The following is a 57,671-nucleotide window of genomic DNA, read 5'->3' as shown; positions in this document are numbered from 1 at the left end:
AGATGAAACCTGGCTCCGTGGTTATCGATCTGGCCGCAGCCCAAGGTGGCAACTGCCCACTGACCGTTGCCGACCAGGTGGTGATCGAACATGGGGTAACGATTGTGGGCTATACCAACCTGCCCGCCATGGTGGCCGCAGACGCCTCAGCGCTTTACGCCCGTAACCTGCTCGACTTCCTCAAGCTGGTCTTCACCTCTGAAGGGCAGTTCCAGATCAACCTTGAAGACGACATCGTCGCCGCATGCCTGATGTGCCGCGATGGTCAAGTCGTGCGCAAAAACGGCTGAGGATAAAAATAATGGAAGAGTTCATCTCCCCCGGTATCTATAACCTGATCATCTTCGTGCTGGCCATTTATGTGGGTTATCACGTGGTCTGGAACGTCACCCCTGCGCTGCACACGCCGCTGATGGCTGTGACCAACGCTATCTCCGCCATTGTGATTGTGGGTGCCATGCTCGCCGCCGCACTGACCGTGACGCCATTGGGTAAAACCATGGGCACACTGGCCGTCGCATTGGCCGCCGTAAACGTATTCGGTGGTTTTTTGGTCACCCGGCGCATGCTGGAAATGTTCAAGAAAAAAGCACCTAAAGCTAAAGAAGAGGTGCGTAAGCCATGAGCATGAATCTGGTAACTGTGCTTTATCTGGTGGCATCGATTTGCTTTATTCAGGCACTCAAAGGCCTGTCGCACCCCACCACCTCACGCCGTGGCAACTTGTTCGGCATGCTTGGGATGGGACTGGCGGTCATTACCACCGTAGGCCTGATCTACAAGCTAGGTGCTGAAATCGCCACTGCAGGGATTGGCTACGTGATCGTTGGCTTGCTGGTCGGCGGTACCGCCGGCTCGATCATGGCCAAACGCGTCGAAATGACCAAAATGCCCGAACTGGTCGCCTTCATGCACAGCATGATCGGCCTCGCGGCGGTCTTCATTGCCATCGCTGCCGTAGTAGAGCCGCAATCGCTGGGCATTGTTAAACACTTGGGCGACGCCATCCCGGCGGGCAACCGTCTCGAATTATTCCTGGGTGCAGCTATTGGTGCGATTACGTTCTCGGGCTCTGTTATTGCGTTCGGCAAGCTCTCGGGTAAATACAAGTTCCGCCTGTTTCAAGGTGCTCCGGTGCAGTTCAGCGGTCAACATAAGCTGAACCTGGTGCTGGGCTTGGTCACTCTAGGCCTGGGCATTACCTTTATGCTGACCGGTAACCTCTCGGCGTTTGCCCTGATGCTGGCTCTGGCATTCGTACTGGGCGTGCTGATCATCATCCCGATTGGCGGCGCCGACATGCCGGTTGTGGTGTCGATGCTCAATAGCTATTCAGGTTGGGCGGCCGCGGGCATCGGCTTCTCGCTGAACAACTCGATGCTGATTATTGCCGGTTCGCTGGTGGGCTCTTCGGGCGCGATCCTGTCTTACATCATGTGCAAGGCGATGAATCGTTCGTTCTTCAACGTGATCCTCGGCGGCTTCGGTGGCGCAACGGATACTGGCGGCCCTGCAGGTGCGAAAGAAGCGCGTCCGGTGAAATCCGGTTCGGCTGATGACGCCACCTTCCTGCTGACCAACGCGGACACGGTCATCATCGTTCCGGGTTATGGTCTGGCAGTGGCACGCGCACAACACGCACTTAAAGAGCTTACTGAAAAGCTGACTCATCGCGGTGTGACCGTGAAGTATGCGATTCATCCGGTTGCGGGCCGTATGCCTGGCCATATGAACGTTCTTCTGGCCGAGGCTGAAGTGCCTTACGACCAGGTATTCGAAATGGAAGACATCAACTCTGAATTCGGTCAGGCCGATGTGGTGTTGGTACTGGGCGCCAACGACGTGGTCAACCCGGCGGCCAAAAACGATCCGAAATCGCCGATTGCAGGCATGCCTATTCTCGAGGCTTACAAAGCCAAGACCGTCATCGTCAACAAACGCTCAATGGCCAGCGGCTATGCAGGCCTGGATAACGAGCTGTTTTATCTGGATAAAACCATGATGGTGTTCGGCGACGCCAAAAAAGTTATTGAGGATATGGTCAAAGCGGTCGAGTAACATCCCCGCCTCTTCAACACTGAAAACCCCGGAGCTAAAATTACCGGGGTTTTTTATTTCCCGCAGGATCCCGACCAAAGGCTCTACCCCGCCCCAGGCATTCGACCATGGTAGCGGGACGTGGGGCTTTGAAAATGAATAGACTGCGCATCTTGCTTCCGTTCCTTGAGATAACAATCCATGTACCGTGAACGTATTCGTCTGAACTCCCTACACGATAAGGTCATGAGCGCCGAAGAAGCCGCCGCCCTTATCCAAGATGGCATGACCGTCGGCATGAGCGGTTTCACCCGTGCCGGTGAAGCCAAAGCCGTCCCGCAAGCACTGGCCGAGCGCGCCAAGAAGTCGCCGCTGAAAATCACGTTGATGACGGGCGCCAGCCTGGGTAACGATCTGGACAAACAGCTGACCGAAGCCGGTGTTCTGGCGCGTCGCATGCCGTTCCAGGTTGATAGCACACTGCGCAAAGCCATCAACGCTGGCGAAGTGATGTTTATTGACCAGCATCTGTCCGAAACCGTTGAGCAACTGCGTAACAACCAGCTCAAATTGCCGGACATCGCAGTTATCGAAGCCGTTGCCATTACAGAACAAGGGCATATTGTTCCAACTACATCTGTAGGCAACTCCGCCAGCTTCGCGATTTTCGCCAAACAGGTCATCGTCGAAATCAACATGGCGCACAATCCGAATCTGGAAGGTCTGCACGACATCTACATTCCGACCTACCGCCCGACCCGTACGCCGATTCCGTTGGTGAAGGTCGATGACCGTATTGGTAGCACTGCCATTCCGATCCCGGCAGAAAAGATCGTCGCCATCGTTATCACTAACAAGCCGGACTCACCGTCTACTGTATCCGTGCCTGATAGCGAAACCGACGGTATCGCCTTCCACCTGATCAATTTCCTCAAGCAGGAAGTCGAAGCTGGCCGCATGACTAACAAGCTTGGCCCGCTGCAAGCCGGTATCGGCAACATCGCCAACGCGGTGATGTGTGGCTTGATCGACTCACCGTTCGAAGACCTGACCATGTACTCCGAAGTACTACAGGATTCGACCTTTGACCTGATCGACGCTGGCAAGATGAGCTTCGCCTCGGGCAGTTCCATCACCTTGTCGGAGCGTCGTAACTCGGATGTGTTCGGCAATCTGGAGCGCTACAAGGACAAATTGGTGCTGCGCCCTCAAGAGATTTCCAATCATCCTGAAGTGGTTCGTCGTCTGGGCATTATCGGCATCAATACGGCGCTGGAGTTCGACATCTACGGTAACGTCAACTCCACTCATGTTTGCGGTACGCGGATGATGAACGGCATCGGCGGCTCGGGCGACTTCGCTCGTAACGCGCATCTGGCGATTTTTGTCACCAAGTCGATTGCCAAGGCAGGTGCCATTTCCAGCGTTGTGCCAATGGTCAGCCACGTCGACCATACCGAGCATGATGTTGACATTCTGGTCACCGAACAGGGCCTGGCCGACTTGCGTGGTTTGGCTCCACGTGAGCGCGCACGTGTCATTATCGACAACTGTGTACACCCGGACTTCCGCGATGCGCTGAACGATTACTTCACCAAGGCCTGCGCCATTGGTGGTCACACACCGCATATCCTGCGTGAAGCACTGAGCTGGCACATCAACCTGGAAGAAACCGGGAAAATGCTGCCCTAACACCCGTTCTAGACAAGCCGCTGACAAAAACTCTGTTTTTGCAGCGGCTTTTTTATGGATATCTAAAAAAACTGTACTGCTGTACTGGTCAATTCTATCGATGACTACCCACCAATCCATGGTAAAAACCTAATAACGCACCATATTGGCGCGCACTGGTACAGTTGTGCTCATTTTCAGCCATACAGCGCCTATAAACAGTTAACTGGCCCATCGCAATACAGATGAACTGTATCTACAGAGTCTGGACACAGAAGAGGATCATTGGCATCAGTTAAACCACTAGCCAATGCCGCCACAAGCGGAAGGATACCGACATGGAACGTACACTCAGTTCCGATCTGTTCAACGAAAGCAATGCTGTAAACACCCAGGCTTCCATGCCTCTGCGCGTACTTGCCAACCTGATGTTGTGGCAGCGCCGCATCTCCAGCCGCCATCAACTGGCCCGTCTGGACTCGCGTCTTCTGGCTGATGCCGGGATTAGCGAAGCACAACGCTACGAAGAGTTGAGCAAGCCGTTCTGGCGCTAAACAGCGCTCGCTGGCTTTGACCACCGGTCCACCGCCAGCAACCCGAATTGAAAAAACAAAACCCGTCGCGGGTAACCGCTGACGGGTTTTGTCGTTTTAGGGACCCTTTCGCGACAGTTGTATGCAGACAGGTACAGTTTTAAAATCATAAATTACTATAGGTACAGTTAGGGCGCCGGTTGATTTAGAGCACATTGCCTACACCTAAAAGTAAAACTACCTATGCTATGAGCAGGTGTACGCCTACTATTCGAGTTATAGCCGTCTATTTTAATAAGCTCATGTTCTGGAGTTTCACCATGCCCACTCTTCGCCTACTTAGTGCTGCAGTGTTGTTGACCTTGGCCGCAGGCGCCAATGCCTCCAGCTTTATCGTTACCACAGACGCCATCGTGGGCACCCTCAAACAAACGACGGACCTGACGTCTGATGCCACCGGCTCGTTTCGCGACAACAAAATTGTTCGTGCCGCCCGCGACGATGCTGCCAGCTTTGAGGCCAGCGAAGGGGCCGTTCGCGGCGTAAGACTTGAGAGCGCGTTCGAATACATTCGACAGCAAGCACCCCAGCTGCAAGCAACTGACACACAACTGGCTCAGGCGATTCTGACGATCTGATGCTTTAGAAAGCGGTAGCCGCGGCTAAAGGCTGCGGCTACGAAACATTAAAACTTCTGCACTGGTTCTACTCTCACCCTTACGCTAGCCTTGGACCTCATTCAAACAGCCTTGAGACCCATGCGTTTTTCTTTACTGACTTTGCTCGCACTCTGCTGGACGCCATCCGCCTTCGCCTTCGACATGACCACCCAAAATGTGGTGCTCAGTGGTTACGTCACCAGCAAAGTGACCTCCGCGCCTTTCGATAACAAATTAATACGTGCCGCCCGGGATGATGCCGCCGTCTTTATTGCCAGTAATGGCCAATGGCGCGGTGCAGAGCTGGAATCCGCCTTGCGTTATTTGCACCACAAACAGCCCAAATTGAATGCCAGCGATCTTGAACTGGCACAAGCAATTCTCGTCCAATGAATACCCGTGTTTTCTGGAGATGTTTCATGCGTAGCCCTTTAATCGTCGCCACCCTTGGCTTGTTGTTGCTCGCGGATGTCGCGCACGCACAAACTGTTGTGCAGACCAGTAACATCATCGTGCGGGCTTTTGGTCGTACCATCGACTTCACGTCTGACACCACCACTTCCATCCGCGATTCTAAAGTGGTTCGCGAAGCCCACGACGACGCTGCCACTTTCGTTGCCAGTAAGGGCGAAATTCGTGGGGTGCAGTTGGAGTCAGCCTTTAATACATTGCGCGACCGCGTACCTGAGGCTCGTAACGCCAGCGACCAAGAGCTCGCCGAAGCCATACTCGCACTGTGAGGTCGCTAACGCGTTGGCTCGCCGCCTGTGGCTTGCTGCTGACCCTTGGCAGCGCCCAGGCTGCATTGCATCTGCAACTCAAAACCGAGGGCTTGAGCCCGGCCGAACAACAGGCCAGCCAAGCCCTGCTGGATGAAGCCATGCAGAGCCTGCCACCGCGTTTTGTTGATCAACTGGATCGTCAGATTCTAGTGGGCTGGACGGATGACATGCCGAGCAACGCCTACGGACAGGCATCTCTGGTGTCAGAGCTGGATCTCAACCGCAAGCTGCTGGCCGGGCTGACAGACGGATCGGCCGCTGCCCAGCAGACAAATCGCCCACACGGCACTGTACGTCGTGAATTGCTCGCTACCGTGCTGCATGAACTGACCCACCTTTACGACCGCGCCCGCCTCTGGCCTGCCGCACAACGGACGTTGATCCAGCGTTGCACCCGACAAAGCAGCAGTGCTGGCTTAATCGGCCTGCCCGACGAATGTCGGGGTCAGACCGAACGACGCTTCACCCTGAGTGATGACCCTCGCTTGCTTGATCTGGCTGGCTGGCAGCAATACGTCGGCCGCCGTGGCGAACGCGAGCAAGACAACCACCAGATTGTGCGCAGTCCTGACCTGTACGAAGTCACGAACCCTAAAGAATTTGTTGCGGTCAATATGGAGTATTTTCTCCTCGACCCTGCCTACGCGTGCCGCCGCCCGGCGCTGTATCGCTATTACAAGGAACACTTCGGTTGGGCACCTGCGGCTAAAGATCAATGCCCCAAGGCATTTGCATTTCTCAATGCCGGCAACGACTTCGGCAAACAGCCGCTGGGCACTGTTGATCCTGAGCGGGTTTACGCCGTCGATTACCTATTGGCCGAGGCCAATCAAGAATGGGCCAGCCGCTGGGGTCACAGCATGTTGCGCCTGGTGATCTGTGCGCCCGGCCGCCCTAGGGGCCCTGACTGCCGCCTCGACCTGCAAGAGCACTTGGTGTTGTCCTACCGGGCATTCGTCAACGACGTACAGCTTTCAAGCTGGGACGGCCTGACCGGGGCCTACCCGTCACGACTGTTCGTGCTGCCCTTGGCGCAAGTCATTGATGAATACACCAAGACTGAGCTGCGCAGTCTGGCGTCAGTGCCACTTAAACTGAACCGCGCCGAGATCGAAGAAGTGGTCGAGCACGCCGCCGAGATGCATTGGAGTTACGATGGCGACTATTACTTTATTTCTAACAACTGTGCAGTCGAGACCCTCAAGTTATTGCGCAGTGGTAGCGGCAACACTCAGCTCCAGGGCCTGGACAGCATCATGCCCAATGGTCTGCTCGAAGTGCTCAAAGCTCGCGGACTGGCAGACACCAGCGTGCTGGATGATCCCAAAGAAGCGCTGCGTTTGGGTTATCGGTTCGACTCCTACCGAGACCGTTACCAGGCCATGTTTGATGTGCTCAAGACTCGATTGCCGATTAAACAGAACAACGTTGATGACTGGCTGGCCTTGAACGCAGATGAGCGCAGACCCTGGATCGAACAGGCTGATATACGCGCCAGCGCTGCGTTACTACTGCTGGAGCAAGCCGGCTTCAGGCGTCAATTACTGCTGGCTCAGGACGAGGTGAAACAGAAGTATTTGGGGGCCCGCGGACTAAAAGATGGCGGCATGGATAAAGCCAACAAGACCTTGCAAGAGATTCTGGCCAGTAGCGGCTTTCTCAGTCGTCCGGCCGAATTGCTGGGCAGCAGCGGCTATGGTTTGCCGCAAGCCAAAGAGTGGGAAATGCTTGAGTCCGAGAGCAGCCAGCGCCAGCAACAATTACTACGCCTGACCGGTGATTTGGATAAAGAGGTGCGCAGCTTGCTGGAGCCTTCACGAGCCGCTGAAATTGCCGCCACTGAAGCCAACGTCAAGCAGATTGGTGAGCACTTGCGAGCACTGCATAAAGCCTCTGGCGGATTGCAGTTGCCTTGAAACCAACTAACTGCGCACTCACCCCGCTCCCGTAGCAGCTGCCGCAGGCTGCGTCCGATTGCGAAGCGATCGTGAAACCTGAATTCACGATATTGCTGTAATACCGCGCATCCGGACTTAGCGACGGCTGCGCCGCCGAACGCAGCCTGCGGCAGCTGCTACGCAACGTTGCAAGAGGATTACGCGCCCGGTACAAAGTGCTTTTGCGCCGTACCGAAGGCTATCAGCCGCGACAGATAGTTCATTTTCTCGGCATCCTGGTCCACAAACCGAAACGTCAGTTGCAGCCAGTCGCTGTCGGGCTTGGGCTCGAAAGCCACGATGGCATGCAGGTAGCCATTCAAACGTGCTACCTCGGCGCTCTCGCCTTGCTCAAGGTCCAACACCGCACTCGCCAGTACCTGTGGCAGCACATCGCCACGGCGTACCACCAGCAACGCTTCCTTCAGGCTCAACGCCTTGATCACACACGTCAGCGCTCCGTTGGGTAGCCGCAGTTGTCCTTGCCCCCGGCCTGACAGCAATTGTGCGCCAGCAGGTGGCGAGCTGGAGACTGCCGGGGCCGACGCCTGACGTGCAGCAGGCGCGACCACTGGAGCTTTGCCGCCCGTCAGGGCATTCAGCGAGTCATTACCAAATCCGGTACTGGTACGAACAGGCGCGCTACTCATCACCGCATCCAGCAAACCCGCTTTGGTAAACGCCTTCTTCACTTTGGTCAGCAATTGTTCATTGGTAAAAGGCTTGCTCACGAAATCCGAAACACCGGCCTGAATGGCCTGAATAACGTTTTCCTTATCGCCACGGCTGGTGACCATGATGAAGGGAAGGGTCTTCAGGTGATCTTGCTCGCGGCACCACGTCAGCAACTCAAGTCCCGACATCTCCGGCATTTCCCAATCACACAGCACCAGGTCGAACGACTCGCGGGCCAGCAGCGCTTGAGCTTTGCGGCCGTTGACGGCGTCTTCGATCCTGATGCCCGGAAAATAATTACGCAGGCAATTTTTAATCAGATCGCGAATAAACGACGCATCATCCACCACCAGCACACTGACCTTGCTCATCGACTGCTCCTTGAAATTCCGACCACCATGCGCCAAATGATAGCCATGTGCCTTGAATATAAACGCCGAAAAGCAAAACGCCCGGCATTAAGCCGGGCGTTTTTTGACTCGGGCAGTCTTATTTATCGTCAGCGGGAGGCACAACATGAGCGTTATCGCGGCCAGTGCCTTCAACTTCTTGCTTCATGCGCTTAAGGCCCATGTGGCGTACGTCGGTGCCCCGCACCAAATAAATCACCAGCTCGGAAATATTGCGCGCGTGGTCGCCGATGCGCTCCAGCGAGCGCAGCACCCAGATAATGCTCAGCACACGCGAAATAGAACGCGGGTCTTCCATCATGTAGGTGGCCAATTCACGCAGCGCTGTCTTGTACTCGCGGTCGATGATCTTGTCGTATTGCGCGACAGACAGGGCCAGGTCGGCGTCGAAGCGGGCAAAGGCATCCAGTGCATCACGCACCATATTGCGCACCTGATCGCCGATGTGCCGCACTTCAACGTAACCGCGCGGGGCTTCACCTTCTTCACACAACTGGATCGCACGGCGAGCAATTTTGGTCGCCTCATCACCAATGCGTTCCAGGTCGATTACCGATTTGGAAATGCTGATGATCAAGCGCAAGTCAGAAGCGGCAGGCTGTCGACGGGCCAGAATGCGCAGGCACTCTTCGTCGATGTTGCGCTCCATCTGATTGATCTGGTCATCGATCTCACGTACCTGTTGCGCCAAACCCGAATCGGCCTCAATCAACGCCGTGACCGCATCGTTAACCTGTTTCTCGACCAGACCGCCCATGGCCAGCAAGTGGCTACGTACGTCTTCGAGCTCCGCATTGAACTGCGCGGAAATGTGATGGGTGAGGCCATCCTTTGAAATCATGGGTTTGCTCCGCAAAAGCCTCAAGCAACAAGCTTTAAGCTACAAGTTAATTGTGTCGTTACGCCGGTCTGCTTTCTTTTGCCGCTTGAAGCTGGCGGCGTGCAGCTGCGACTAGCCATATCGACCGGTGATGTAGTCTTCGGTCTGTTTTTTGGCCGGGTTGGTGAACAAGGTATCAGTGTCGCCGTACTCCACCATTTTGCCCATGTACATAAACGCGGTGTAATCCGACACCCGTGCCGCCTGCTGCATGTTGTGGGTCACGATGACGATGGTGAACTTTGACTTGAGCTCGTAAATCAGCTCTTCGACTTTCAGCGTCGAAATCGGGTCCAGTGCTGAACACGGCTCATCCAGCAACAGCACTTCTGGCTCGACCGCGATGGTACGGGCAATCACCAGACGCTGCTGTTGGCCGCCGGACAAACCCAGCGCCGAGTCATGCAAACGGTCTTTGACCTCGTCCCACAAGGCAGCGCCTTTGAGCGCCCACTCAACGGCTTCATCGAGGATGCGTTTTTTGTTGATGCCCTGAATACGCAGGCCGTATACCACGTTTTCGTAGATGGTCTTGGGGAACGGGTTGGGCTTCTGAAACACCATGCCAACTCGGCGACGCAGCTCGGCCACGTCTTCGCCCTTGCGGTAGATGTTGTTGCCGTACAGGTTGATTTCACCTTCAACGCGGCAGCCATCAACCAGGTCGTTCATGCGGTTGAAGGTACGCAGCAAGGTCGACTTGCCGCAGCCCGACGGGCCGATAAACGCCGTTACCCGTTGTTTCGGGATGTTCAGCTTGACGTCGAACAGGGCCTGCTTCTCGCCGTAGTAAAGGTTCAGGCCCGGCACTTCAATGGCTACTTCTTCATTTTCCAGGCTCAGGTTCTGTTTGCTGCGACCCAAGGCAGACATGTTAATGCCGTGGGTTGAGGTTTCATGCTGCATGGTCTCACTCCGTTCGTAGCTGCAAGCTTCTAGCTGCAAGCTGCAAGTTTTGAGCTAAAGCGGCGGCGGCAATGACTTGCCGTTTGTAGCTCGCCGCTTGAGGCTTATCTATTAGCTTTCCAGCGCCTTGTACTTCTCGCGCAGGTGGTTACGTATCCACACGGCCGACAGGTTGAGCGTGGCGATGACCATAACCAGCAACAGTGCAGTGGCATACACCAGCGGTCGAGCCGCTTCAACGTTCGGGCTCTGGAAGCCGACGTCATAAATATGGAAGCCCAAGTGCATGATCTTTTGGTCAAGGTGTAGATATGGGTAGTTGCCATCCAGCGGCAGCGACGGGGCCAGTTTGACCACGCCCACCAGCATCAACGGCGCAACTTCACCGGCCGCTCGGGCCACGGCGAGGATCATGCCGGTCATCATGGCCGGGCTGGCCATAGGCAGCACGATCTTCCACAGCGTTTCGGATTTGGTCGCACCCAGCGCCAGCGAACCTTCGCGCACCGTACGCGGGATACGCGCCAGTCCTTCTTCGGTCGCCACGATCACCACGGGTACTGCCAGTAGTGCCAATGTCAGCGAAGCCCACATCAGACCCGGGGTACCAAAGGTCGGTGCCGGCAAGGCTTCGGCGAAAAACAGGCGGTCAACCGACCCACCCAGCACGTACACAAAGAAGCCCAGGCCGAACACGCCGTACACAATCGCAGGTACACCCGCCAGGTTGTTGACCGCAATCCGGATCACACGGGTCAAGGTGTTCTGCTTGGCGTATTCACGCAGGTACACCGCCGCCAGTACGCCGAACGGGGTCACGATCACTGCCATGATCAACGTCATCATCACCGTGCCGAAAATCGCCGGGAAGATGCCGCCTTCGGTGTTGGCTTCACGTGGGTCTTCGCTGAGGAATTCCCAGATGTTGCTGAAATACATGGCCAGCTTCTGCCAGCTGTTCATGGCGTTCGGCTGGTACGCCTTGACCACTTTGCCAATGCTGATTTCCAACTCTTTGCCGTTGGCATCGCGGGCCGTCAGGCTGTCGCGATTGAACTGCGCGTGCAAATCGCCCAGGCGATCTTCAATGGCTTTGTAGCGGGCATTGAGCTCGGCGCGCTCGGTTTCCATGTCCGCTTGAGCCTGTGGCGTGAGCTTGCCCTCCAGCTCCAGCTTGCGGCCATGCAGGCGGATACGCTCCAGCCCATAGTTGATGGCGCCAATGTCTTTCTTTTCCAGCTGGCTGAGTTGCTTGGCCAGGTCATTCACGCGCTTGACCCGTGCTTGCAGCTCAGGCCACGCAGCCTGGCCTTCAGCCACGACCTTGCCGTCTTCTTTCACATTGACCAGGTAACCGTAAAAGTTGCCCCACTCACGACGCTCAATGGCTAACAGTTCAGGCGGTGTGGTCTGGTTGGTCAACCATTCGCCCACCACCCACGTGAAGTCGTTGCCGTTGAGGTCGCGGTTGCCCACCTTGATCAGCTCACGGGTCATAAACTCCGGGCCTTGATCGGGGACGGGCAAGCCGGCACTTTTCAGGCGCTCGCGGGGCACCTCTTCCTTTTGCACCACTTCGCCCAGCACCACATGATTGGCAGAGCCCGGTACGTTGTATTGCGCCAGCACCAGATCAGCCGGCCAGAAATGCCCGAGCCCGCGCACCGCGATCACTGCGAGCAAACCGATGGTCATGATGACCGCCAGCGACACGGCACCACCGCTGATCCACACACCGGGTGCGCCGCTCTTGAACCAACCTTTGAGGGAATTCTGTTTCACAGACTTCTACCTTCCTTAAAGCGACGAGTATTTCTTGCGCAGACGCTGACGGATCAGCTCGGCGAGAGTGTTCATGATGAAGGTGAACAACAGCAGCACCAGCGCCGAGAGGAACAGCACGCGGTAATGACTGCCGCCTACTTCCGACTCCGGCATCTCCACCGCCACGTTTGCCGCCAAGGTGCGCAAGCCTTCAAACAGGTTCATTTCCATGACCGGGGTGTTACCGGTAGCCATCAACACAATCATGGTCTCGCCCACAGCACGGCCCATACCGATCATCAGCGCCGAGAAAATGCCCGGGCTGGCGGTGAGGATGACCACGCGCGTCATGGTCTGCCACGGTGTGGCACCCAGCGCCAGCGAACCCAGGGTCAGACCGCGAGGCACGCTGAACACGGCATCTTCAGCAATCGAATAGATGTTGGGGATAACCGCAAAACCCATCGCCAAACCCACCACCAACGCGTTGCGCTGATCGTAAGTGATGCCCAGATCGTGGGAGATCCACAGGCGCATATCGCCACCGAAGAACCACGCTTCCATAAACGGGCTCATGTACAGCGACAGCCAGCCAATAAACAGAATTACCGGGATCAGGATCATGCTTTCCCAGCCATCCGGCACCCGCAGGCGGATGGACTCAGGCAAGCGACTCCAGGCGAAGCCCGCAACCAGAATACCGATGGGCAGCAGCATCAGCAGGCTGAAAATCCCCGGCAAATGGCCTTCCACATACGGCGCCAGAAACAGGCCGGCGAAGAAGCCGAGGATCACCGTAGGCATTGCTTCCATCAACTCAATGACCGGCTTGACCTTACGGCGCAGGCTCGGGGCCATGAAGTAAGCGGTATAGATAGCTGCCGCAACGGCCAGCGGTGCCGCCAGCAGCATGGCGTAGAACGCAGCCTTCAAGGTGCCGAAGGTCAACGGTGCCAAGCTCATTTTCGGTTCGAAGTCAGTGTTGGCAGCGGTCGATTGCCAGACGTATTTAGGCTCGTCGTAGTTCTCGTACCAGACCTTGTCCCACAGCGCGCTCCAGGACACTTCCGGGTGCGGGTTTTTCAGGGTCAGGGGCACCAGCTTGCCGCCCTCTTCCACAATGATGCGGTTGGCACGAGGCGACAGCGCCATGATACCGGGGCCTTCAGCAATCTTTTCAACCAGCAGCGTGCGGTGCGCGGTACTGTGGAACACGCCGATTTCACCGGCAGCGTCCAGGGCCAGGAAGCCTTTGCGACGCTGCTCAGCAGTAATTTCGACAATCGGTGAGGTGCCCATCTGGAAGCTGCGGATGTGTTTGAAGCGCTGTTCGCCGTCCGGGTCTCGCGCCATGAACCACTGGCTCAAACCGCCGTTGGAGTTACCGAAGATCAGCGAGATACCTCCCACCAACTGAGTGCTCGCAGTGATTTCAGTGATGGCGTCGTCGGCCAGTTTGTAGCGCCCGTTCAAGCTCTTGTCGCGCAGGCTGAACACATCGGCTTGCGCCCGACCGTTAATCACATACAGCCACTGCTGACGCGGATCGACGTACAGCGCTTTAACCTGTTCGGTCATCTGCGGCAGGTCGATGCGGGTCTCGGAATTCGTGACCTCGCCCGTCATCATGTTTTCTTCGCTGGCCAGTGACACCACGTTCAGCTGCGCGCCGGTCGAGCCCGCCAGCACCAGCGTCGAATCGTTCACGCTGAGGTTGATGTGATCAAGCGGCCGACCTTGCGGGTCAAGCGCAATCGGGGCCTCGCCATACGGGTATTCAATCGCCGGGGTGATGGTCTTTTTGCCGTCTGGATAACTGACCCGGTACGTGTGACGGAACACCAGCGCTTGACCATTGGACAGCCCGAGTGCAACTACCGGATTACCCGGCTGGTCTTCACCGATCGAGGTCACTTGCGTATCAGCCGGCAGCGGCAAATTAACCCGCGACAGTTCTTCCCCATTCTTCACATCGAAGAACAGCACCATGCCCTTGTCGGACACCCGCATGCCCACCTGATTCTGCTCCTCGATGGAGAGCATCAGCGGCTTGCCGGCATCCTGCATCCACACCGGGGTAATCGCCTGTTTGGTGGTGAGGTCAGCGCCCTGAAACAGCGGCATCACCACATAACCCAGGAAGAAGAAAATCAGAGTGATCGCGCCGAGCACGGCAAGACCGCCGATAAACACATACCAGCGGGTCAGGTGATCTTTAAGTGCGCGAATGCGCCGCTTGCGTTGGAGTTCAGGCGTATTGAAATCAATGCGCTTGGGAGCGGAAGTCGTAGTCATTGGGGAATTGGCCAGATCATTCATGCGCACACCCTAGCGGTCCTGTATGACAGAAAGATGACAAAGCAGTGACGCAAAAAATCCGCCGCCCAACGGTGCTGGCAGCGGAGTGGAAAACTGTGGTGAAACCAATAACGCTCAAACTCGTAGCAGCTGCCGCAGGCGGCGTCCGGCGGCGTAGCCCTCGAAAATTCAGTCACGCGGTCTTTCAGTTAAACCGCATGCTTTATGCTTACGATCGCTACGCGATCGAACGTCGCCTTCGGCAACTGCTACGGGCTTAGTTACCTTCTTTCAAACCCAAATCAGCCAACGCCTTGGCGGCAACTTTGGCTGGCAGCGGGATGTAACCGTCTTTCACGACCACTTCCTGACCTTGTTTGGACAGCACCAGCTTGATGAACTCGGCTTCCAGCGGGTTCAGTGGCTTGTTCGGCGCCTTGTTCACGTACACGTAGAGGAAACGCGACAGCGGGTATTTGCCGTTCAGTGCGTTTTCTTCGGTGTCTTCAACGAATTCAGTGCTGCCCTTTTTAGCCAAAGGCACGGTCTTCACGCTGGCGGTTTTGTAACCGATGCCCGAATAACCCACGCCGTTCAGCGAGCTGCTGATCGACTGCACAACCGAAGCTGAACCCGGCTGTTCGTTCACGTTTGGTTTGTAGTCGCCTTTGCACAAAGCTTCTTCTTTGAAGTAGCCGTAAGTGCCGGATACCGAGTTACGACCAAACAGTTGCACCGGCTTGTTGGCCAGGTCGCCGGTTACACCCAGATCACCCCAGGTTTTAACGTCAGCTTTGGCGCCACACAGACGGGTGGAAGAGAAAATCGCATCAACCTGTTCCATGGTCAGGTGCTTGATCGGGTTGTCCTTGTGCACGAACACCGCCAAGGCATCCACAGCCACCGGGATAGCGGTTGGCTTATAGCCGTACTTCTGCTCGAAAGCAGCCAGTTCGTTGTCTTTCATCTTGCGGCTCATCGGGCCCAGGTTAGCGGTGCCTTCTGTAATCGCCGGAGGCGCGGTCGAAGAACCGGCAGCCTGAATCTGGATATTGACGTTCGGGTATTCTTTTTTGTAGGCCTCAGCCCACAGCGTCATCAAGTTCGCCAGGGTATCGGAACCAACGCTGGAGAGGTTGCCCGACACACCGGTGGTCTTAACGTACGGCTGGATCGCTGGATCAACACCCGCGGCAACCGCATTCGCAGTTGCAACGCCTGCGGCGACAAAAGTCAGGGCCGCCATCACACGCTTCAGTTTCATGCCTTACTCCTAGCAAACGGGGTTAGATGAATCGGGGGCCAGTATCTGCAGGCCGTGTGACCACTCTATGAACCGATTGTGACAATTAGATGAAAGGCCATCATTCGTTGAAAAATGATGGCCTTTCGTGGGAGAGGGCAAAACAGTGTGACGGCAGGTCAGCGACCTTTCTTCCACAAGTAAGCGCCCACCAGCAGCCCCATCGTGCAAATGATTGCAACGTAGTACGCCGGGCCCATCGGGCTTTCTTTCAACAACAGCGTCACTGCCATTGGCGTCAGGCCTCCAAAAATGGCGTAAGCCAAGTTATAGGAGAACGACAAACCGCTAAAACGCACCACCGCCGGAAAGGCTTTAACCATCACATAAGGCACTGCCCCGATGGTGCCCACAAACAAGCCACTCAGCGCGTACAGCGGGAACAGCCAATCCGGGTGTTGCAACAGGCTGTGATAGAAGGTCCACGAGGTGATCAGCAATGCGGCACAGCCGATGACAAACACCTTGCCCGCGCCGAAGCGATCCGCCAGAGCACCCGATGCGATACAGCCCAGGCTCAAGAACACAATTGCCAGACTGTTCGCTTGCAGCGACGTAGTAGCGGAAAACCCGTACACGGTTTGCAGAACTGTCGGGGTCATCAAAATGACTACGATGATTCCGGCTGACAGCAACCAGGTCAGAAGCATCGAAATAACAATGGCCCCGCGGTGTTCACGCAGTACGGCTTTGAGCGGTACTTCTTCAGCCAGCGCCTTGCGCAGTTGCAGCTCGGCGAACACCGGTGTTTCGTGTAACCAACGGCGCAGGTACACCGAAAACAGGCCAAAGACACCGCCCATCAAAAACGGAATTCGCCACGCGTAATCGGACACTTCAGCCGGGGTATAAATCGAATTGATTGCGGTGGCCATCAGCGAGCCCAGCAAAATGCCCGCGGTCAGCCCACAGGTCAGCGTGCCGCAGGCGTAGCCCACATGACGCGGCGGCACGTGCTCGGCCACAAACACCCAGGCACCCGGCACTTCCCCGCCAATGGCTGCGCCCTGAATCACACGCATCAACAGCAACAGGATTGGCGCCCACATGCCAATTTGTTCATAGGTCGGCAGCAAGCCCATGATCAGGGTCGGAACCGCCATCATAAAGATGCTCAGGGTGAACATCTTCTTGCGCCCCAGCAGGTCGCCGAAGTGCGCCATCACAATGCCGCCCAATGGCCGCGCGAGGTAACCGGCTGCAAAAATACCGAAGGTTTGCATCAGACGGAGCCACTCGGGCATGTCTGCGGGGAAAAATAATTTCCCGACCACGGTGGCAAAGAACACAAAAATAATGAAATCGTAAAACTCCAGCGCACCGCCCAAAGCAGACAGCGACAAGGTTTTGTAATCATTACGGGTTAACGGCCGTGAAGGCGGCGCGGCGCTGGAAGCGTCTGTGATCATGGGGTATGGCATCTCTTATTAGGCTCGGCGCAAAGCTGCAACTGCGCCGGCAAGGGCTGGGCAGGTTTTGAAAGATAACAAATTGTTTGCAAAAGCGTAGAGCTAGACGCATGGCGCATTTAAAAAGCAGAATCTGAAGGTCGTCGGCCCGGTTATCCCCCGATATACTCGCTGACCGCACACACATCCTGAAACACCAAGATTGCTGTGCGAAAGCGCCTGCGGGATAACCTCCAGCCGATTTAGCAGCGTTTTCTTTGGCGCGGCTTATGAAGAACGTGACGAACGTAGTATGTTCGGGCTGAATCGTTTTTCTAAAGACGCTTATTCACCCGCACTACCTTAATGAATCACGGGTCAGAGGCCCTTCGGCATGTTAGAGCTCGAACAAGAAGATCCAATCCCGCAAGGCGACCTGGCCTTGCAAATCACCGCCCTGCCCCGTGAAACAAACGGCTTTGGCGATATTTTTGGCGGCTGGCTGGTTTCACAGATGGACCTTGCGGGCACCGCAATGGCCAGTAAAGTTGCCGGTGGCCGCGTCGCCACAGTCGCCATTGATCGCATGGCGTTTTTGGTTCCTGTAGCCGTCGGTGCGCAGTTGTCGTTTTATACCCAAGCCCTGGAAATTGGCCGCAGCTCTATCCAGATGATGGTTGAAGTGTGGAGCGACGACCCGCTGTCCAGCGAGTGGCGCAAAGTGACCGAGGCTGTATTTGTATTCGTGGCGATTGATGGCAGCGGTCGGACGCGCGCGGTTCCCGCTCGCGGTTAAACCTCGTCGCTAAATGCTTGTCTACTGCTGCCCTTATTACTGAAACAGAGAGCCTGCCATGCATCACATTGAGTCAGTCACCCTGGACGAACTGGAGTGCTGGCATTTCCAGCATGGGCAGGCACAACTCTTGATCGCCAAACAAGGCGCCCAAGTGCTCAGCTATCAAGTGGGCGATGAACCACCAATTATCTGGCTCAACGAAAAAGCGCAGTACAAGCACGGCAAAGGGATTCGTACCGGCGTGCCGGTGTGCTGGCCTTGGTTTGGCAATCTGGCACTCAACCCGGCCAGCGTGCAGGCCATGCGCGATTCGGATGAACCTGCATCGGCCCACGGTCTGGTGCGTACCCGTGAATGGGAACTGGTTGAGATTGATGATGCGGGAGAAGCACTGCACATCGAATTAAGACTGCCGCCTGTAGAAGGCGGCCTGCCCGGCTGGCCACACGATGTTGCCTTGACGATGACTATTCGTCTCGATACCCAACTGCACATCAGCCTCACCAGCCAAAACCGCAGCAGCATCCCGGTCAGTATCAGCCAAGCGCTGCACAGCTACTTTGCGGTCAGTGATGTGCGTAAGGTGAAAGTCGAAGGCGTCGACGGACTGACCTATATCGAAACACTGGACGACTGGAAGCGTGCTCACCAAGCGGGCGACCTGACCTTTACTGGCGAGACCGATCGCATCTATCTCGACACACCCGAGCAACTGAGCATCGTCGATCCTGATTGGTCGCGCCGCATTGAACTGACCAGTCGTGGCTCGCGCTCTACCGTGATCTGGAACCCGTGGATCGACAAGACCGCTACGTTTAGCGATATGGCAGCGGATGGCTGGCAGCGCATGCTCTGTATCGAAACGGCCAATGTGATGGATGATGTGATTACGTTAGCGCCAGGGGCGAGTCATACGCTGGGCGTGAGTATTGGTAGTGGGCGCTTGCGGGAGTAAGGCCTACCCTCACCCTAGCCCTCTCCCGGAGGGAGAGGGGACTGACCGAGTCCATTTTGGATTCACAGTCGTTCTGTCAGATTGCTATCAACTTTAAGCATCGCTCAATCGATTCCCTCTCCCTCCGGGAGAGGGCTAGGGTGAGGGTGATACAGATCGATTACAAATCCTCCTCAACCACCACCCGCACCTTGCTGGCATCCAGCGCATACGCCGCATCGGCCAAGTCATTACTCACGCTCTCGACCTTCAGCGTGCCCATTACCCACAGCGGCGTATAAATATCATCCAGCTTCAGGCCTTTGGGATAACGTACCAGCACCAGTTGATTGGGCGGCGGTGGCGGTACATGGATGCACGCGCCCGGATAGGGCACCAGGAAAAAAAGCGTACTGCGCCCCTTCGCATCGGTTTCCAACGGCACAGGGTAGCCGCCCAAACGGATGGTCTTGCCGTTCATGGCAGGCACCGTTTTAGTGGAATACATCACGGCCGGCAGGCCTTTACTTTGCTTCATTCCGCCCTTTTCGGTGAACGTACCCATGGCCTCAGGCGAGTCATGGTCAATCTCGGGCATTTCTTCGAGGGCTTTTTGATCCGACTTGGGCATCAGTTCCAGCCAGTCGGTTTCGGGCAGTTCTGCCGCGTGGACCAGGCCTGCGCCCAGTAAAAGGAAGATCAATACAAAGCGGCGCATGACAGGCTCGACCAAAAGGGCTGAATACAGCTCGCAGTTTAGCCCTCTCCGGGCGTGGCGCAGAGAGGGCCAAACACGCAATCAGCTCTTTTTCGTCACCAGGCCGTAGATCACCAGCAAGATCACCGCACCAATCACCGCACCGATAAAGCCGGCACCTTCGCCTGCGTGGTAAATACCCAACGCCTGGCCGCCATAGGTTGCCGCCAACGAGCCGCCGATACCCAACAGGATGGTCATGATCCAGCCCATGCTGTCGTCACCCGGCTTCAGGAAGCGAGCCAGCAGGCCAACGATCAGGCCGATAAAAATGGTTCCGATAAAGCCCATAGATGCGTCCTCTCATTTGATGGCGTAAACCAAAGCCTAGTCAGCACTTTGGCATCACGCCATCTGAGAGCGGCGACAACCGAATGGTTCCCGTCGATTAACGATTCACGCTTCGTCGATCAGGGCTTCAACCTGTTGGATCTGCGCACGCAGTGTGGCCATGTCGGCACAACGCAGGTTGGCATGGCCGACCTTGCGACCCACTTTGAAAGCTTTGCCGTAGTGATGCAAATGGCAGTCAGCAATGGCGATGACCTTCTCCACCGGCGGTACAGTGCCGATAAAGTTAAGCATGGCGCTTTCGCCCACCTTGGCCGTCGAACCCAGCGGCAAGCCGGCAATGGCGCGCAAGTGGTTCTCGAACTGGCTGCATTCAGCGCCTTCGGTGGTCCAGTGCCCGGAGTTATGCACACGCGGAGCAATTTCGTTGGCCTTGAGGCCACCGTCGACTTCAAAGAATTCGAACGCCATCACCCCGACGTAATCCAGCTGCTCAAGCACACGGCTGGAGTAATCCTCAGCCAGCGCCTGCAACGGGTGATCGGTGCTGGCCACGGACAACTTGAGAATGCCGCTGTCATGGGTGTTGTGCACCAGCGGGTAAAACTGCGTCTCGCCATCACGGCCGCGAACGGCAATCAGCGACACTTCACCCGTGAACGGCACAAACCCTTCGAGCAAACACGCTACGCTACCCAGCTCGGCAAACGTGCCGACGACATCTTCAGAGGTGCGCAGCACTTTTTGACCTTTGCCGTCATAACCCAATGTGCGGGTTTTGAGTACGGCTGGCAGACCAATACTGGCCACCGCTGCATCAAGATCCGCCTGGGACTGAATATCAGCAAATTCCGGGGTCGGAATGCCCAAATCTTTAAACATGCTTTTTTCGAACCAGCGATCGCGAGCAATACGCAGCGCGTCGGCACTCGGATAAACCGGTACGAATTGCGACAGGAAGGCCACGGTCTCAGCCGGTACACTTTCAAACTCAAACGTCACCAGATCCACTTCATCAGCCAATTGGCGCAAGTGATCCTGATCGCCATAGTCTGCACGAATGTGCTCGCCCAAGGCGGCAGCACACGCGTCGGGCGCAGGGTCAAGGAAGGCGAAGTTCATGCCCAGCGGAGTACCCGCCAAGGCCAGCATGCGGCCCAATTGGCCGCCACCGATTACACCGATTTTCATCGTCAAAAACCTCAGGCTACGCGTGGGTCTGGATTGTCCAGCACGGTGTCTGTCTGTTCAGCCCGGAATGTTTTCAACACGGCATGGAACTGCGGGTGTTTGGCGCCCAGGATACTGGCTGACAGCAGCGCGGCATTGATCGCGCCCGCTTTGCCGATGGCCAAGGTTGCAACAGGAATACCCGCTGGCATTTGCACGATCGACAGCAGCGAATCGACGCCCGACAGCATGGCCGATTGAACCGGAACACCGAGCACCGGCAGATGCGTTTTGGCGGCACACATGCCCGGCAAATGTGCCGCGCCACCGGCACCGGCAATGATGACCTCAATTCCGCGGCCTTCAGCCTCGGCAGCATACTGAAACAGCAGGTCCGGAGTGCGGTGGGCAGAGACCACTTTAACTTCGTAAGGGATGCCGAGTTTTTCCAGCATATCGGCGGTGTGGCTGAGGGTGGACCAATCGGACTTGGAGCCCATGATCACGCCTACTAATGCACTCATCGTCGCGCCTCTTCTCTTGGGCGCCCGCAGGCGCGTCAAAAAACAACAAGCCACGTGGAGGATCCGACGTGGCTTGTAATAGGAATTAAGGCCGGTCTAGCCAGCCGAAGGCCGCGCAGTATACCCCAAAGAAGTGCGTTGAAAGCACCTTTGGCGACCATCTGTCTGCAGGCAAATCAAACCCTGAAAGGGCTGGTTTTACTGACCGACAGGTCAATAAGCGGGAGCATTAAAGTCATGTTGCCCCCTACTGCCAGACTTACGATCCGAGTTGATATTTACGACTTGTTAAATAGAACTTGATGTATCCCGCAGGAACGCAATAAGCGCTTAACTCTTTATATAGCACCCACACTACTAAACACCTGCCAGGACGCAGGGGGCTCTCACAACATTTAGCAAATGGTAAGAGCCATAACTAAGGATGATTCATATGAAACCGATTACGCTTTATATCTTTGTTCACGATGATGTCCCCGGCAGCATCGCCAACACGCTGGGCCGAGGCTATTTCAAAGAGTTCACCGCTGAAATTGCCTCCATTTCCAAGCGACCCTTCGTCTTCAATGAAGTGCGCCATGTACGGGGCGTGACAGACCTGCAATACAAAGGCCATAACGTAGATGAAATTTTACGGAATTGGGAAATCGCAGCTATAGGCTACAAAAATGACAAGGGCTTGGAGTGGGGCAAAACCGAACGCTATATTTTAGTCACCAAAGATCCGATCAACGAGACCGTTCTGGGGTGCGCCTATCCAGGCAAACCCGCCGTTATTGCCTGCACACAATCCTATCAAGTGATCGCCCATGAGGTTGGTCATAGTTTTAAAGCAACCCATGAAGATGCCGAGTTGGGCTGGAATGCTTGGGGAGGTGAATGTGAGACGTACATGTATCCCCAAATATCCAATGCCCGAGGCAATTGTTACCGCTATACGCCGAGAAACAGAGAACATATCAAAGCGTTCCTGAGCGATGCGCCTTAAATCAGATGCGCAACTATGCCAACCCATTAGCCTGACATCGGCTAGCTACCAACCATTGAGTGAAGACCATCATGTTCGGCCTTCATTCAATGGGTAGATGAGGTCCCGCCTTCCAACTTGCGCCATAACAATCTCACGTTCGCCTTGCGCACCAAGGCACAGCGGTACAAGCGAATCTCCAGCGGCACATGCCATTGCGGCCCGCCGCAGACCACCAGCTCACCTCGTGCCAGCTCAGCACGCACACTTAAATGCGGCACCCAGGCAATGCCCAATCCTTCGAGCGCCATACTTTTGAGACTGTCGGCCATCGCCGTCTCGTAAATAGTGGTGAAGCGAAGGCTACGCTGGCGCAGCAACAAATTCACCGAACGGCCTAAAAAGGCGCCCGCGCTGTAGGCCAACAACGGCACGCTCACATCCCCTTCCAAATCAAACAAAGGCTTGCCGTCTGCGTCTGCCGCACAAATGGGCAACATTTCAGTATTGCCCAAGTGCAACGACGGAAATATTTCCGGGTCCATCTGCAACGCCGCATCCGGGTCGTAGAAAGCCAGCATCAAATCGCAGCCTCCTTCACGCAGGGCATGAACGGCGTCTCCGACGTTAGTCGCAACCAGACGCGTCGCGATGTTCAACCCGTCATTGCGCAACTGGGCAATCCAGCGTGGGAAAAATCCCAAAGCCAAGGAGTGCGCAGCGGCCACTTGTATCACTTCGCCCTGACCACCTTCGAGGTGATGCAGGTGGCGCAGCACTTCGCCCAGCTGTTCGACCACCGTGCGCGCCGTGACCAAAAACAGCTGACCGGCCGCAGTCAACTCCACCGGGGTGCGGGAACGATTCACCAAGGTCAGCCCCAGCGCCGCTTCAAGGCTGCGTATGCGTCGGCTGAACGCTGGCTGTGTCACGAAACGACGCTCTGCCGCCTGCGAAAAACTACGGGTGGCGGCCAGGGCGCTGAAGTCCTCCAACCATTTACTTTCCAGATTCATTGAGTCCTCCCGGACACGCACCAAATTGGGTCACACGTTCGACGCAGCCTTCGCGTCACGTCTGCATTATGCCGTTTATGCATAGGATAGTGTTTAAAGGCATTGGCCCTAAAAAGTCTGCAAGCCTAGGATTCGCAGCGTTCCGGCCTTGACCGGGTCCTTATCGAGATGATTTCTATCATGTCCTCCGCTGCATCTTTCCGTACCGAAAAAGACCTGCTTGGCGTACTCGAAGTACCCGCTCAAGCGTATTACGGCATCCAGACCCTGCGAGCCGTGAATAACTTCCGTCTCTCCGGCGTCCCGATTTCGCACTACCCTAAGCTGGTTGTGGGCCTGGCCATGGTCAAACAGGCCGCCGCTGACGCCAACCGTGAGTTGGGTCACCTGAGCGATGCCAAGCACGCTGCCATCAGCGAAGCCTGTGCCCGCCTGATTCGAGGCGATTTCCACGATGAGTTCGTGGTGGACATGATTCAAGGCGGCGCCGGCACTTCAACCAACATGAATGCCAATGAAGTCATCGCCAACATCGCGCTGGAGGCCATGGGCCATCAGAAGGGCGAGTACCAATACCTGCACCCGAACAACGACGTCAACATGGCTCAGTCCACCAACGACGCCTATCCAACGGCTATCCGTCTGGGCCTGTTGTTGGGTCATGACGCTCTGTTGGCCAGCCTGGACAGCCTGATTCAAGCCTTCGCCGCTAAAGGTGTTGAGTTCAGCCACGTGCTGAAAATGGGCCGTACTCAGTTGCAAGACGCTGTACCCATGACATTGGGTCAAGAGTTCCGCGCCTTCGCCACCACGTTGGGCGAAGACTTGGCTCGCCTGAAAACACTGGCTCCCGAGCTGCTGACAGAAGTGAACCTGGGCGGTACGGCAATCGGTACCGGCATCAACGCCGACCCGCGCTACCAACACTTGGCCGTGACTCGTCTGGCAACCATCAGCGGCCACCCGCTGGTTCCAGCCGCTGACTTGATCGAAGCCACCTCGGACATGGGCGCCTTCGTCCTGTTCTCCGGCATGCTCAAGCGTACTGCGGTCAAACTGTCGAAGATCTGCAACGACCTGCGCCTGCTATCCAGCGGCCCACGCACTGGCATCAACGAAATCAACCTGCCAGCGCGTCAGCCTGGCAGCTCGATCATGCCCGGCAAGGTCAACCCAGTAATCCCGGAAGCCGTTAACCAAGTGGCGTTCCAGATTATCGGTAACGACTTGGCCCTGACCATCGCAGCCGAAGGCGGTCAACTGCAACTGAACGTGATGGAGCCGCTGATCGCTTTCAAAATCTTCGACTCGATCCGTCTGCTGCAACGCGCAATGGACATGTTGCGCGAGCACTGCATCGTCGGCATCACCGCCAACGAAGCACGTTGCCGTGAACTGGTTGAACACTCGATTGGTCTAGTAACTGCGCTGAACCCGTACATCGGCTACGAAAATGCCACCCGCATTGCCCGTATCGCCCTTGAAAGCGGTCGTGGGGTGCTGGAACTGGTGCGCGAAGAAGGTTTGCTCGACGACGCCATGCTCGACGACATCCTGCGCCCGGAAAACATGATTGCTCCGCGTCTGGTGCCTCTAAAGGCCTGATGCTGTAACACGCTTTACGCTCACCAGGTCGAGGGACTAGACACCTCTCACCTTTTGAGGGCTTGCAGACACGTCTGCAGGCCCTTTTTTTTGCCCGCGATTTGACCTTGATGCCCCCCCGATCAACGAGCTAAGACGTTAAGTTGAGGGCATTTCTGACGACTCGCAGATGAAAAAACCGTCACTTATGGAGACGATTCCTACACTCCTAGGTATAGTGCCGCCCCTCTTCCTGTGCCCGGCCCCAGCACCAGCGGCCAACAACAGCACGGAAACAGCATCGTAAACCAAGCAGCAAGATGGCCAGTATCCACTTGATCGCCTAGTTTTATGCCCTGTCTTGACGGGCGTAATGCGTGATCGTGATCCGGCCGTTTTGCCATCAGATAAAAACAGCGAGGAATAATCCATGCTTGAAGTCATCAATGACTTCCTCTCAGGGAAAGTGCTGATCGTGCTCATGGTCGGACTCGGTGGCTACTTCACGATCCGCTCGCGTTTCGTACAGTTCCGTTACTTCCTGCACATGTTTTCGGTTTTCAAAGACAGCCTGCGCAGCAGCGCTGGCGAACTCAGTTCGTTTCAGGCCTTGATGCTGAGCCTGGCGGGCCGTGTCGGTGCAGGCAACATTGCCGGCGTCGGCATTGCCGTAACGCTGGGTGGCCCCGGCGCTGTGTTCTGGATGTGGGTGACCGCACTGGTCGGCATGTCCAGCAGCTTGATCGAATGTTCGCTGGGCCAGTTGTACAAGCGCCGCGACGCTGAAGGCCAACTGCGCGGCGGCCCGTCCTTTTATATGAAGTATGGTTTGGGCAAAGTCTGGATGGGCAAACTGATGGCGGTCTTGCTGCTGATCACCTTCGGCTTTGCTTTTATGGGCCTGCAAGCCCACGCCGTGACGCATTCGCTGCAAGACGCCTTCGGCTTCAAAGTGAACTACTCGGGCCTGGCCATCGCCATCCTGCTGGGTCTGGTGTTTATCGGCGGTATCAAACGTATTGCCTCGGTAGCCGACTTGCTGGTACCGGTTAAAACCTTGGCTTACATCGCTGTGACCCTGTACGTCATCGTGCTGCAATTCGATCACGTACCTGCCATGCTGGGCCATATCGTCAAAAGCGCCTTCGGCCTCGACCCTGTATTTGGTGGCCTGATCGGCAGCGCGATTGTGATGGGCGTGAAACGCGGCGTGTTCGCCAACGAAGCCGGTCTGGGCAGCGCCCCGAACGTCGCGGCCGTGGCGGATGTTGAGCACCCGATTGCACAAGGTGTGGTTCAGGCGTTCAGCGTATTCCTCGACACCTTCGTGATCTGCACCTGCACCGCACTGCTGATTCTTCTGTCTGGCTTTTACACGCCGGGCTTCGAAGGCGACGGCATTGCTCTGACCCAGAACTCACTGGCAGCTGTAGTGGGCGAATGGGGCCGTGTGTTTATCAGCGTGGCACTGGCGTTGTTTGTGTTCACGTCGATGCTCTACAACTACTACTTGGGCGAAAACAACCTGCGCTTCCTGGTCGGTGAAAGCCGCAAGGCACTGATGGGTTACCGTGCGCTGGTATTGGTGCTGATTTTTTGGGGTTCGATTGAGAACTTGCAAACCGTCTTCGCCTTCGCTGATATCGCAATGACCATGCTGGCCTTCGTCAACCTTGTCGCCCTGGCCATGCTGTTCAAGATTTGCATGCGCGTGCTTAAGGACTACGACGACCAGCGACGCGCTGGCATAAAGACACCAGTGTTCGATTCCAGTAAATTCCCGGATCTGGATCTGGATTTGAAGGCTTGGCCGCCCCTTCCGGCCGCCAAGGCCGAAGAAATAAAACGCTGACACTTACGCGGCGATTCCTCACAGAATCGCCGCGTTTTTGCTTATGGAGACTCTGTTAATGACGCCAGCCCAATATCCCACCGCCCAACATGTGATGGTGCTCTACACCGGCGGAACAATTGGCATGCAAGCCAGTGCTAACGGTTTGGCTCCCGCTTCCGGCTTCGAAGTGCGCATGGCTGAATACCTCGCCAGCCAACCCCACTTGCACCTACCGCAATGGCGGTTTCGCGAGATGGACCCGCTGATCGACAGCGCCAACATGACACCCGCCTATTGGCTGCGTCTGCGCCAGGCAATTATCGACGCGATTGATCAGGATGGCTGCGACTCAGTATTAGTCCTGCATGGCACCGATACACTGGCCTACAGCGCTGCGGCTATGTGCTTTCAGCTCGTGGGCTTGCCTGCGCCAGTGCTGTTCACAGGTTCCATGCTGCCAGCAGGTGTACCCGACAGCGATGCCTGGGAAAACGTTAGTGGCGCTTTGAGCGCGCTGGCCCAAGGGCAACCCAATGGCGTTCAGCTTTACTTCCACGGCGCTCTGCTGGCGCCGACTCGCTGTGCCAAAGTGCGCAGCTTTGGGCGCAACCCTTTTGTGGCGCTCAAGCGTAACGGCGGCGCAACGAAAGCAGATGCGTTACCGGGCGAGTTGATGTACCGCCAGCCCAAGCACGAAGCCAGTGTGGGCGTCTTACCGCTTGTACCCGGCATTGGCGCCGCACAGCTCGATGCGTTGCTCAACAGCGGGATAGAGGCGCTGGTGCTGGAATGCTTCGGCAGCGGCACGGGTCCTAGTGATAACCCGGATTTTCTGGCCAGCCTGCAACGCGCGCAAGAAAACGGCATCGTGGTGGTCGCAATCACTCAATGCCACGAAGGCGGTGTGGAACTCGATGTGTACGAAGCTGGCAGCCGTTTGCGTGCGGCCGGCGTTCTGTCGGGTGGCGGCATGACCCGCGAAGCGGCGTTCGGCAAGCTGCATGCGTTGCTGGGTGCTGATTTGCCGCTGGCTGAAGTGCGTCAGTTGGTGGAACTGGATGTGTGTGGGGAGCTGGCGTAAGTCAAGGCTCAGCAACGGCACACAACTTGCTCGCTTCCTGCACCCTCAGGCAGGAAGCGAACATGCTGCATTCCCACCTCACCACCCTCAATGCGGTCTCACTGGTGCTCAGCACCTTCAAGGCGCAAGGCTTGCCCTGCGATACATTGCTGGCAGGTAGCGGTATACGAACCGCTGACTTGAGCCGCTCAGACACGCGCATTACAACCACACAAGAAATGCAGGTATGCGCCAACGCCGTCGCTCTGCGCCGCGAAATCGGCCTGGAACTCGGCCAACGCATGCACGTGTCGTCCTACGGCATGCTGGGCTATGCCCTGCTCACCAGTGCAACCTTAGGTGACGCTTTACAACTGGCCCTTCGCTACCCGGCGCTGCTGGGAACACTTTTCCAGTTAAGCCTGAAGGTCGAAGGGGATGAGGTGTGGTTCTGCGCTGATCACTACACAGCGAGCCCCTCACTGGCCATATTCAATACCGAATTGTGCCTGGCCTCTTTGAAGGTCATCTGCGAGGACTTGATCGGTCAGCCAGTTGCGCTGATGGCAGCGCGTTTTACCCACAGCCGACCTGATTATCACGAGCGCTATGCCAGCACGTTCGACTGCCCGCGTACCTTTAACGCCCCGGACAATGCTTTCGCTTTTGCCCGGCACTGGCTCGATTACCCTCTGCCGCTCGCCGATCCGATCACCCATCAAGCGATGGCTGAACGTTGCCGCAAGCAAAATCTGGAGTTCACAGGGCGGCAAACCTGGTTGGCGAGGATTCGTAAACTGCTCGCCGTCCAGCTCCATGCAGCGCCGGGGCTTGAAGGGCTGGCGGAACAAATGAACAGCTCACCGCGCACCTTGCGCCGGCATTTGCATGACGCCGGGTGCAGCTACCAAAACCTGCTCGACGAGCTGCGTTTTGAGCGCGCCAAAATGTTATTGCATGAAACTGAATGGCCCATTTATCGAATTGCAGAGACGCTGGGCTTTAGCGAGACCGCCAGTTTTCGCCATGCTTTTATCCGCTGGAGCGGCGTAGCCCCTAGCCAGTTTCGCGCTTGAACAGTGCGCCCACGTCCAGAACGGGGCGAATTCCGGTCACAGATTTCGGCCGTATAGGTCCCTTTTTGGCCATTCCTGTCGTTCTCTGAAACACCCGATGCCGCAACACTGAAGGTGATTGATTACACCCGGGAGAACAACAAAAATGCTGACAATCTATTCCGACGATCACCATCTGCATCATGGCCGCTGCGAGTTGATGGACGGACAACTGCTGCCTTGCTTTGAAATGCCGTCGCGCGCAGATCATATTTTGCAGCGAGTGCACACACGCAAACTGGGGGCTGTGCAGGCCCCAAAAGACTTTGGTCGCGGGCCGATTCTGCGCGTACACGATGCAGCGTATCTGGCCTTTTTCGAAGGCGCGTGGGATCGCTGGACCGAGCATGGTCGCGACGGCGACTTGCTGCCTTACACGTGGCCAGCCCGTACACTTCGCGCCGTATTGCCCACCAGTCTGCACGGCCAACTGGGTTATTACAGTTTTGACGGCGGCGCACCGATTACCGCCGGCACGTGGCAAGCAGCCTACAGCGCTGCACAAGTTGCCCTTACGGCTCAAGCGGCGATTCAAAACGGCGCGCACAGCGCTTTTGCGCTATGCCGCCCGCCGGGTCATCACGCTGCCAGCGATTTGATGGGCGGTTACTGCTACCTCAACAACGCGGCGATTGCAGCTCAAGCATTCATCGATCAAGGCCGCCGCAAGGTTGCAATCCTCGACGTGGACTATCACCACGGTAATGGCACACAGTCGATTTTCTATACGCGAGACGACGTATTGTTCACCTCGATTCACGGCCACCCCGAGGCCGAGTTCCCCTTCTTTTTAGGGTACGAGGATGAACGCGGTGAAGGGGCTGGTGAAGGGTTTAACTTCAACTATCCCTTGGCCGCAGGCTCCGCTTGGGAGCGCTGGAGTGAGGCGCTGGAATTGGCCTGCATCGAAATAGAACGCTACGACGCGGATGTGATTGTGGTTTCGCTCGGTGTGGACACGTTCAAAAACGATCCGATTTCCCAGTTCAAACTCGATAGCCCGGATTATCTGCGCATGGGTGAGCGCATTGCGCGTTTGGGTAAACCCACGCTCTTTGTGATGGAAGGGGGCTACGCCGTTGAGGAAATCGGCGTCAATGCGGTCAATGTGCTGGAAGGTTTTGAAGGGCGTATTGACGTTTGAAACAGCACCCTCGCCCAGCGGTTAAGGACGAGGGTTTCAGCGCCACACCCTGCCCAATAGATCCAGCGCCGCCTTGATCTCAGCTTCCGGTACTGCTGCAAATCCCAATACCAAGCCTGCGCGGTTATCCACAGGCTTAACGGTATCCTCCAGCCAATACCGACTCAGTCCGACTATTTCCACATTGGCCTCTTTGGCCCGCGCCAGCAATACCTGCTCACGTTCGTGGCTGACAACAGGCACGGCCACATGCAGCCCGGCGACAACGCTTGGCATCGGCCCGACGCCCTCAAGGCCCTGAGGCCAATGCGCCAGTAACGTGTTGCGCCGACTCAGCGCCGCCCGGCGCATGCGTCGGATATGCCGCTGAAAGTGCCCTGCGGCCATGAACTCGGCCATGACCACTTGGGTACTGACCTCCGAATGGCGCATATCCAGAGAGCGTCGACGAGCAAAAGACTCGACCAACCCTTCAGGCAACACCAAATAGCCAAGGCGCAATGCGGGAAATGCAATCTTGCCGAACGTACCGACATAAATGACACGCCCCTGACGATCCAGCGCCGCCAAGGGGGCCAGTGGCGCACCGCTATACCGGTATTCACCGTCGTAATCGTCCTCAATGATCCAGCCCTGATTTCGCTCTGCCCACTCCAGCAGCTCAAGGCGCCGCGCCAGGCTCATGGTGACACCGGTGGGGTATTGATGTGACGGGGTGACATACGCCAGCCGGCAATTATTCAAATGCGCCAACGCAGCGCACTTCATGCCTTGCTCGTCCACCTCAACACCCTGTACATGAGCTCCCGCAATCGAAAAGGCATGAGCGGCTGCGCGATAGCCTGGATTCTCAACCGCAACCCCCTCACCTGGCTCAACCAGCAGCTGTGCACAAAGGCTAATTCCCTGCTGTGCACCGCTTGTGATCAAAATTTGCTCAGCGGAATAGGCAAGACCCCGCGAAGTTCGCAAATAAGCCGCAATCAGCTCACGCAGACGCTGATCTCCTGCCGGGTTGCCGTAGCACAGCTGTTCCAGATCGGGCTTGCGCCAAAATGCCGCTTGCAGCTTGCTCCAGACCGGGAATGGAAATAAGTCGAAGGCAGGCACACCCACTCGAAAAGCACGAGGAACCCCGCTAGGCGGTAAATCCAAAGCATGTTTAGAGACCCTGCTCAAGGCCGTGCTGTGGATAACTTTACTGGATGTAATTACAGGTAAATCTACCAATTTTGTGGATAAGGCTGGGGATAAGCCTGTTGAAAAGCCTGTGGACAAGTTGGTGGTCAACTTTTTAGCTGGCACTGTTTTTTCTGGCAGATGCGCCACATAAGTGCCATTTCCAATTCGCCCCTCGATAAAGCCTTCGGCATAGAGCTGATCGTAGGCGCGCACGACGCTGTTACGCGAAATACCCAGCGCCACGGCCAAGTCACGAGTGGCGGGCAATCGCGAGCCACTGCTTAAACGACCATCCAGCACACGCAAGCGCAATGCCTGATAAAGCTGACGGCTTAACCCTTTTTTCGGATCAAGCTCAATACCGGCGGGATTGAAAGCGATGGACAACGCAGAGTCAGGCATACATTGGACCTATGAAAATGGTCATTAGTGGCTCTTACAACGAACCATTAGCCTGCCTAGGATGCAGTCATTCGCCAAGGGAAATTTCCATGTACGTACCTCGCGCTTTCGCAGAAAACGACACCCTGACGCTGCACGAGCAGATGCAGGCCACCGCCCTCCCGGTGCTCATCACTCAAGGTCCCCAAGGTTTGATGGCCAGCCATGTGCCCTTGCTGCTCAAAGCAGAGGAAGGTCAATACGGAACGCTTTACGGACACCTGGCCCGCGCCAATCCGCAATGTCAGGAGTTGGCTGAAGGGGCGCAAGCACTGGTTATTTTTGCGGGAGAGCAAGCCTATATCAGCCCATCGTTCTATCCCAGCAAAGCCGAACACGGCAAAGCGGTGCCAACCTGGAACTATGTGGCGGTACACGCCTACGCGCAGCCCGAAGTATTTGAGGATGCCCCTCAATTGCTTGAGCTGGTCAGCCAACTCAGCAATCGCCACGAAGCCAGCCGACCAAACCCCTGGACGGTGAACGATGCGCCTGCGGACTACATCGACAGCATGCTCAAGGCCATCGTCGGTTTCCGCTTGCCCATCACGCGCCTCATTGGCAAACGCAAACTCAGCCAAAACCGCAGCGCTGCCGATCAGGCAGGCGTACGCAATGGACTGCTGGCCAACAGCAACCCGCAAGACCACGCACTTGCTCGATTAATCGCTAAGGAATAGCCCCCATGACACAGTCCATTCAAATAAAACCTGCCAGCGCTGCCGATCACGATGCATGGATGCCCCTTTGGCAGGCCTATTTAGGTTTTTACAAAACCGAACTGCCTGCCCAAGTCAGTGACTCCACGTGGAAACGACTTCTCGACCCTGCCGAACCCACCCATCTTGCCCTCGCCTGGCAGGGTGAAAAGGCTGTAGGCATGGTCCATTTCATTTATCACCGCTCCAACTGGAGTATTGGCAACTCGTGCTACCTGCAAGATCTGTTCGTCAGCCCGGACATGCGCGGCACCGGTGTGGGCCGTCAATTGATCGAACATGTTTACACCACTGCCCGCGCGGCAGAGTGCGCCAAAGTCCATTGGTTGACCCATGAAACCAACGCCACCGCAATTGCCCTTTATGAGCGGATTGCCGAGCGGCCCGGGTTCATCCAGTTTCGCAAAGCCTTGTCATAAAAAAGGAGCGCGCAATGCCTGAAGATCTACAACACTGGCAACCGGCCAAAACCCCGGACAACCGAACAATTGAAGGACGATACATTCGTCTGGAAAAGCTCGACCCGGCCCGTCACGGCGATGAATTATGGCTAGCCTTCCAAGGGCCAGACAGTGATCCCGCGCTATGGGATTACTTGCCCTACGGGCCGTTCCCTGTACGTGAGGCATTTGACGCTTGGCTGCAAAATAACGCGGCCAGTCGCGATCCGCACTTTTATACCGTTATCGACATGAAGAACGGACAGGCTCAAGGCACCATCAGCTTGATGTGCATCGTGCCTGATCACAGACGCATAGAAATCGGCCACGTCACTTTCAGCGCTCCGATGCAGCGTTCGCCTAAAAGTACCGAAGCGGTTTACTTGCTGGCCAAAGAAGCCTTCGCGTTGGGCAATCGCCGCCTGGAGTGGAAATGCAATAACGACAACGCTCGCTCCAAACGTACCGCAGTACGATTAGGGTACACATACGAAGGCGTATTTCGCCAGCATATGGTCGTCAAAGGCAAGAATAGAGATACTACGTGGTACAGCATTATTAGTACGGAATGGCCATCTATAGCGACAGGCTTTGAAAAATGGCTGGCACTGGATAACCAACCCGAAATCGGCCAAATAAAGTCTCTGGAAGAATGCAGGGCAGTCACTGTATAAATTTTGATCAAAGCACCAACATCTTTGTTGAAATGAAAAATTTCACGCAAAAAAAAGGGGAGCACATGCTCCCCCGAGGTTTAAAGCGTTTGTATCAAAGGCAGTATCAGGCTTCGATTTCGATCAGAATTTCTCCCGGGTTGACGCGATCGCCTTTGATGACATGGATGGTGATGATTTTGCCGGCAATGGCGGCCTGCACTTCGGTCTCCATCTTCATGGCTTCGGTAATCAGCACCGATTGGCCAGCTTTCACCGTGTCGCCCACATTGACCAGCACATCGACGATGTTGCCTGGCATAGCCGTGCTGACGTGGCCCGGCTCGCTGGCCTGCTTGCGCTTGCTTGAGGTGCCGCCAACGAATTCGTTGAGCGGCTCGAACACCACTTCTTCCGGCATGCCGTCGATCGACAGGTAGAAGTGACGCTTGCCTTCTGCCTTGACGCCAACACCTGTGATGTCGACCCGGTAGCTTTCGCCGTGTACGTCGATGACGAATTCGGTCGGTACGCCTTCACCGCCCGCCTTGCTCACGCCGCCCGCTTCTGGAATCGGCAGCAGCACTTCAGGCGACAAGGTGCCGGCCGCACGCTCTTCGAGGAATTTACGGCCAATGTCCGGGAACATGGCGTAGGTCAGCACATCTTCTTCGGACTGTGCCAGCGCTCCGATTTCGCCGCGCAGTTTGACCATTTCAGGCTTGAGCAGGTCTGCCGGGCGGACGTCGATGAGCTCTTCGTTACCAATGGCCTGACGACGCAGCTGTTCGTTGACCACACCCGGCGCTTTGCCGTAGCCGCCTTGCAGGTACAGCTTCACTTCGTTGGTGATGGTTTTGTAGCGCTCACCCGCCAGCACGTTGAAGAACGCCTGTGTACCGACGATTTGCGAAGTCGGTGTCACCAGCGGTGGGAAGCCCAGGTCTTCTCGCACACGCGGGATTTCAGCCAGCACTTCGCTCATGCGGTTCAGGGCGCCCTGCTCTTTTAGCTGGTTGGCGAGGTTAGAGATCATCCCGCCCGGTACCTGATTCACTTGTACGCGGGTGTCGACGGCGGTGAATTCGCTTTCGAACTGGTGGTATTTCTTACGCACGGCATAGAAGTACAGGCCAATTTCCTGCAACAGCGCCAGATCAATGCCAGTGTCGTATTCGCTGCCTTTAAGCGCCGCCACCATGGACTCGGTGCCCGGATGGCTGGTACCCCACGCGAAGCTGGAGATCGCGGTGTCGATATGATCAGCGCCGTTCTCAATAGCCTTGAGCTGGCACATGCTCGCCAGACCGGCCGTGTCGTGGGAGTGGATAAAGATCGGCAGGCTGATTTCTGCTTTCAGGGCTTTAACCAGGTCGCCCGTGGCAAACGGTGTCAGCAGGCCAGCCATGTCTTTGATCGCGATCGAATCGCAACCCATGGCTTCCATTTGCTTGGCCTGAGCCACAAACGCATCCACGGTGTGCACCGGGCTGGTGGTGTAGGCGATGGTGCCCTGAGCGTGCTTGCCAGCAGCTTTTACAGCCTCGATGGCCACACGCAAGTTACGCACGTCATTCATTGCATCGAAGATGCGGAATACGTCGATGCCGTTGACGGCCGCTTTGGCGACGAACGCTTTAACGACGTCGTCGCTGTAATGGCGATAGCCCAGCAGGTTCTGACCGCGCAGCAGCATTTGCAGGCGGGTGTTAGGCAATGCCGCACGCAGTTGGCGCAGACGCTCCCACGGGTCTTCTTTCAGAAAGCGTACACAAGCATCAAAGGTCGCGCCGCCCCACACTTCCAGCGACCAGTAGCCGACTTTGTCGAGCTTGTCGCAGATAGGCAACATGTCTTCAGTGCGCATGCGAGTGGCCAGCAGCGACTGGTGAGCGTCACGCAGAATGGTGTCGGTAACGAAAATCTTTTTAGACATTGTTTTATTCCTTACAGGCCTGCGTGGGCGGCAATGGCAGCAGCGATGGCCAGGGCCAGCTCTTCGGGTTTGCGCTTGATCGAGTAGTTGGTCAGTTCCGGGTGGCTTTCTACGAAGCTGGTGTTGAACTGGCCACTACGAAACTCCGGGTTACGCAGGATTTCCTGGTAGTACGCGGCGGTGGTTTTAACCCCTTGCAGACGCATGTCATCGAGGGCGCGCAAACCACGGTCCATCGCTTCTTCCCACGTCAGCGCCCACACCACCAGTTTCAGACACATGGAGTCGTAATACGGTGGAATGGTGTAGCCGGTATAGATCGCCGTGTCGGTACGCACGCCAGGCCCGCCGGGCGCGTAGTAACGGGTGATCTTGCCAAAGCTGGGCAGGAAGTTGTTTTTCGGGTCTTCGGCATTGATCCGAAATTGCAGGGCAAAGCCACGATGCTGAATGTCTTCTTGCTTGATAGACAACGGCAGGCCGGAGGCGATGCGAATCTGTTCACGAACAATGTCGATGCCAGTGATTTCTTCGGTGATGGTGTGTTCCACCTGCACCCGGGTGTTCATCTCCATGAAGTACACCTCGCCCTCGGCGAGCAGGAACTCCACAGTACCGGCGTTTTCGTAGCCCACAGCCTTGGCTGCACGCACTGACAGGTCACCGATATAGGCGCGCTGTTCCGGAGTCAGTTGAGGGCTTGGGGCAATTTCGATGAGCTTCTGGTTGCGGCGCTGGATCGAGCAGTCGCGCTCGAACAGATGCACTACGTTGCCGAAGCTGTCACCAAGGATTTGCGCTTCGATGTGCTTGGGGTTAACGATGCACTTTTCGAGAAAGACTTCAGCTGAACCAAATGCTTTGGTCGCTTCAGAAATCACGCGAGGAAAGGCTTGTTCCAACTCTTCGCGACTGTTGCAGCGACGAATTCCGCGACCGCCACCGCCTGATGTGGCTTTAAGCATGACCGGGTAGCCAATGCGCTCACCTTCCAGCAGGGCCTCATGGATATCGGCAACGTTGCCTTCTGTACCCGGCGTAACCGGCACACCGGCCTTGATCATGCTGCGACGAGCTTCAGTCTTGTCACCCATACGGCGGATAACTTCTGCGGCCGGGCCGATGAACTTGATGCCGCGCTCAGCGCAAATATCGGCCAGCTCAGCGTTTTCCGACAGGAAACCATAGCCCGGATGCAACGCATCACAGCCTGTTTCAACCGCCAGATTCACCAGCTTGCGCGGGTTCAGATAACCCGCCAGTGGATCTTCGCCAATGCTATGCGCTTCGTCGGCACGTTTTACGTGCAAAGCATGGCGGTCTGCTTCGGAGTAGACCGCTACGGAACGAATGCCCATCTCGGCGCAAGCACGCACGATACGGACAGCAATTTCTCCGCGGTTGGCGATCAGGATCTTTTTTATCACTTGGATTTTCCCTAAAGCCCATGGAACAAACGACCTGCTAGACCAGGTCGGCACGTGTCCAAATGTGTCTGAACCGTTGTGTCGCCACACTAGACCCACCCAACAATAAACAAAAATCAATAATTCTTGGGTCATGCATAAGTAACGACTTATAGTCAGAATACTCATCGCTTCGGGAAATTTAATCAAAATGCGTAAGTCATTGATGCGTATAACATTTCGTCAATTACAGGTGTTCAACGAAGTGTGTGATTTGCGCTCTTATAGCCGAGCCGCAGAGGAAATGTCGCTGACGCAACCCGCCGTAAGTCTACAAATTCGTCAGTTGGAAGAGCTGATTGGCCAGCCATTATTCGATTACGTAGGCAAGAAGCTGTACATGACCGAGGCCGCTGAAGCGCTTCAGTTAGCCAGTCGCGACATCTTCGGGCGACTTGAAAACCTCGATATGCAGTTATCGGACATGCTGGGTTCATTGCAGGGCCAGTTGAAATTAGCCATCGAATCGAGTGCAAAATATTTTGTGCCGCATTTATTTGCAGCGTTTAAGCGCCAGCATCCCGAGGTTAATTTGCAGCTCACGGTGGTTAACCGGGCACAAGCCGTTCGTCGGCTTTCAGATAATCGCGATGATTTGGTGATTATGTCGATGGTGCCGCAAGACATGGGCCTGGAGTTTTTGCCGTTTCTGAATAATCCGATTGTCGCGGTAGCGCCAGCGGATCATCCGCTGTGTAAACGCGGACCGCTGCGTTTGCAGGATTTGGAGCCGTACACCTTGCTGATGCGTGAGCAAGGTTCGGGTACGCGCTTGGCGTGTGAAGAGTATTTCAAAGAGAAGCGCGTGCACTTCGGTCAAACGCTGGAAGTTTCTTCCAACGAATCCCAGCGCGAATGTGCGGTGGCCGGATTGGGCGTGGCGCTTTTGACCCGCCACGCCGTCAGCCTGGAACTGGCAACCGGCCTGTTACGTGAATTGCCGGTTGAGGAGTTACCGCTGTATCGCAGCTGGTGCGTGGTGCAGGCAAAAGCGAAACGCCTGTCACCCGTGGCACATGCATTTCTGGGGTTTATTCGCAGTGAGCGCCAGCAAATCAGCGCGCTGGTTGAGCGCTTCGACGGGCAGTTGCCGGCGGGGCCTGCCAATAATTGAGGCCAGAATAATCTTCTGTCTCCAGACGCAGCTGGCGCTGGTCCGTACGGTCTTCAATCGCGCGACGAAAAGCCATGCGGCGCTGGTCTTCTTGCTGACGGCGGGTTTTGACGGCGCTGTTGCGTTCTTCGTAAGGCTGAGCCATTTCGAGTCTCCCAAGGCGTGTACGGGAGCTTTACGATGCGCTTTGTTTGTGACGGCATTGCGAAGGAAAGATGACAGGGGAATGAAAGCGAAATCCAGAACCCCTCTCCCAGAGGGAGAGGGGACTAAAAGCAAAAAACATATTTGCGTAGCGCCACAATTCAGTCCCCTCTCCCTCTGGGAGAGGGTTAGGGTGAGGGGCTTTTAATCTTCGTGACTTTTCAGCGATTTAGGCGACAGGCGCAAACTGCGAAGACTGCGTTTAACGCTTTTGAGGTGATTGACCAAGCTCGGGCCGCGGGCCATGGCTACGCCCATGGCCAGCACATCAATCACCACCAGGTGGGCAATACGCGAGGTCAACGGGGTGTAAATTTCAGTGTCTTCATGCACATCAATGGCCAGATTGATGGTCGCCAGTTCAGCCAATGGCGTTTGGCTTGGACATAACGTAATCAATGTGGCGCCGCTTTCACGCACCAGATTGGCGGTAATCAGCAAATCCTTGGAACGCCCCGACTGAGAAATACAGATTGCCACGTCGGTAGGCTTTAACGTCACGGCGGACATTGCTTGCATGTGCGGGTCAGAATACGCAGCGGCCGTCAGCAATAAGCGAAAGAACTTGTGCTGGGCATCTGCGGCTACAGCACCAGAGGCTCCAAAACCATAAAACTCAACTCGTTGCGCTTGCGACATGGCCGTCACGGCCCTTTGCAATGCAACTGGATCAAGTTTCTCGCGCACGTCCATTAACGTGTGCAACGTCGTGTCGAAAATTTTCAGGCTGTAATCAGCCACCGAATCGTCTTCGTGAATCGCAAATTGACCAAAACTGGCACCCGCCGCCAAGCTTTGCGCAAGCTTGAGTTTTAGATCCTGAAACCCTGAACACCCTATCGCACGGCAAAAACGCACGATAGTGGGTTCGCTGATTCCGACGCTATGCGCAAGGTCTGCCATGGAACTGTGCATTACAGCCGCAGGATCAAGCAGCACGTGATCGGCAACCTTGAGTTCCGATTTACGTAACAGGTGGCGTGACTGGGCGATATGTTGCAGCAGGTTCAAAGGTCTGGACTCGGTCTGTAAGCGGCAGGCGCCGGGGATGTAGCAATCTTGTAGTTATACTACAAGAATTCGCTTTTTGCCCAACCAATACGTCATCTAAAAACCTGCGCCCCCTGTGGAACCGAGCTTTTGAGCACTACAAAATAACGACACCGCAGCGCAATAACTCACCAAAAGCCGTGGCGTTAACCGGTCGGCTGATCAAGTACCCTTGCACCTCGTCGCACTGCTGATTTTCAAGAAAAGCGAGCTGTGTTTCGTCTTCAACCCCTTCAGCAACCACTTGCAGGTCGAGACTGTGGGCCATAGCAATAATTGCAATGGTAATTGCATCGTCTTCGCTGCAACGCCCAACACCGCGAATGAAGGTTTTATCGATCTTCACGTAATCGACAGCAAATCGCTTGAGATAGCTGAGCGACGAATATCCGGTGCCAAAATCATCAATTGCCAGCTTGACCCCCAACTCATGCAGTTGTTGAAAGGCCACAATGACGCTTTCGACATTGTCGAGCAGCTGGCTTTCGGTTAACTCAAGCTCAAGACAGTGCGGCGCCAACCCGGTTTCTTCGAGGACTTGTCGCACTTGGCTGACCAACTTGCCTTGACGTAACTGATGCCCCGACAAGTTCACCGACACCCGTATCGGCGCCAGCCCGGCACGCTGCCATTCACACGCCTGTCGACAGGCTTCACGAAGTACGAACTCGCCAATCGCTGCGATCAGACCCGTCTCTTCGGCCAGCGCGATAAAGTCGCTGGGGGGCACGCTGCCCAGCTGTGGGTGATCCCAACGCACCAACGCTTCAGCCGCATGCAAACGACCTGTTTTCAGGCATAACTTGGGCTGATAGAACACGTTGAGCTGGCCTTCGACAATCGCCTTGCGCAACTGATTCTCCAGCTGAAATCGTTCCAGTGTGCTGTGTTGCAAGCTATGACTGAAAAAATGAAAAGTACCGCCGCCTATATGTTTGGCTTGCTGCATGGCTTGACTGGCCTGATTGACCAACATCGCACTGTCCCGAGCGCTGTCAGACATTAAGCTGATACCAATTGATGCGCTGATCACCAGCTCGTGGCCGTCGATCGTCAGTGGCCTGCCAAGCCTGCTCAAGAGTCGAGTAGTGACGCGCGCCAAACTGGTCAAGCTGCCATAGGTGTCAAATAACACAGCAAATTCATCACCGGATAATCGCGCAATGGTGTCGGCCTCTGGCATGGCCTTTTTCAAGCGCTCAGCCACATGTTGCAGCACCTGGTCGGCCAGCTCATGCCCAAGGCTGTCATTGAGCCGTTTGAAACGGTCGAGGTCGATATGCAGCAATGCGAGGCTACGAGAGCCTTGTCGCGAACGTTGATTGGCTTCTTCAAGGCGCTCTTTAAACAAAAGGCGATTGGCCAACCCCGTTAGCTCATCAAAATGTGTGAGGTGCCGCACTCGCTCTTCAGAAATTCGTCGTGCCGAAAGATCACTAATAAAAGCCACAATGTGGCTGATTACATCGCTGGCATCGCGCACCACTTTGAGTTGCAACCATTGCGGGTAAAGCTCGCCACATTTACGGGCCTCAACTAACTCCCCCTGCCAACTGTCTTGCTGATCAAGCGAGGCTTGAATGATAAGCGAATGCCGAAAGGCATCGCGACCACACGCCAGTTCAACCACCCGATGCCCCACCAGCTCATCAACCGAATAACCGCTGATACGGCTAAATGCCTGATTGACTGCCAGTATCGTGTAGGCAGGATCAAGAATAACGATGCCTTCACTGGCCGCTTCAAACACGGTGGCCGCTAAACGCCGCTGCTCTATTTCTCGCGCAAGCACAGCGTTCAACTGCTCGCTGCGCGCGTTGGCGAGTCGCAGATCTTCCAAGAGTTTTTGTTGTTGTGCATTCCCTGCCACGTAGCGTTTTTTGACTTGCCAGACAAGAACAGCGCCCAGGGAAAACAAACACCCAGCGCCGATGCCGAAAGAAATACCCAGCGAGCTAAAACCCTGAATCATCAGCAAATTCTTATATGTGGGTGACCAAAAGTACCCCTGAGCATACACAAGCAATGCACATGACCAAACGAGATAAAACGCTTATGAATGGATCCAATAAATCAAAGCAATCCAAATGCGTCTACACATACCCATGCGCCTGTCTATACAAACAGGTTTGAAGACAACTAAATAAGACTTGCCTGAACGGCATTGGGGTTTGCCGGGGTTGGCTGCGCGCCCTAGAATGCTCCGATGCGCGATGATCTCTCTCTCTTGTTAAATTCTCTCAACGATGCCCAACGTCAGGCCGTCACGGCCAGTGTCGGGCGTCAGTTGGTTCTGGCCGGCGCAGGTTCCGGCAAAACCCGTGTGCTGGTGCACCGTATCGCCTGGTTAATCCAGGTCGAAAACGCGTCCCCGCACTCCGTGTTGTCGGTGACTTTCACCAACAAGGCTGCAGCCGAGATGCGCCATCGCATCGAACAGCTCATGGGTATCAATCCAGCCGGTATGTGGGTCGGCACCTTCCACGGACTGGCTCACCGCCTGCTGCGTGCTCACTGGCAAGAAGCCGGGCTGAGTCAGACTTTCCAGATTCTCGACAGCGATGACCAACAACGCTTGGTCAAACGGGTGATTCGTGAACTGGGCCTGGATGAACAGCGTTGGCCCGTGCGTCAGGCACAGTGGTTTATCAACGGCCAGAAAGACGAGGGCCTGCGTCCTCAACATATTCAGGCCAGTGGCGATTTATTTCTGGCGACCATGCGAAGCATTTACGAGGCCTATGAGGTCGCGTGCCAGCGCGCCGGGGTGATCGATTTCTCTGAACTGCTGTTGCGCGCCCTTGATCTGTGGCGCGATAACCCCGGCCTGCTGGCGCACTATCAGAAGCGCTTTCGGCACATTCTGGTGGACGAGTTCCAGGACACCAACGCCGTGCAGTACGCGTGGCTTCGTTTGCTGGCCCAAGGTGGCGACAGCTTGATGGTGGTGGGCGATGACGATCAGTCGATTTACGGCTGGCGTGGCGCCAAGATTGAAAATATTTACCAGTACTCCACTGACTTCCCGGACGCCGAGACCATTCGTCTGGAACAAAACTACCGTTCGACCGCTGGCATCCTTAAAGCGGCTAACGCTCTGATTGCCAATAACAGCGGGCGCATGGGCAAAGAGCTGTGGACGGACGGCGGCGAAGGCGAAGCTATAAATTTGTACGCAGCCTTCAACGAGCATGATGAAGCGCGCTACGTGGTCGAGACCATCGAAAGCGCCCTGAAAACGGGTCTTGCTCACAAAGACATCGCTATTTTGTACCGCTCCAACGCCCAATCACGGGTACTTGAAGAAGCGTTACTGCGCGAACGCATTCCATACCGCATTTATGGTGGCCAGCGCTTCTTCGAACGCGCAGAAATCAAAAATGCCATGGCTTATATGCGACTGCTGGAGGGCCGTGGCAACGATGCGGCATTGGAGCGGGTCATTAACGTTCCAGCACGCGGGATCGGCGAAAAAACAGTTGAAGCCATTCGTGAACACGCACGTCACAGTGATGTGTCCATGTGGGAAGCCATGCGCCAGCTCATCGCCAATAAAGCGTTGCCTGGTCGCGCTTCAGGCGCCATCGCGGGCTTTATTGAACTGATCGAAAGCCTCGCAGCGAAAGTCATGGAGATGCCGCTGCACCTGATGACTCAAACGGTAATCGAGCAAAGTGGGCTGATTGCCTACCATCAAGCCGAAAAAGGCGAAAAAGGTCAGGCCCGAGTAGAAAACCTTGAGGAGCTGGTCAGCGCCGCACGTAACTTTGAGAACAACGAAGAAGACGAAGAGCTCTCGCCTTTAGCCGCTTTTCTTGGCCACGCATCACTGGAGGCTGGCGACACTCAGGCAGAAGAACACGAAGACGGCATCCAGCTGATGACGCTGCACAGCGCCAAAGGCCTGGAGTTCCCCTATGTATTCCTCGTAGGCATGGAAGAGGGTCTGTTCCCGCACAAGATGAGTCTTGAAGAACCTGGCCGCCTTGAAGAGGAACGTCGTCTGGCCTACGTGGGCATCACTCGGGCGATGCAAAACCTGGTGATGACCTATGCTGAAACCCGTCGCCTCTACGGCAGTGAAACCTACAACAAGGTTTCACGTTTCGTGCGCGAGATACCAAAGGGGTTGATTCAGGAAGTTCGACTGTCCAACAGTGTCAGCCGTCCTTTCGGCGGCGGTCAGAAGCAAAGCGCCAGCACCTTGTTTGGCGGTTCGGATATTCCCGAAACCGAATTCAAGCTGGGTCAACTGGTCCGCCACGCCGTCTTCGGCGAAGGCGTCATCCTCAATTTCGAGGGCGCAGGCGCTCAGGCACGGGTTCAGGTCAACTTCCCGGAAGGCAGCAAGTGGCTGATGATGGGCTACGCCAAACTTGAAGCTGTCTGACAGCCGCCAGACAGCGAGCTGACGATAAGGTGGGCAATATGAGCCCTCCTGTCAGCTACCTTCGCGGCGCTGACAGCGATACTTGCCTGAGTAAGGGTTGATCGCCACATTCCTCTGCACTGTCGTGCCGTGCTAATGGGGTTAACACGATAGACCTTTTGTAGTTTCACTGACTTTGGCTGAGAGGCCAGAGATGTGGACTACAAATGAATCGGAAGCTTCCTACACACATTTAGGCAAAAGCCCGAAACACTTCACCGCTAGCCAGTCACCCTTCACCTGTGCAACATGACGCGCGTGTCATCCACAAATGGGAATTCCCTTTATGAAACGTTTTCTTAGCATCGCCATGGCGTTGTGCATCGGTTTAACGATGAGCCTCGACGCTAACGCCAAACGCTTTGGCGGTGGCAAAAGCTTTGGCTCGGCCCCTAGCCACCAAACTCGTCAAGCCGCACCCGCCGCAGCCCCTGCTGCTGCAGGCGCTGCCGCTAAAGCCGGTGGTGCTTCGCGCTGGTTAGGCCCTCTGGCTGGCCTCGCTGCCGGTGGCCTGCTCGCCTCCATGTTTATGGGCGGCGGCTTCCAGGGCATGCAGTTCTTAGACATCTTGATCATGGCGGTCATTGCCTTCCTGATCTTTCGCTTCATTGCCGCCCGTCGCCGTAAGCAACAGACTGAAATGATGGCTCCGGCTGGGCCTGCTTCGATGCAGCGCGAAACTTTCGATGCCAAGCCTGCCACTTCGTCGATTTTCGGCGGTGGTTCAGCCGCCCCGGCAGCACGCCCGGTGATAAACGCTCCGGCTTGGTTCAACGAACAGAACTTCCTGGAAGCTGCACGTAACCATTTCCAGTCCCTGCAGCAGCATTGGGATGCCAACGAGATGGATAAAATCGCCGAGTTTGTTACACCGCAAATGCTCGATTTCCTCAAGCGTGAGCGCGCTGATTTGGGTGACGGCTTCCAGTCCACCTACATCGACAACCTGACCGTGCAACTGGACGGCCTGGATGATCGCGCTGACAAAACCATCGCCACACTGACCTTCAGCGGAGTTTCGAAAACATCGCGTTTTGATCAGGGCGAAGCGTTCAGCGAGAGCTGGAACATGGAGCGCCAGCAAGGCGAGAACCAGCCTTGGTTGGTTGCCGGTATCCGCCAAAACGGCTGATCTGCGTCTATTACATGCTGTAATCAAAGCCCCGGACTTGTCCGGGGCTTTGCATTTCACGATTGCACTTATAACAAGCTACTGTATAAAGCGCGTCTTATAAAACCGCGCCATAGAGTATGAGGATAGAGGTCGTGGAAGAGATCATCGAAGAACTACGTGAAAAGAATGAGCCTGTGCCGGTTCCTCTGGAACTGCCAGACGAAGACCAACTGGTAGAAATCGAAGAGCAACTGTTCATCGATATTCCATTTGTCTTCAAAGAATTTTTGTTGACCGTTAGCGACGTGGTGTATGGCAGCCTGGAACCCGTTACCGTGACGGATCCACAGTCCCATACCTATTTGCCTGAAGTGGCAGCGACTGCATGGGACCTGGGCGTGCCCCGTGAACTCATCCCGATTTGTCAGGACGGTGACGACTACTACTGCGTTGAAGAAGACGGCACCGTGGTGCTGTGGTCAGGCGAAGAAGAACTGGTGACCGAAGAAACATGGGAATCGGTCTGGCACTGGGCCCGGGATGTCTGGCTGGAAAGCTGATACCTGCGTGCAGTGAAACGCTGTAGAAGCGATCTAGCTCCCGCAACACGACCGTGAGCTAGGTCGCCTCTACAGAGCACAGGGCAACGTCAATGGCCGCCCTCTTTATGGTTATCAAGCGTCTCCAGCAACGCCACCTGCATGCGCGTATGAACCCGGATAAACCAACGCCACAGCACCGCAGCAACCCCCGCTGCCACAACCGCAATCACGATCAGCAACTCATTGGTGGGCAAAATGCTCGCCGACAAGGCTGACAGCAGCAAGAAAATCACCAGCAACGACAAAATCGGAATGACTTCGGCAATGATCCGGCGCACACGCTGGGTATGACGCCCGGCCATTTCAGGTTTAACCCCCATCTCCGCGAGCAGCGTCGACAGCGCCTTGAGCTTGCGATAAGCGGCGATCAGGAACGGCAGAGACAACAACAATGCCGCGCCCCAGATCAATCCATTTTGCCAACTCGATTTCATTACCCAGCCCTGCAGGTACTCGGCAATTCTTGGTGCGAAATAACCACCGGCAAAGAAAATCGAGATTACCAACGCCAAATTAACCCCGACCTGCAACAGAATTTTGCGGATCATGGCCGCAAGCAATGCGCCCTCGCCTTGGGGCTGAATACTGCGCAACCATTCGCCATACAGCGCAAACACCCGGGAAACACGATTGGGCATGACTTGCGCCAGCTTGAGCGAGAGCGGGTCTGCGGCACGAATCAGATACGGGGTCATCAACGTCGTTAAAACCGACACAGCGACGGCTACGGGGTACAGAAAGCTGCTGGTGACCTGCAATGTCATGCCTAGCGCTGCGATGATGAAAGAGAACTCACCAATCTGCGAAAGACCCATACCAACCCGCAGCGAAGTCCGCCCATCATTACCCGCAATGAATGCGCCCAGCCCACAAGAAAGCATTTTGCCCAGCACCACCGCACAGGTGATGACCACAATCGGCAAGGCGTATTCCCACAGAATGGCCGGGTCGAGCATCAGCCCGATAGCGACAAAAAAAATGGCGCTGAAAAGATCCCGTACAGGCTCGATCAAACGCTCGATTTTAAGCAGTTGGCGCGACTCGGCCATGATCGCGCCAATTAAAAAGGCACCCAGTACCATGCTGTATTCCAGCTTGACGACTAACAGGCAGAAGCCAAAACACAGGCCCAGCACAGTAATCAGCAGCATCTCATTACTTTCAAAGCGAGCCACATACGCCAGCACCCGTGGCACCAGCAAAATACCGATGACGAGCGCCACGATCATAAATAAAGACAGCTTACCGACGGTCGAAAATACTTCTTCCGGGCTGACGCTGCCGCTCACGGCAATGCTCGACAGCAACGCAATGATTCCGATGCCCAAAATATCTTCAACGATCAACACGCCGAAGATCAGCTGGGCAAAGCGCTCGTTTTTCATCTTCAGGTCGTTGAGCGCCTTGACGATGATGGTGGTTGAGGAAATGGCCAAGATGGCACCCAGGAACAATGAGTCCATGGTGTTCCAATCAAACCAGCGGCCAATTTCGTAGCCAATCCAGATCATCAGCGTAATTTCCATAAACGCTGCGATAAAAGCGGTAGCCCCGACCTTGAACAGTTTGCGCAGGCTAAATTCCAGTCCCAGACAGAACATCAAAAAAATCACCCCCAATTCGGCCAGGGTTTTGATCGTCTGCTCGTCGTGGATCAAGCCAAAAGGCGGCGTGTGTGGGCCGATGATGAAACCGGCCACGATATAACCCAGCACGACCGGTTGCTTGAACCGGTGAAAGAGGATGGTCACCACACCTGCAACCAGCATGATGACTGCCAGATCCTGAATAAAACTGATGGCATGCATGGCGTGGTGCTCCTTGAGTAGGTTTCGCAGCAACAGAACGACAGACACAACCCTTAAGAGAGTGTGTATAGACCGTTTTTAATGTGGGAATTACCCGCTTATCGGGCTTTTGCAGGTTAACACCGCGACTTCCCATAGAAAGACCGTGCAATATATGGAAACAGATACACATAAGCGTGACGGCTGCCATTACGCCAGCGTCCCGTTATCAACTGTTTCAAAAATCGACAAGTATCCGCAGAGATACCCTTTTCACTGCTGCAACACTACCGCGAGCCTGCTGCTATGGAACCCGGAAACGCCCAACTTTCGATGACCGTCTTGATGACGCCTGATATGGCTAATTTTTCAGGCAATGTGCACGGCGGAACCCTGCTCAAGTACCTCGACGAAGTCGCTTACGCCTGCGCTAGCCGCTATGCCGGCCGCTATGTGGTCACGTTGTCTGTGGATCAGGTGATTTTTCGTGAACCGATTCACGTCGGCGAGCTGGTGACCTTTCTGGCATCGGTCAATTACACCGGCAATACCTCGATGGAAGTCGGGATTAAAGTCGTGACTGAAAATATTCGTGAACGCTCAGTGCGCCACACCAACAGCTGTTTCTTCACCATGGTGTCGGTGGACGACGACCGTAAACCAGCTGCTGTACCACCGTTGCAGCCTGTAAACAGCGAAGACAAGCGTCGCTTTATTCAGGGCAAACAGCGTCGCCAAATCCGCCAGGAGCTGGAAAAACGCTATCAGGAATTGAAAGACGAGACGATGTAACACCCGCATTTATGCTTTGCGGGAAATCCGCCCCCACAGGTTTAACAATGCCTGTGGGGGGTCAGATTCAGGTGCTCACAAACTGATCGGTACGGCTTCAAACCGCACACGCGGATGCGCAATACGATCCTGTGCACGCACCAGTTGTAACTCATAGCTGCTGCATGCCTGAGTTTCGAGCAATACCTCATGCACAGCAGCTGCGGTGAACTCAAAGGCCGCCACCAAGCTGTCACCCAACAGCACACGCGCCAAAAACAGGCCTGAGGTCAGATCGCCCACACCCACCGGCTGACGTGGGAAAGCCAATAATGGGCGACTCAGGTACCAATTGCCTTCGGCAGTCACCAGGAGCATCTCAAAACTCTCTAGCGGCTTACCCGGGTAAGACAAATGCTTCACCAGCACCGCTTTCGGACCACGTGCCAGCAGACTCCGAGCCATCGCCAGACAATCGAGCAACGATTGCGGATGGCAACCGCAAAAACTGTCCAACTCCAACTGATTAGGGCAAAGAAAGTCTGCCATCGCAGCGGCTTCTTCCAGAAGAAAATCACTGACTTCCTGCGCCACGATGCACCCTTTCTCCGGATGCCCCATGACCGGGTCACACAGATACAGCGCGTGAGGGTTCACCGATTTAATCCGCGCCACACCGCTGAGAATAGCCCGTCCTTGCGCAGCACTGCCCAAATAGCCGGATAACACGGCATCACAGTTGCCCAGCTCGCCAATCGCCGCAATGCCCTCAACCAATGCTGGAATTTGCTCAGGCGCCAATACTTCGCCTGCCCACTGGCCATATTGGGTGTGGTTGGAGAATTGCACCGTGTTCAATGGCCAAACGTTTACCCCGACGCGCTGCATAGGAAACACTGCGGCGCTGTTGCCGGCATGGCCGAAAACCACGTGGGATTGGATGGCGAGTAAATGAGGTGTACGTTTCATGCCGGATTCCAGACTGCGGATGGATTCAAGCCGCGCAGTATGCGACTAAACACAACCTATACGACAGACTGAAGACGCAGTTAAGCTGAACCCAATCTGTTGGAGTGCACTTAATGCTGACCCTTGGAAATATGTTTGTGCTGATGCTGTTGGCCACAGGCGCTGCCTGGCTGTGGCACAACCACGGCCTGCGTGAGCGCGCCCTGGCGCGGGTTAAACAGCACTGCAAGAACCTTGATATCGAGTTGTTGGATGAAAACGTTGCACTCAAGAAAATAGGCTTTATTGCGGATGCCAATGGCCGTAAACGTCTGGCCCGTGTGTATAACTTCGAGTTCACGGTGACGGGTGAACAGCGACATACCGGCACCATCACACAATTCGGGGCTCATAGCGCAAAAATTGATCTACCGCCCTACCCTATCCCAACCGGCTCCGAATCCGATCTGAGTGAAGTCCCCCCCAGCGCAACCAGCGCGAAAGTCATCGAACTGAGCCAATGGCGTCAGGAACACAAAACTAGACACTGAATGTGCTTAGCCCTCTTCTACCGGAGGCTTTTGTAGGGCCATTAATCAAATCAGCCTGTGGATAACTCTACTCAAGTCCGTAGATACGGTTATGCCTGCCTTACTGAGACCATTGAAATAGAGGCTTTTCAATGAATCCAGGGTGGTGAAACGCTCCACACAGTTAGAATTGTAGGACAATTTTACCAGCACAGAAGTGGGCATTTGCCCGTGTGTTTGAACACTCACCCGACTCGACCTACCTAACTTTCCCATCCTCCAGCGCATCCAGACATTTTCTTAACCCGGATTTGATCAAATCGGGATTCTGGAGTCGGTCAAAGATAAGTTCGATGCGTGAATCCGACCGCCACTCACTGGATTTCCAGTGTTCGATAGAGTTATCCACAGAATTAGTCGAAAACCACCCTCCTTTCGTGCGGACAATGAGTTTTGCGCGGCGCCACACAAGGCTATCAAGCCATGATTGAAGACGGTTTAAATCAAATTGCCTGGAGGGATGCCAACGCCACCCGGCACTCCAGCCATCCTCTCCCAACTGAGTCAGAAAAATAGGCGACTCAGGATTGGTAAATAGGCTTTGTATTTGACTTAAATCCTTATAAATCAATGAGTTATCCACAGCATGAGCAATATTCATATCGGCTACAGGCAGCGAATTTAAAGGGATACAGCCATTCTCTACCCATAAAACAGGGCACTTTGGCAGGCTGCATGCAATCTGCTCACGTTGCTCACCTGGGACACTATTAGATTTATTCATGACGACTAAACCCGCACTTTCGAGGGCTTTTTGTTGGGTCTCAGGCAACGGTTTGCCCTGTGCCATTGCCTGCGTATCAAGCACCATGACACACGGCTGCAAGGCCAAAACTCCGCGCCAAGGCGCCTCACTAAGTTGTTTTAAAATTTGTACCGGATGCCCTAAACCCGACGGTTCTATGAATAACCTGTCGGGACGAGACGTGCGAAGTAGATGGCTCAAGCCAATTTGAAAAGGCGCACCATTGACGCAACACACACATCCGCCCGCCACTTCGGCAATAGCAATTGCAGCGTCACCTACGCTCATGAGCGCCGCATCCAGGCCGATTTGACCAAACTCATTGACCAGAACCGCCCAACGTTCGTGAGCGGGTTTGTGGGCCATCAGGTGCTGAATCAGACTGGTTTTGCCGGCACCGAGCGGCCCGGCAATCACATGGGTAGGAATATTTTGCAGCACGATTACCTGCCTCTGTCTTGATCGAAGCAAGCAATATGCCTTAATCCAAAGCCTGTAGTCGCTGCTTCGGACAAGCTTTTAAGCAAGCCAATCGAGAGTCAAAATCAACCGTCTCTCGCCCTCTTTAACCGCAGGCGACCGATGAATCAGTCCAAAACCTTCGTTGCCTTGCCATTTTTCGCCTTTGAGTAATGCCACCTCACCGACATTTATGTGCTCAATTTTCGAGTTTTCCGTCGGCTCTGAAGTTAATTGACCCAATCGCCGACGCTCAATCAGGCCTTCTTTGAGCCACTGGCTGCCGGGCCCTGCATAGGTGGTAATGAGCCGTAAGGGGACATGATCAACATGAAACCGTGGACACATCGCCTTATCCAAGGCCCGGAGACGCAACCCTATGCGTTTTGCGCCCAGCAGGCATGCGTATGCACTGACTAACCACCCGACGTCGGCAATAAAGCCCTCATAACCTTCCAGATCATGGAAGCGTGAAGCTAAGCCAGGAATAAGCGAAATTGACCGCTCGTCGGATGTATTGAGAATTATTGCATCACTTAATGGCTCACCGAGCGACAGCAACAGAGCCGCAAAATCGGCAATGTGCACGGGTAATTGGCGCTCCCAGAGAGCCAGATTGACGTGGTTATCGAGAATACGCGTCAGTATTTCAGGGCTGCAGCCACTCACTTGATGAATAACTGGCTGTGCTATGGCAGCGCGGATCATATCGCTACCTCTTCCTGCCACTCGCCAAATGGATCATTTAAAAGCTGCCAAGCATTGGTGCCCAGTGCCATTTCCTCATCGCTTAGCAAACAGGCATTGAGCTCATCTTTCAGCACATCAAAATCGATGTGCTGACCGATAAACACCAATTCCTGACGACAATCACCTGTCTCGGGCAGCCACTTTTGCAAGATTTCGGCTTTGGCCTCCACGTCATGCGGCCATTGATCTCGCGGCACGAAACGCCACCAGCGGCCAGCGAAGCCATAACGCATCAAACCACCTGCCTGCGACCAACTCCCGGCCTCCTGATGCTTACTGGCCAGCCAGAAGAAGCCTTTAGAGCGCAGTAATTTTCCATTGACCCAGGGACGGTCAATAAAATTAAAAAAACGCTCGGGATGAAAGGGCCGCCGCGCAAGATAGCCCGTAGAAGCAATGCCGTATTCTTCAGATTCGGGTACATGCTCACCGCGTAATTCTTTAAGCCAGCCCGGTGCCTGAGCGGCACGATCAAAATCGAATCGACCTGTATCGAGAATTTTATTGAGCGGGACTTCTCCCATCAGCATCGGAATAATCTCTGCCTGAGCGTTCAAACGCTTAAGAATGGCGATCAATTCCTCCCTATCACTGCGACTAATGAGATCAATTTTGCTGATTAAAATAACGTCAGCGAACTCAATTTGTTCGATCAATAAATCGGTAATGGAGCGTTCATCGTCTTCGCCCAGTGTTTCACCACGGGATACCAAACTTTCTGCGGCCTGAAAATCCAATAAAAAATTTAAACCATCGACCACAGTGACCATCGTGTCCAAGCGCGCAATATCCGCCAGGCTTTGGCCTGCTTCATCGCGGAAGGTAAATGTTTCTGCTACGGGAAGCGGTTCTGAGATCCCCGTAGATTCAATTAATAAATAATCAAATCGTCCTTCCTTGGCCAACTGACTCACTTCCTTCAGCAGGTCTTCACGCAAGGTGCAGCAAATGCATCCATTGCTCATTTCGACCAGCTTTTCCTCTGCCCGATTCAGAGTGACATCGCGCTGAACCTCACCCCCATCCAGATTGATTTCACTCATATCGTTAACGATGACCGCCACGCGCAAGTCGTCTCGATTACGCAAAATATAATTCAACAAGGTGCTTTTTCCTGCACCGAGAAAGCCGGACAGAACAGTCACTGGAAGACGTTTTGGCATAAGAGTTCCTCATCAGGGTCGGCAGGTTAAAGCGCCCGATTATTTGGGTAGTCATTTCGGCTAGCCGTAATGATACATTATAACAATACACGTCGCGCCAATTGTTATGTTGTAACGCGCCAACCTTTCCTACTGGAATCTCTTATGAATGCTCTGATCCTTCCTGACATCGCCTCGCAAAACACCCACCAAAGTCTCCCTCTGGAATGGGTGGGTATGTGCGGCATAGCGCTTCCCGTGGTTATTAATGGTCAGCTATTAACCGCTATCGCTGACGCAGGTGTCAGCTCGATGACGGTGAGGCACGAGGAATTCATATGTCGCGTCTTTATTTAGCGCTCGAAGCGCTCGAATCGCAGGCCATGAACCCTTCACTTTTAAAAGAAATTCTTCAACAATTTCTCGACAGTCATGACGACCTTTCTGTCAGCGCTTATCTGCGTATTCACACCCATGTCTTGCTAAAACGCGCTGCGCTGGTCAGTCCTCTCAGTGGTTGGAAGCGCTACGAGGTGTGCGTTGATGCATCTCTAAAAAACGGAATGTTCCACGTGGAACTAAATGTCGACGTGAACTACTCATCAACATGCCCCTGCTCAGCGGCTTTGGCTCGACAGCTTATCCAACAACAATTTATTGATGACTTTGCCAATCGAACGTTGATGCATGCAGAGGTACTAGCTTGGCTAGGGAGTCCAAAAGGGATCGTCGCGACGCCGCATAGTCAAAGAAGCACAGCCCATTTAAAGATCCATCTCAGCAACGAGCTGACTGAATTTCCAATAGATTTGATTATTGATAACGCCGAAGAGGCTTTGGGCACAGCCGTACAAACCGCTGTTAAACGTGCAGACGAACAAGCCTTCGCATTAGCTAATGGTCAGAATTTGATGTTCTGTGAAGATGCCGCGAGACGTTTGAACAAGGTGCTTAAAACCACAGCAGGCGTTAAAGGATTTCACCTGAAAGTGGTGCATGCCGAAAGCTTGCACAGTCATGATGCTGTGGCGGAGAGTCATTGGAATGGAGAGCAATAAAACGGCGGGAGTTACGGCAGCTTTTATAAGCTGCCGCAATGTTCGGCTCATGCGCGGGGCTTAACTGTTCCACAGCTTTGTCCCAACCAGACAGCATTTGTATCCATGCTGCCTTTTTGCTGAATACCGGTCGCATTGAACGTGCCACTCACTTGTGTCGAGAACGCTCTATCACTGGCGAATGTGGCGACACCGGCGCCCTGAGCTTTTGGACAACTAAAGCGAAACTTCCACTGATTTCCACTACGCTCAGTAATCTGCTGAGTGCAACCGGACTTCGGGTCAGTCAACGGAATATCGTTGGTCTGAACCTGCTCTGGCGTTAGACATACTCGAACGCCTTTGCCGCCCATGGTCAGTCCCTGATTCTCGAGCTGAGCTTTTTGCTCCGGGGTCATCATGCCCTGCAACTGACCTAACATCAGTTGAAAGTCTGGTAACTGTTGACCGTCTACCTGCATATTGCTGGAGGTCAGCTCCCAAAGACCAGGTTGGAGCATTTGGGCCTGAGCAGACAGCGGAAGGGAAATGCCACAGGCCATAAACAGTCCAAGCAGACGAATATTCATCAAGTAGCTCCTACGGAATTGTCCGTGTTAGACGCTGAAAAATGGCCGAGGTTGCAGCCGTACATTAATAGGACATTCATAACAGAACATGGTCTGTTGTACTAAGCATTGGACATTGAGGAGTAAGGATACGCATGGATTTTCTAGGCCCACACGTTTTCGGATATCTGATTCTATTGGTCCACAGTTTAGGCTTGGTGGCCGCTGTGCATGCGGTACTCACCGTCAGAACGGCACAGGGCTCTATCGCTTGGGCGATGTCGTTGTTCTTTATTCCGTATCTGACATTGATCCCTTATCTGATCTTTGGACGCAGCACATTTGACGATTACATTCGTGCCCGCCGCGATGCCAATCAAGAAATGCGCGAAGCGATCATCGATTTGAACTGGAGGCCTTGGGTTGAAGAAGCCCTTTCCGCCCGAAAGTCCGCTGCATATACATCACTCAGGGCAATGCCCAGGTTAGGACGTATGCCCTGCCTGGCCAACAACTCAGTGCGCTTGCTGATTAACGGCACTGCAACTTTTGACGCCATCTTCAGCGCCATTCGCGATGCAAAGGAGGTAGTGCTGGTTCAATTTTTCATCATCCACGATGACGAACTGGGCATGAAGTTACATGCCCTGTTAATGGAGAAAGCCGCTCAAGGGGTCGCTGTTCATTTACTCTATGACAGCATTGGAAGCCACTCCTTACCCAATGCTTATGCCGAGACGCTTCGCGCAGGCGGTGTACAGGCCCAGGCATTTGCCACCCGCGGTGGGTGGATCAGCCGCTTCCAGGTCAACTTTCGTAATCACCGGAAAGTTGTCGTGGTCGATGGTATTAAAGGATTTGTGGGTGGCCATAACGTGGGGGACGAATACTTGGGTGCCAAACCGCCATTGTCGCCTTGGCGGGACACCCATGTCGAAGTGAGCGGTCCTGTGGTGGCCTGCCTACAAGAATCTTTCGCGGAAGACTGGTTTTGGGCAGCTCGAAAATTGCCACCGCTAATCCTTCCGCAAAGTTATCCGGAAGGCGGCGTACTGTGCCAATTTCTAGCCAGCGGTCCTGCCGACCCCTATGAAACGTGCTCACTGTTTTTTGTTGAAGCTATTCACGCAGCTAACGAACGGGTGTGGATTACCACCCCTTACTTCGTACCTGATGAGGCGGTTTTCTCTGCCTTGAGGCTGGCCGTCTTGCGCGGGGTAGATGTGCGCATTTTGATACCGTCTAGACCGGATCATAAAATTGTCTACGCAGCGTCGAGCTTGTATGCCTTTGAAGCGGTACGCGCAGGTGTAAAAATATTTCGATACCAACCCGGTTTTTTGCATCAGAAAGTGGTGTTAATCGATAACGAAATAAGCGCCATCGGCAGTGCCAATATGGACAACCGCTCATTCCGCCTTAACTTTGAAGTGATGCTACTCACCGTGGACGATGCGTTCGCCACTGAAGTCGAGCACATGTTGCTCGATGATTTTGCGCTGGCAAAAGAGATAACCGAAGCGGATATAAAAGCGACCCACCGGTTACAACAACTGGCAATGCGCGTGGCTCGTTTGGTCTCACCGGTCTTGTAGAACGTGTAGGCAATATCAGTGTTTTGAGTAGGTTATGGCTGAAAGCAAGGTTCAGCCCTGATGTTCTCATCTTCATCACCTAAGCTGAGCGGCCCGACCAAAACCGGCCGCTCATTCTATGCATAGGGACAAAAGATGAAATTTTCTTTGATGGGATTATTGTTCAGCGTGACGTCTATCGCCCACGCCCAACCTCTAGTGCCAATCACCCAATCCACGATTGCCGTAGAGGTTGGAAAGCCCACTTACATCCATCGACTTCACTATAAAAAGATGTACAGCGAAAAACCATTTGAAGAGGCCGTGTTGTATTACTACGACAACGGCCTCTACAAAATTATTTCTCCAGGTGAAAACCACTACGGCGTATACGTGGTTGAGGGGGCATTTACCGATGCTCAATACAATGTCAGTTATATCTCCCTGCCCTCAGCCGATTGGGGCGGGAATGTTGCCCGACACGATCTGACCTTTACAAAAGGCTCTCTGACATTCAAACAGAAAGCCCTTGCTCAAGTGGATCAGAACATCCCGTTGCAATACGGAACGTTCACCCAGGAAACAAACCCGATAGAAAATCCTGCCCCTATCACGTGGCAATCTCAGCCTCAGCGATAAATATCATCTCGGGTCAGCGGTAACTCAAGTGATCCATCAGCGTAGGGTTTAGTCGCCAAAATCTGATCGATGTTGATCCAGCCGTGGGCAAAGGCATACGCACAGCCTGCCAAGTACAACCGCCAAATCCGCAAGGTTTTCTCGGGGACTAACTTGGCAGCTGCCTCAAGATTGTTTTCCAGGCGCTGACTCCAGTGCTCAAGCGTGCGCGCATAATGCCGGCGCAAACTTTCGACATCGACCACCTCCAGCCCGGCTTCACTGATCTCAGCCGTCATCATGGACAGATGCGGCAACTCGCCGTTGGGGAATACATAGCGATCAATAAAATCCCCTGCCCCACGGCCGACGGGACGACCATCGGTGTGCTTGGCCGTAATGCCGTGGTTCATCACCAAGCCACCTTCACGCACTGCCTTGGACAGGATTTCACAGTACTCGCGCAGGTTAGCGTGACCCACATGCTCAAACATACCGACACTGACAATTTTGTCGAATCGGCCATCCTGTGGCAGATCTCGGTAATCGAGCAATTGCAGATCGACCTTGTCTTGAAGACCGTCGGCAATAACACGCTCGCGCCCCAACGCTAACTGTTCTTTGCTCAAGGTAATGCCAAACACCTTGACCCCGAACTCACGTGCTGCAAAACGTGCCAAACCACCCCAGCCGCAGCCCACGTCTAATAAGTACTCGCCGGGTTTAAGTCGAAGCTTGCGACACAGAATACGGAATTTAGCTTGCTGCGCCTCATCAAGGCTTTCTTCGCCTGTCTCAAAATAGCCACAGGAATAGGCCATGTCGCGATCGAGCCATAACTGGTAAAACTCGTTGGACAGGTCGTAATGATAAGAAATAGAAGCCGCATCCAG

Annotated in this window: 52 protein-coding genes and 2 pseudogenes (2 of these 54 running past the window's edge); 29 read left to right on the top strand and 25 right to left on the bottom strand. The window is 55.0% G+C overall.

Annotated features, from left to right (window positions below):
* The 9 genes from GHN86_RS03555 to GHN86_RS03515 form a co-directional block, all read left to right on the top strand.
* Nucleotides 1–290 carry the 3' end of a Re/Si-specific NAD(P)(+) transhydrogenase subunit alpha gene (locus GHN86_RS03555; RefSeq protein ID WP_323369164.1) on the top strand. 832 nt of this gene lie to the left of the window's left edge, so 290 of the gene's 1,122 nt are visible here — the last part of the coding sequence; its start codon lies off the left edge, out of view; it ends in the stop codon at nt 288–290.
* An 11-nt stretch (nt 291–301) separates the two neighbouring features.
* Complete coding sequence (locus GHN86_RS03550; RefSeq protein ID WP_019826992.1) at nt 302–625, top strand: NAD(P) transhydrogenase subunit alpha; 324 nt, start codon at nt 302–304, stop codon at nt 623–625.
* Entirely contained in the window at nt 622–2,058 is a 1,437-nt protein-coding gene (locus GHN86_RS03545) for an NAD(P)(+) transhydrogenase (Re/Si-specific) subunit beta (RefSeq protein ID WP_153377660.1), read from the top strand. Before GHN86_RS03550 ends, GHN86_RS03545 begins: the two co-directional genes overlap by 4 nt.
* A 180-nt stretch (nt 2,059–2,238) precedes the next feature.
* Nucleotides 2,239–3,729: an acetyl-CoA hydrolase/transferase family protein gene (locus GHN86_RS03540; protein WP_153377659.1), complete on the top strand. Its 1,491-nt coding sequence runs from the start codon at nt 2,239–2,241 to the stop codon at nt 3,727–3,729.
* A gap of 317 nt (nt 3,730–4,046) precedes the next feature.
* Nucleotides 4,047–4,262 carry a DUF1127 domain-containing protein gene (locus GHN86_RS03535; protein ID WP_122783566.1) on the top strand — a complete coding sequence of 72 codons (216 nt, stop codon included), beginning with the start codon at nt 4,047–4,049 and terminating at the stop codon, nt 4,260–4,262.
* A 299-nt stretch (nt 4,263–4,561) separates the two neighbouring features.
* Nucleotides 4,562–4,879, top strand: coding sequence for a DUF2388 domain-containing protein (locus GHN86_RS03530; RefSeq protein WP_153377658.1), 318 nt, complete (start codon nt 4,562–4,564; stop codon nt 4,877–4,879).
* 120 nt (nt 4,880–4,999) lie between these two features.
* The gene (locus tag GHN86_RS03525) at nt 5,000–5,293 is read left to right on the top strand and encodes a DUF2388 domain-containing protein (protein ID WP_153377657.1); all 294 of its coding nucleotides are present in this window, start codon (nt 5,000–5,002) and stop codon (nt 5,291–5,293) included.
* Between the two features lie 26 nt (nt 5,294–5,319).
* Nucleotides 5,320–5,640 (top strand): DUF2388 domain-containing protein, encoded by a 321-nt coding sequence (locus tag GHN86_RS03520; RefSeq protein ID WP_153377656.1) that lies wholly within the window; start codon nt 5,320–5,322, stop codon nt 5,638–5,640.
* A complete protein-coding gene (locus GHN86_RS03515; RefSeq protein ID WP_323369163.1) occupies nt 5,637–7,598 on the top strand; it encodes a DUF4105 domain-containing protein in 1,962 nt (653 codons plus the stop codon). Before GHN86_RS03520 ends, GHN86_RS03515 begins: the two co-directional genes overlap by 4 nt.
* Before the next feature lie 179 nt (nt 7,599–7,777).
* On the opposite strand, the gene GHN86_RS03510 is transcribed toward GHN86_RS03515, so the two are convergent.
* The 7 genes from GHN86_RS03510 to GHN86_RS03480 form a co-directional block, all read right to left on the bottom strand.
* Nucleotides 7,778–8,665 carry a response regulator gene (locus tag GHN86_RS03510; RefSeq protein ID WP_153377655.1) on the bottom strand — a complete coding sequence of 296 codons (888 nt, stop codon included), beginning with the start codon at nt 8,663–8,665 and terminating at the stop codon, nt 7,778–7,780.
* A gap of 118 nt (nt 8,666–8,783) precedes the next feature.
* The gene (phoU, locus tag GHN86_RS03505; protein ID WP_153377654.1) at nt 8,784–9,545 is read right to left on the bottom strand and encodes a phosphate signaling complex protein PhoU; all 762 of its coding nucleotides are present in this window, start codon (nt 9,543–9,545) and stop codon (nt 8,784–8,786) included.
* A 111-nt stretch (nt 9,546–9,656) separates the two neighbouring features.
* Complete coding sequence (gene pstB, locus GHN86_RS03500; RefSeq protein WP_153377653.1) at nt 9,657–10,490, bottom strand: phosphate ABC transporter ATP-binding protein PstB; 834 nt, start codon at nt 10,488–10,490, stop codon at nt 9,657–9,659.
* Between the two features lie 111 nt (nt 10,491–10,601).
* A complete protein-coding gene (gene pstA / locus GHN86_RS03495) occupies nt 10,602–12,272 on the bottom strand; it encodes a phosphate ABC transporter permease PstA (RefSeq protein WP_323369162.1) in 1,671 nt (556 codons plus the stop codon).
* A 15-nt stretch (nt 12,273–12,287) separates the two neighbouring features.
* Nucleotides 12,288–14,573: an ABC transporter permease subunit gene (locus GHN86_RS03490; protein ID WP_153377652.1), complete on the bottom strand. Its 2,286-nt coding sequence runs from the start codon at nt 14,571–14,573 to the stop codon at nt 12,288–12,290.
* Nucleotides 14,574–14,829: 256 nt separating this feature from the next.
* A complete protein-coding gene (locus tag GHN86_RS03485; protein WP_122783556.1) occupies nt 14,830–15,816 on the bottom strand; it encodes a phosphate ABC transporter substrate-binding protein PstS in 987 nt (328 codons plus the stop codon).
* Between the two features lie 158 nt (nt 15,817–15,974).
* Nucleotides 15,975–17,264 (bottom strand): MFS transporter, encoded by a 1,290-nt coding sequence (locus tag GHN86_RS03480; RefSeq protein ID WP_153377651.1) that lies wholly within the window; start codon nt 17,262–17,264, stop codon nt 15,975–15,977.
* Between the two features lie 373 nt (nt 17,265–17,637).
* Between GHN86_RS03480 and GHN86_RS03475 the strand changes: the two genes are divergently transcribed.
* Nucleotides 17,638–18,039 (top strand): acyl-CoA thioesterase, encoded by a 402-nt coding sequence (locus tag GHN86_RS03475; protein WP_153377650.1) that lies wholly within the window; start codon nt 17,638–17,640, stop codon nt 18,037–18,039.
* 58 nt (nt 18,040–18,097) lie between these two features.
* Nucleotides 18,098–18,997 carry a D-hexose-6-phosphate mutarotase gene (locus tag GHN86_RS03470; RefSeq protein WP_153377649.1) on the top strand — a complete coding sequence of 300 codons (900 nt, stop codon included), beginning with the start codon at nt 18,098–18,100 and terminating at the stop codon, nt 18,995–18,997.
* 160 nt (nt 18,998–19,157) lie between these two features.
* Here GHN86_RS03470 and GHN86_RS03465 read toward each other — a convergent pair whose 3' ends face one another.
* The 4 genes from GHN86_RS03465 to purE form a co-directional block, all read right to left on the bottom strand.
* Nucleotides 19,158–19,694, bottom strand: a complete 537-nt coding sequence (locus GHN86_RS03465) for a DUF3299 domain-containing protein (protein ID WP_153377648.1) — start codon at nt 19,692–19,694, stop codon at nt 19,158–19,160.
* An 81-nt stretch (nt 19,695–19,775) separates the two neighbouring features.
* Complete coding sequence (locus tag GHN86_RS03460) at nt 19,776–20,024, bottom strand: GlsB/YeaQ/YmgE family stress response membrane protein (RefSeq protein ID WP_153377647.1); 249 nt, start codon at nt 20,022–20,024, stop codon at nt 19,776–19,778.
* A gap of 105 nt (nt 20,025–20,129) precedes the next feature.
* Entirely contained in the window at nt 20,130–21,215 is a 1,086-nt protein-coding gene (locus tag GHN86_RS03455) for a 5-(carboxyamino)imidazole ribonucleotide synthase (RefSeq protein ID WP_153377646.1), read from the bottom strand.
* Nucleotides 21,216–21,226: 11 nt separating this feature from the next.
* Nucleotides 21,227–21,718: a 5-(carboxyamino)imidazole ribonucleotide mutase gene (gene purE, locus GHN86_RS03450; RefSeq protein ID WP_122783549.1), complete on the bottom strand. Its 492-nt coding sequence runs from the start codon at nt 21,716–21,718 to the stop codon at nt 21,227–21,229.
* A 433-nt stretch (nt 21,719–22,151) separates the two neighbouring features.
* Here purE and GHN86_RS03445 point away from each other — a divergent pair, with 433 nt between their 5' ends.
* Nucleotides 22,152–22,706: a reprolysin-like metallopeptidase gene (locus GHN86_RS03445; RefSeq protein ID WP_194286182.1), complete on the top strand. Its 555-nt coding sequence runs from the start codon at nt 22,152–22,154 to the stop codon at nt 22,704–22,706.
* Nucleotides 22,707–22,792: 86 nt separating this feature from the next.
* On the opposite strand, the gene GHN86_RS03440 is transcribed toward GHN86_RS03445, so the two are convergent.
* Nucleotides 22,793–23,701: a LysR substrate-binding domain-containing protein gene (locus GHN86_RS03440; protein ID WP_153377644.1), complete on the bottom strand. Its 909-nt coding sequence runs from the start codon at nt 23,699–23,701 to the stop codon at nt 22,793–22,795.
* Nucleotides 23,702–23,881: 180 nt separating this feature from the next.
* Here GHN86_RS03440 and aspA point away from each other — a divergent pair, with 180 nt between their 5' ends.
* The 5 genes from aspA (at nt 23,882) to GHN86_RS03415 (ending at nt 30,438) form a co-directional block, all read left to right on the top strand.
* Nucleotides 23,882–25,306: an aspartate ammonia-lyase gene (gene aspA, locus GHN86_RS03435; RefSeq protein WP_153377643.1), complete on the top strand. Its 1,425-nt coding sequence runs from the start codon at nt 23,882–23,884 to the stop codon at nt 25,304–25,306.
* A 409-nt stretch (nt 25,307–25,715) separates the two neighbouring features.
* Nucleotides 25,716–27,137 (top strand): alanine/glycine:cation symporter family protein, encoded by a 1,422-nt coding sequence (locus GHN86_RS03430; protein ID WP_153377642.1) that lies wholly within the window; start codon nt 25,716–25,718, stop codon nt 27,135–27,137.
* A 58-nt stretch (nt 27,138–27,195) separates the two neighbouring features.
* On the top strand, nt 27,196–28,200 hold the full coding sequence (locus tag GHN86_RS03425) for an asparaginase (RefSeq protein ID WP_153377641.1): 1,005 nt from the start codon (nt 27,196–27,198) through the stop codon (nt 28,198–28,200).
* Between the two features lie 62 nt (nt 28,201–28,262).
* The gene (locus tag GHN86_RS03420) at nt 28,263–29,255 is read left to right on the top strand and encodes an AraC family transcriptional regulator (RefSeq protein WP_153377640.1); all 993 of its coding nucleotides are present in this window, start codon (nt 28,263–28,265) and stop codon (nt 29,253–29,255) included.
* 145 nt (nt 29,256–29,400) lie between these two features.
* Nucleotides 29,401–30,438, top strand: coding sequence for a histone deacetylase family protein (locus GHN86_RS03415; RefSeq protein ID WP_153377639.1), 1,038 nt, complete (start codon nt 29,401–29,403; stop codon nt 30,436–30,438).
* A gap of 36 nt (nt 30,439–30,474) precedes the next feature.
* Here the strand turns inward: GHN86_RS03415 and GHN86_RS03410 are convergent, their stop codons facing one another.
* Nucleotides 30,475–32,022 carry a PLP-dependent aminotransferase family protein gene (locus GHN86_RS03410; RefSeq protein WP_153386122.1) on the bottom strand — a complete coding sequence of 516 codons (1,548 nt, stop codon included), beginning with the start codon at nt 32,020–32,022 and terminating at the stop codon, nt 30,475–30,477.
* An 89-nt stretch (nt 32,023–32,111) separates the two neighbouring features.
* Between GHN86_RS03410 and GHN86_RS03405 the strand changes: the two genes are divergently transcribed.
* The 3 genes from GHN86_RS03405 to GHN86_RS03395 are packed head-to-tail and all read left to right on the top strand — an operon-like array spanning nt 32,112 to nt 33,894.
* Nucleotides 32,112–32,741: an FMN-binding negative transcriptional regulator gene (locus GHN86_RS03405; protein ID WP_153377637.1), complete on the top strand. Its 630-nt coding sequence runs from the start codon at nt 32,112–32,114 to the stop codon at nt 32,739–32,741.
* Nucleotides 32,742–32,746: 5 nt separating this feature from the next.
* On the top strand, nt 32,747–33,199 hold the full coding sequence (locus GHN86_RS03400; RefSeq protein WP_153377636.1) for a GNAT family N-acetyltransferase: 453 nt from the start codon (nt 32,747–32,749) through the stop codon (nt 33,197–33,199).
* Between the two features lie 14 nt (nt 33,200–33,213).
* Entirely contained in the window at nt 33,214–33,894 is a 681-nt protein-coding gene (locus GHN86_RS03395) for a GNAT family N-acetyltransferase (protein WP_153377635.1), read from the top strand.
* A 106-nt stretch (nt 33,895–34,000) separates the two neighbouring features.
* Here GHN86_RS03395 and oadA read toward each other — a convergent pair whose 3' ends face one another.
* A complete protein-coding gene (gene oadA, locus GHN86_RS03390) occupies nt 34,001–35,809 on the bottom strand; it encodes a sodium-extruding oxaloacetate decarboxylase subunit alpha (protein WP_153377634.1) in 1,809 nt (602 codons plus the stop codon).
* Nucleotides 35,810–35,820: 11 nt separating this feature from the next.
* The gene (locus GHN86_RS03385; protein WP_122783536.1) at nt 35,821–37,236 is read right to left on the bottom strand and encodes an acetyl-CoA carboxylase biotin carboxylase subunit; all 1,416 of its coding nucleotides are present in this window, start codon (nt 37,234–37,236) and stop codon (nt 35,821–35,823) included.
* A 190-nt stretch (nt 37,237–37,426) separates the two neighbouring features.
* Here GHN86_RS03385 and GHN86_RS03380 point away from each other — a divergent pair, with 190 nt between their 5' ends.
* Nucleotides 37,427–38,389 (top strand): LysR family transcriptional regulator, encoded by a 963-nt coding sequence (locus GHN86_RS03380; RefSeq protein WP_153377633.1) that lies wholly within the window; start codon nt 37,427–37,429, stop codon nt 38,387–38,389.
* Here the strand turns inward: GHN86_RS03380 and GHN86_RS23580 are convergent.
* The 3 genes and pseudogenes from GHN86_RS23580 to GHN86_RS03365 all read right to left on the bottom strand — a co-directional run.
* A complete protein-coding gene (locus GHN86_RS23580; RefSeq protein ID WP_153377632.1) occupies nt 38,331–38,534 on the bottom strand; it encodes a PA3496 family putative envelope integrity protein in 204 nt (67 codons plus the stop codon). The two genes, GHN86_RS03380 and GHN86_RS23580, sit on opposite strands and share 59 nt — an antisense overlap.
* A 203-nt stretch (nt 38,535–38,737) precedes the next feature.
* The gene (gene hexR / locus GHN86_RS03370; RefSeq protein ID WP_153377631.1) at nt 38,738–39,604 is read right to left on the bottom strand and encodes a transcriptional regulator HexR; all 867 of its coding nucleotides are present in this window, start codon (nt 39,602–39,604) and stop codon (nt 38,738–38,740) included.
* Nucleotides 39,605–39,740: 136 nt separating this feature from the next.
* Nucleotides 39,741–41,417, bottom strand: a pseudogene (locus GHN86_RS03365) (putative bifunctional diguanylate cyclase/phosphodiesterase); the annotation flags it as partial.
* Nucleotides 41,418–41,849: 432 nt separating this feature from the next.
* Between GHN86_RS03365 and uvrD the strand changes: the two are divergent.
* The 3 genes from uvrD (at nt 41,850) to GHN86_RS03350 (ending at nt 45,746) form a co-directional block, all read left to right on the top strand.
* Entirely contained in the window at nt 41,850–44,033 is a 2,184-nt protein-coding gene (gene uvrD, locus GHN86_RS03360; RefSeq protein ID WP_153377629.1) for a DNA helicase II, read from the top strand.
* 325 nt (nt 44,034–44,358) lie between these two features.
* Nucleotides 44,359–45,204, top strand: coding sequence for a Tim44 domain-containing protein (locus tag GHN86_RS03355; protein ID WP_153377628.1), 846 nt, complete (start codon nt 44,359–44,361; stop codon nt 45,202–45,204).
* A gap of 134 nt (nt 45,205–45,338) precedes the next feature.
* Entirely contained in the window at nt 45,339–45,746 is a 408-nt protein-coding gene (locus GHN86_RS03350) for an SMI1/KNR4 family protein (protein ID WP_122783528.1), read from the top strand.
* A gap of 89 nt (nt 45,747–45,835) precedes the next feature.
* Here the strand turns inward: GHN86_RS03350 and GHN86_RS03345 are convergent, their stop codons facing one another.
* Nucleotides 45,836–47,596, bottom strand: coding sequence for a cation:proton antiporter (locus tag GHN86_RS03345; protein ID WP_153377626.1), 1,761 nt, complete (start codon nt 47,594–47,596; stop codon nt 45,836–45,838).
* Between the two features lie 285 nt (nt 47,597–47,881).
* Between GHN86_RS03345 and GHN86_RS03340 the strand changes: the two genes are divergently transcribed.
* Nucleotides 47,882–48,367 carry an acyl-CoA thioesterase gene (locus GHN86_RS03340; protein ID WP_153377625.1) on the top strand — a complete coding sequence of 162 codons (486 nt, stop codon included), beginning with the start codon at nt 47,882–47,884 and terminating at the stop codon, nt 48,365–48,367.
* Between the two features lie 75 nt (nt 48,368–48,442).
* Here GHN86_RS03340 and pdxY read toward each other — a convergent pair whose 3' ends face one another.
* Complete coding sequence (gene pdxY / locus GHN86_RS03335) at nt 48,443–49,315, bottom strand: pyridoxal kinase PdxY (protein WP_153377624.1); 873 nt, start codon at nt 49,313–49,315, stop codon at nt 48,443–48,445.
* 113 nt (nt 49,316–49,428) lie between these two features.
* Here pdxY and GHN86_RS03330 point away from each other — a divergent pair, with 113 nt between their 5' ends.
* Nucleotides 49,429–49,845 carry a DUF3301 domain-containing protein gene (locus GHN86_RS03330; RefSeq protein ID WP_153377623.1) on the top strand — a complete coding sequence of 139 codons (417 nt, stop codon included), beginning with the start codon at nt 49,429–49,431 and terminating at the stop codon, nt 49,843–49,845.
* Between the two features lie 238 nt (nt 49,846–50,083).
* On the opposite strand, the gene GHN86_RS03325 is transcribed toward GHN86_RS03330, so the two are convergent.
* The 3 genes from GHN86_RS03325 to zigA all read right to left on the bottom strand — a co-directional run bounded on the left by GHN86_RS03325 (nt 50,084) and on the right by zigA (nt 53,001).
* Nucleotides 50,084–51,070 (bottom strand): CobW family GTP-binding protein, encoded by a 987-nt coding sequence (locus tag GHN86_RS03325; protein ID WP_323369161.1) that lies wholly within the window; start codon nt 51,068–51,070, stop codon nt 50,084–50,086.
* 78 nt (nt 51,071–51,148) lie between these two features.
* Complete coding sequence (locus tag GHN86_RS03320; protein ID WP_153377621.1) at nt 51,149–51,796, bottom strand: DUF1826 domain-containing protein; 648 nt, start codon at nt 51,794–51,796, stop codon at nt 51,149–51,151.
* Nucleotides 51,793–53,001: a zinc metallochaperone GTPase ZigA gene (gene zigA, locus GHN86_RS03315; protein WP_153377620.1), complete on the bottom strand. Its 1,209-nt coding sequence runs from the start codon at nt 52,999–53,001 to the stop codon at nt 51,793–51,795. The genes GHN86_RS03320 and zigA overlap by 4 nt, the downstream gene beginning before the upstream one ends.
* A 144-nt stretch (nt 53,002–53,145) precedes the next feature.
* Here zigA and folE2 point away from each other — a divergent pair.
* Nucleotides 53,146–54,038, top strand: a pseudogene (folE2, locus tag GHN86_RS03310) (GTP cyclohydrolase FolE2).
* 47 nt (nt 54,039–54,085) lie between these two features.
* Here the strand turns inward: folE2 and GHN86_RS03305 are convergent.
* Nucleotides 54,086–54,607, bottom strand: a complete 522-nt coding sequence (locus GHN86_RS03305; protein WP_153377618.1) for a DUF3617 domain-containing protein — start codon at nt 54,605–54,607, stop codon at nt 54,086–54,088.
* A gap of 134 nt (nt 54,608–54,741) precedes the next feature.
* Here GHN86_RS03305 and cls point away from each other — a divergent pair, with 134 nt between their 5' ends.
* Entirely contained in the window at nt 54,742–56,181 is a 1,440-nt protein-coding gene (gene cls / locus GHN86_RS03300; protein ID WP_153377617.1) for a cardiolipin synthase, read from the top strand.
* A 135-nt stretch (nt 56,182–56,316) separates the two neighbouring features.
* Nucleotides 56,317–56,799 (top strand): hypothetical protein, encoded by a 483-nt coding sequence (locus GHN86_RS03295; RefSeq protein WP_153377616.1) that lies wholly within the window; start codon nt 56,317–56,319, stop codon nt 56,797–56,799.
* Here the strand turns inward: GHN86_RS03295 and cfaB are convergent.
* Nucleotides 56,790–57,671 carry the 3' portion of a C17 cyclopropane fatty acid synthase CfaB gene (gene cfaB / locus GHN86_RS03290; RefSeq protein ID WP_153377615.1) on the bottom strand. It continues 300 nt past the right edge of the window, so only the last 882 of its 1,182 coding nucleotides appear in the window; its start codon lies beyond the right edge, outside the window — the gene reads right to left on this strand; its stop codon occupies nt 56,790–56,792. The genes GHN86_RS03295 and cfaB overlap by 10 nt on opposite strands.

Source organism: Pseudomonas helleri (assembly GCF_009600315.1).
GTDB classification, from domain to species: domain Bacteria; phylum Pseudomonadota; class Gammaproteobacteria; order Pseudomonadales; family Pseudomonadaceae; genus Aquipseudomonas; species Aquipseudomonas helleri_A.
Note: the sequence above shows the minus strand (reverse complement) of the source record. Positions and strands in the feature narration are given on the sequence as shown.

What these genes read in the sequence shown, in the direction of transcription:
- GHN86_RS03550 (WP_019826992.1), top strand. Translation starts at nt 302, where the DNA reads ATGGAAGAGTTCATCTCCCCCGGTATCTATAACCTGATCATCTTCGTG.
- GHN86_RS03545 (WP_153377660.1), top strand. Translation starts at nt 622, where the DNA reads ATGAGCATGAATCTGGTAACTGTGCTTTATCTGGTGGCATCGATTTGC.
- GHN86_RS03540 (WP_153377659.1), top strand. Translation starts at nt 2,239, where the DNA reads ATGTACCGTGAACGTATTCGTCTGAACTCCCTACACGATAAGGTCATG.
- GHN86_RS03535 (WP_122783566.1), top strand. Translation starts at nt 4,047, where the DNA reads ATGGAACGTACACTCAGTTCCGATCTGTTCAACGAAAGCAATGCTGTA.
- GHN86_RS03530 (WP_153377658.1), top strand. Translation starts at nt 4,562, where the DNA reads ATGCCCACTCTTCGCCTACTTAGTGCTGCAGTGTTGTTGACCTTGGCC.
- GHN86_RS03525 (WP_153377657.1), top strand. Translation starts at nt 5,000, where the DNA reads ATGCGTTTTTCTTTACTGACTTTGCTCGCACTCTGCTGGACGCCATCC.
- GHN86_RS03520 (WP_153377656.1), top strand. Translation starts at nt 5,320, where the DNA reads ATGCGTAGCCCTTTAATCGTCGCCACCCTTGGCTTGTTGTTGCTCGCG.
- GHN86_RS03510 (WP_153377655.1), bottom strand. Translation starts at nt 8,665, where the DNA reads ATGAGCAAGGTCAGTGTGCTGGTGGTGGATGATGCGTCGTTTATTCGC.
- phoU (WP_153377654.1), bottom strand. Translation starts at nt 9,545, where the DNA reads ATGATTTCAAAGGATGGCCTCACCCATCACATTTCCGCGCAGTTCAAT.
- pstB (WP_153377653.1), bottom strand. Translation starts at nt 10,490, where the DNA reads ATGCAGCATGAAACCTCAACCCACGGCATTAACATGTCTGCCTTGGGT.
- GHN86_RS03490 (WP_153377652.1), bottom strand. Translation starts at nt 14,573, where the DNA reads ATGAATGATCTGGCCAATTCCCCAATGACTACGACTTCCGCTCCCAAG.
- GHN86_RS03485 (WP_122783556.1), bottom strand. Translation starts at nt 15,816, where the DNA reads ATGAAACTGAAGCGTGTGATGGCGGCCCTGACTTTTGTCGCCGCAGGC.
- GHN86_RS03480 (WP_153377651.1), bottom strand. Translation starts at nt 17,264, where the DNA reads ATGATCACAGACGCTTCCAGCGCCGCGCCGCCTTCACGGCCGTTAACC.
- GHN86_RS03475 (WP_153377650.1), top strand. Translation starts at nt 17,638, where the DNA reads ATGTTAGAGCTCGAACAAGAAGATCCAATCCCGCAAGGCGACCTGGCC.
- GHN86_RS03470 (WP_153377649.1), top strand. Translation starts at nt 18,098, where the DNA reads ATGCATCACATTGAGTCAGTCACCCTGGACGAACTGGAGTGCTGGCAT.
- GHN86_RS03465 (WP_153377648.1), bottom strand. Translation starts at nt 19,694, where the DNA reads ATGCGCCGCTTTGTATTGATCTTCCTTTTACTGGGCGCAGGCCTGGTC.
- GHN86_RS03460 (WP_153377647.1), bottom strand. Translation starts at nt 20,024, where the DNA reads ATGGGCTTTATCGGAACCATTTTTATCGGCCTGATCGTTGGCCTGCTG.
- GHN86_RS03455 (WP_153377646.1), bottom strand. Translation starts at nt 21,215, where the DNA reads ATGAAAATCGGTGTAATCGGTGGCGGCCAATTGGGCCGCATGCTGGCC.
- purE (WP_122783549.1), bottom strand. Translation starts at nt 21,718, where the DNA reads ATGAGTGCATTAGTAGGCGTGATCATGGGCTCCAAGTCCGATTGGTCC.
- GHN86_RS03445 (WP_194286182.1), top strand. Translation starts at nt 22,152, where the DNA reads ATGAAACCGATTACGCTTTATATCTTTGTTCACGATGATGTCCCCGGC.
- GHN86_RS03440 (WP_153377644.1), bottom strand. Translation starts at nt 23,701, where the DNA reads ATGAATCTGGAAAGTAAATGGTTGGAGGACTTCAGCGCCCTGGCCGCC.
- aspA (WP_153377643.1), top strand. Translation starts at nt 23,882, where the DNA reads ATGTCCTCCGCTGCATCTTTCCGTACCGAAAAAGACCTGCTTGGCGTA.
- GHN86_RS03430 (WP_153377642.1), top strand. Translation starts at nt 25,716, where the DNA reads ATGCTTGAAGTCATCAATGACTTCCTCTCAGGGAAAGTGCTGATCGTG.
- GHN86_RS03425 (WP_153377641.1), top strand. Translation starts at nt 27,196, where the DNA reads ATGACGCCAGCCCAATATCCCACCGCCCAACATGTGATGGTGCTCTAC.
- GHN86_RS03420 (WP_153377640.1), top strand. Translation starts at nt 28,263, where the DNA reads ATGCTGCATTCCCACCTCACCACCCTCAATGCGGTCTCACTGGTGCTC.
- GHN86_RS03415 (WP_153377639.1), top strand. Translation starts at nt 29,401, where the DNA reads ATGCTGACAATCTATTCCGACGATCACCATCTGCATCATGGCCGCTGC.
- GHN86_RS03410 (WP_153386122.1), bottom strand. Translation starts at nt 32,022, where the DNA reads ATGCCTGACTCTGCGTTGTCCATCGCTTTCAATCCCGCCGGTATTGAG.
- GHN86_RS03405 (WP_153377637.1), top strand. Translation starts at nt 32,112, where the DNA reads ATGTACGTACCTCGCGCTTTCGCAGAAAACGACACCCTGACGCTGCAC.
- GHN86_RS03400 (WP_153377636.1), top strand. Translation starts at nt 32,747, where the DNA reads ATGACACAGTCCATTCAAATAAAACCTGCCAGCGCTGCCGATCACGAT.
- GHN86_RS03395 (WP_153377635.1), top strand. Translation starts at nt 33,214, where the DNA reads ATGCCTGAAGATCTACAACACTGGCAACCGGCCAAAACCCCGGACAAC.
- oadA (WP_153377634.1), bottom strand. Translation starts at nt 35,809, where the DNA reads ATGTCTAAAAAGATTTTCGTTACCGACACCATTCTGCGTGACGCTCAC.
- GHN86_RS03380 (WP_153377633.1), top strand. Translation starts at nt 37,427, where the DNA reads ATGCGTAAGTCATTGATGCGTATAACATTTCGTCAATTACAGGTGTTC.
- GHN86_RS23580 (WP_153377632.1), bottom strand. Translation starts at nt 38,534, where the DNA reads ATGGCTCAGCCTTACGAAGAACGCAACAGCGCCGTCAAAACCCGCCGT.
- uvrD (WP_153377629.1), top strand. Translation starts at nt 41,850, where the DNA reads ATGCGCGATGATCTCTCTCTCTTGTTAAATTCTCTCAACGATGCCCAA.
- GHN86_RS03355 (WP_153377628.1), top strand. Translation starts at nt 44,359, where the DNA reads ATGAAACGTTTTCTTAGCATCGCCATGGCGTTGTGCATCGGTTTAACG.
- GHN86_RS03345 (WP_153377626.1), bottom strand. Translation starts at nt 47,596, where the DNA reads ATGCATGCCATCAGTTTTATTCAGGATCTGGCAGTCATCATGCTGGTT.
- GHN86_RS03340 (WP_153377625.1), top strand. Translation starts at nt 47,882, where the DNA reads ATGGAACCCGGAAACGCCCAACTTTCGATGACCGTCTTGATGACGCCT.
- pdxY (WP_153377624.1), bottom strand. Translation starts at nt 49,315, where the DNA reads ATGAAACGTACACCTCATTTACTCGCCATCCAATCCCACGTGGTTTTC.
- GHN86_RS03330 (WP_153377623.1), top strand. Translation starts at nt 49,429, where the DNA reads ATGCTGACCCTTGGAAATATGTTTGTGCTGATGCTGTTGGCCACAGGC.
- GHN86_RS03320 (WP_153377621.1), bottom strand. Translation starts at nt 51,796, where the DNA reads ATGATCCGCGCTGCCATAGCACAGCCAGTTATTCATCAAGTGAGTGGC.
- zigA (WP_153377620.1), bottom strand. Translation starts at nt 53,001, where the DNA reads ATGCCAAAACGTCTTCCAGTGACTGTTCTGTCCGGCTTTCTCGGTGCA.
- GHN86_RS03305 (WP_153377618.1), bottom strand. Translation starts at nt 54,607, where the DNA reads ATGAATATTCGTCTGCTTGGACTGTTTATGGCCTGTGGCATTTCCCTT.
- cls (WP_153377617.1), top strand. Translation starts at nt 54,742, where the DNA reads ATGGATTTTCTAGGCCCACACGTTTTCGGATATCTGATTCTATTGGTC.
- GHN86_RS03295 (WP_153377616.1), top strand. Translation starts at nt 56,317, where the DNA reads ATGAAATTTTCTTTGATGGGATTATTGTTCAGCGTGACGTCTATCGCC.